The sequence below is a fragment of the Brachybacterium equifaecis genome (genome assembly GCF_023509525.1).
Classification (GTDB): Bacteria; Actinomycetota; Actinomycetes; order Actinomycetales; family Dermabacteraceae; genus Brachybacterium; species Brachybacterium equifaecis.
This window is the reverse complement of sequence record NZ_JAKNCJ010000002.1, coordinates 396,050-451,404: the sequence shown is the minus strand read 5'-3', so window position 1 is coordinate 451,404 and position 55,355 is coordinate 396,050. Positions and strand designations below refer to the sequence as shown.

At 71.4% G+C, this 55,355-nt stretch carries 54 protein-coding genes, 1 tRNA gene and 1 pseudogene (2 of these 56 running past the window's edge); 29 read left to right on the top strand and 27 right to left on the bottom strand.

Translation table 11 applies throughout. The annotated features are described in order from the left end of the window. Positions 1–1,563, bottom strand: the 5' portion of a protein-coding gene (locus Bequi_RS06585; RefSeq protein ID WP_249737153.1) for an MFS transporter. It extends 33 nt beyond the left edge of the window; only the first 1,563 of its 1,596 coding nucleotides appear in the window; its start codon is at positions 1,561–1,563; its stop codon lies off the left edge, out of view. A 170-nt stretch (positions 1,564–1,733) separates the two neighbouring features. Between Bequi_RS06585 and Bequi_RS06580 the strand changes: the two genes are divergently transcribed. Further along, entirely contained in the window at positions 1,734–2,945 is a 1,212-nt protein-coding gene (locus Bequi_RS06580) for a pyridoxal phosphate-dependent aminotransferase (RefSeq protein WP_249737152.1), read from the top strand. Positions 2,946–3,412: 467 nt separating this feature from the next. After that, entirely contained in the window at positions 3,413–4,291 is an 879-nt protein-coding gene (locus tag Bequi_RS06575; RefSeq protein WP_249737403.1) for an SDR family oxidoreductase, read from the top strand. Positions 4,292–4,446: 155 nt separating this feature from the next. Here Bequi_RS06575 and Bequi_RS06570 read toward each other — a convergent pair whose 3' ends face one another. Together Bequi_RS06570 and Bequi_RS06565 are read right to left on the bottom strand one after the other, a co-directional pair. Then, positions 4,447–5,298, bottom strand: a complete 852-nt coding sequence (locus Bequi_RS06570; RefSeq protein ID WP_249737151.1) for an SDR family oxidoreductase — start codon at positions 5,296–5,298, stop codon at positions 4,447–4,449. 272 nt (positions 5,299–5,570) lie between these two features. Next, positions 5,571–7,235, bottom strand: coding sequence for an FAD-dependent oxidoreductase (locus tag Bequi_RS06565; RefSeq protein ID WP_249737150.1), 1,665 nt, complete (start codon positions 7,233–7,235; stop codon positions 5,571–5,573). 189 nt (positions 7,236–7,424) lie between these two features. Between Bequi_RS06565 and arfB the strand changes: the two are divergent. Further along, positions 7,425–7,868, top strand: a pseudogene (gene arfB / locus Bequi_RS06560) (alternative ribosome rescue aminoacyl-tRNA hydrolase ArfB). 64 nt (positions 7,869–7,932) lie between these two features. Here arfB and Bequi_RS06555 read toward each other — a convergent pair. Beyond that, the gene (locus Bequi_RS06555) at positions 7,933–8,862 is read right to left on the bottom strand and encodes a formate/nitrite transporter family protein (protein ID WP_249737149.1); all 930 of its coding nucleotides are present in this window, start codon (positions 8,860–8,862) and stop codon (positions 7,933–7,935) included. A 101-nt stretch (positions 8,863–8,963) separates the two neighbouring features. Beyond that, positions 8,964–9,641 (bottom strand): AIM24 family protein, encoded by a 678-nt coding sequence (locus Bequi_RS06550; RefSeq protein ID WP_249737148.1) that lies wholly within the window; start codon positions 9,639–9,641, stop codon positions 8,964–8,966. Positions 9,642–9,791: 150 nt separating this feature from the next. On the opposite strand from Bequi_RS06550, the gene Bequi_RS06545 reads away from it, so the two are divergent. From Bequi_RS06545 to Bequi_RS06530, 4 genes are all read left to right on the top strand, one after another. Continuing rightward, positions 9,792–11,963 (top strand): protein kinase domain-containing protein, encoded by a 2,172-nt coding sequence (locus Bequi_RS06545; protein WP_249737147.1) that lies wholly within the window; start codon positions 9,792–9,794, stop codon positions 11,961–11,963. Positions 11,964–12,097: 134 nt separating this feature from the next. Continuing rightward, entirely contained in the window at positions 12,098–12,925 is an 828-nt protein-coding gene (locus Bequi_RS06540) for a DsbA family protein (protein WP_249737146.1), read from the top strand. Positions 12,926–13,089: 164 nt separating this feature from the next. Further along, a tRNA-Thr gene (locus tag Bequi_RS06535) sits at positions 13,090–13,161 on the top strand. Between the two features lie 309 nt (positions 13,162–13,470). Then, positions 13,471–14,271, top strand: a complete 801-nt coding sequence (locus Bequi_RS06530; RefSeq protein ID WP_249737145.1) for a methyltransferase domain-containing protein — start codon at positions 13,471–13,473, stop codon at positions 14,269–14,271. A 39-nt stretch (positions 14,272–14,310) separates the two neighbouring features. Here the strand turns inward: Bequi_RS06530 and Bequi_RS06525 are convergent, their stop codons facing one another. Beyond that, positions 14,311–15,369 (bottom strand): hypothetical protein, encoded by a 1,059-nt coding sequence (locus tag Bequi_RS06525; RefSeq protein ID WP_249737144.1) that lies wholly within the window; start codon positions 15,367–15,369, stop codon positions 14,311–14,313. Between the two features lie 222 nt (positions 15,370–15,591). Here Bequi_RS06525 and efeU point away from each other — a divergent pair, with 222 nt between their 5' ends. The 4 genes from efeU to Bequi_RS06505 all read left to right on the top strand — a co-directional run bounded on the left by efeU (position 15,592) and on the right by Bequi_RS06505 (position 20,419). Next, on the top strand, positions 15,592–16,533 hold the full coding sequence (efeU, locus tag Bequi_RS06520) for an iron uptake transporter permease EfeU (protein ID WP_249737143.1): 942 nt from the start codon (positions 15,592–15,594) through the stop codon (positions 16,531–16,533). Next, entirely contained in the window at positions 16,530–17,873 is a 1,344-nt protein-coding gene (efeO, locus tag Bequi_RS06515) for an iron uptake system protein EfeO (RefSeq protein ID WP_249737142.1), read from the top strand. The genes efeU and efeO overlap by 4 nt, the downstream gene beginning before the upstream one ends. Then, complete coding sequence (gene efeB, locus Bequi_RS06510) at positions 17,870–19,234, top strand: iron uptake transporter deferrochelatase/peroxidase subunit (protein ID WP_249737141.1); 1,365 nt, start codon at positions 17,870–17,872, stop codon at positions 19,232–19,234. The genes efeO and efeB overlap by 4 nt, the downstream gene beginning before the upstream one ends. 138 nt (positions 19,235–19,372) lie before the next feature. Further along, positions 19,373–20,419 carry a siderophore-interacting protein gene (locus Bequi_RS06505; RefSeq protein WP_249737140.1) on the top strand — a complete coding sequence of 349 codons (1,047 nt, stop codon included), beginning with the start codon at positions 19,373–19,375 and terminating at the stop codon, positions 20,417–20,419. A gap of 99 nt (positions 20,420–20,518) precedes the next feature. Here the strand turns inward: Bequi_RS06505 and treS are convergent, their stop codons facing one another. Next, positions 20,519–22,375 carry a maltose alpha-D-glucosyltransferase gene (gene treS / locus Bequi_RS06500; protein WP_249737139.1) on the bottom strand — a complete coding sequence of 619 codons (1,857 nt, stop codon included), beginning with the start codon at positions 22,373–22,375 and terminating at the stop codon, positions 20,519–20,521. A gap of 69 nt (positions 22,376–22,444) precedes the next feature. Then, positions 22,445–23,122 (bottom strand): uracil-DNA glycosylase, encoded by a 678-nt coding sequence (locus Bequi_RS06495; RefSeq protein WP_249737138.1) that lies wholly within the window; start codon positions 23,120–23,122, stop codon positions 22,445–22,447. Positions 23,123–23,171: 49 nt separating this feature from the next. Between Bequi_RS06495 and Bequi_RS06490 the strand changes: the two genes are divergently transcribed. The 4 genes from Bequi_RS06490 (at position 23,172) to Bequi_RS06475 (ending at position 27,207) form a co-directional block, all read left to right on the top strand. Beyond that, a complete protein-coding gene (locus tag Bequi_RS06490; RefSeq protein WP_249737137.1) occupies positions 23,172–23,453 on the top strand; it encodes a DUF3263 domain-containing protein in 282 nt (93 codons plus the stop codon). Positions 23,454–23,503: 50 nt separating this feature from the next. Continuing rightward, positions 23,504–24,079 (top strand): LytR C-terminal domain-containing protein, encoded by a 576-nt coding sequence (locus Bequi_RS06485; protein WP_249737136.1) that lies wholly within the window; start codon positions 23,504–23,506, stop codon positions 24,077–24,079. Positions 24,080–24,415: 336 nt separating this feature from the next. Then, complete coding sequence (groL, locus tag Bequi_RS06480; protein ID WP_249737135.1) at positions 24,416–26,053, top strand: chaperonin GroEL; 1,638 nt, start codon at positions 24,416–24,418, stop codon at positions 26,051–26,053. 491 nt (positions 26,054–26,544) lie between these two features. Next, positions 26,545–27,207, top strand: a complete 663-nt coding sequence (locus Bequi_RS06475; protein ID WP_249737134.1) for a class I SAM-dependent DNA methyltransferase — start codon at positions 26,545–26,547, stop codon at positions 27,205–27,207. A 33-nt stretch (positions 27,208–27,240) separates the two neighbouring features. Here Bequi_RS06475 and Bequi_RS06470 read toward each other — a convergent pair whose 3' ends face one another. Continuing rightward, on the bottom strand, positions 27,241–28,074 hold the full coding sequence (locus Bequi_RS06470; protein WP_249737133.1) for a MerR family transcriptional regulator: 834 nt from the start codon (positions 28,072–28,074) through the stop codon (positions 27,241–27,243). 166 nt (positions 28,075–28,240) lie between these two features. On the opposite strand from Bequi_RS06470, the gene Bequi_RS06465 reads away from it, so the two are divergent. Continuing rightward, the gene (locus tag Bequi_RS06465; RefSeq protein WP_249737132.1) at positions 28,241–28,681 is read left to right on the top strand and encodes a helix-turn-helix domain-containing protein; all 441 of its coding nucleotides are present in this window, start codon (positions 28,241–28,243) and stop codon (positions 28,679–28,681) included. A gap of 105 nt (positions 28,682–28,786) precedes the next feature. Here Bequi_RS06465 and Bequi_RS06460 read toward each other — a convergent pair whose 3' ends face one another. The 11 genes from Bequi_RS06460 to Bequi_RS06410 all read right to left on the bottom strand — a co-directional run bounded on the left by Bequi_RS06460 (position 28,787) and on the right by Bequi_RS06410 (position 39,905). Further along, entirely contained in the window at positions 28,787–29,560 is a 774-nt protein-coding gene (locus Bequi_RS06460) for a hypothetical protein (RefSeq protein WP_249737131.1), read from the bottom strand. Positions 29,561–29,644: 84 nt separating this feature from the next. Then, positions 29,645–30,241 (bottom strand): hypothetical protein, encoded by a 597-nt coding sequence (locus Bequi_RS06455; RefSeq protein WP_249737130.1) that lies wholly within the window; start codon positions 30,239–30,241, stop codon positions 29,645–29,647. A 160-nt stretch (positions 30,242–30,401) separates the two neighbouring features. Further along, positions 30,402–31,130, bottom strand: a complete 729-nt coding sequence (locus Bequi_RS06450) for a hypothetical protein (protein ID WP_249737129.1) — start codon at positions 31,128–31,130, stop codon at positions 30,402–30,404. Between the two features lie 155 nt (positions 31,131–31,285). Further along, complete coding sequence (locus tag Bequi_RS06445) at positions 31,286–32,116, bottom strand: energy-coupling factor transporter transmembrane component T family protein (RefSeq protein ID WP_249737128.1); 831 nt, start codon at positions 32,114–32,116, stop codon at positions 31,286–31,288. Beyond that, positions 32,113–34,011 carry an energy-coupling factor transporter ATPase gene (locus Bequi_RS06440; RefSeq protein ID WP_249737127.1) on the bottom strand — a complete coding sequence of 633 codons (1,899 nt, stop codon included), beginning with the start codon at positions 34,009–34,011 and terminating at the stop codon, positions 32,113–32,115. Before Bequi_RS06440 ends, Bequi_RS06445 begins: the two co-directional genes overlap by 4 nt. A 19-nt stretch (positions 34,012–34,030) precedes the next feature. After that, positions 34,031–34,585, bottom strand: a complete 555-nt coding sequence (locus Bequi_RS06435; RefSeq protein ID WP_249737126.1) for an ECF-type riboflavin transporter substrate-binding protein — start codon at positions 34,583–34,585, stop codon at positions 34,031–34,033. Positions 34,586–34,648: 63 nt separating this feature from the next. Continuing rightward, positions 34,649–35,488: an SAM hydrolase/SAM-dependent halogenase family protein gene (locus Bequi_RS06430; protein ID WP_249737125.1), complete on the bottom strand. Its 840-nt coding sequence runs from the start codon at positions 35,486–35,488 to the stop codon at positions 34,649–34,651. Positions 35,489–35,569: 81 nt separating this feature from the next. Then, on the bottom strand, positions 35,570–36,580 hold the full coding sequence (locus tag Bequi_RS06425) for an LLM class flavin-dependent oxidoreductase (RefSeq protein ID WP_249737124.1): 1,011 nt from the start codon (positions 36,578–36,580) through the stop codon (positions 35,570–35,572). Positions 36,581–36,647: 67 nt separating this feature from the next. Further along, positions 36,648–37,652 (bottom strand): cation diffusion facilitator family transporter, encoded by a 1,005-nt coding sequence (locus tag Bequi_RS06420; RefSeq protein WP_249737123.1) that lies wholly within the window; start codon positions 37,650–37,652, stop codon positions 36,648–36,650. Between the two features lie 3 nt (positions 37,653–37,655). After that, the gene (locus Bequi_RS06415; RefSeq protein WP_249737122.1) at positions 37,656–38,051 is read right to left on the bottom strand and encodes an ArsR/SmtB family transcription factor; all 396 of its coding nucleotides are present in this window, start codon (positions 38,049–38,051) and stop codon (positions 37,656–37,658) included. A gap of 138 nt (positions 38,052–38,189) precedes the next feature. After that, entirely contained in the window at positions 38,190–39,905 is a 1,716-nt protein-coding gene (locus Bequi_RS06410; protein ID WP_249737121.1) for a DEAD/DEAH box helicase, read from the bottom strand. 440 nt (positions 39,906–40,345) lie between these two features. On the opposite strand from Bequi_RS06410, the gene Bequi_RS06405 reads away from it, so the two are divergent. The 11 genes from Bequi_RS06405 to Bequi_RS06355 all read left to right on the top strand — a co-directional run bounded on the left by Bequi_RS06405 (position 40,346) and on the right by Bequi_RS06355 (position 46,820). Beyond that, complete coding sequence (locus Bequi_RS06405) at positions 40,346–40,810, top strand: hypothetical protein (RefSeq protein WP_249737120.1); 465 nt, start codon at positions 40,346–40,348, stop codon at positions 40,808–40,810. Continuing rightward, positions 40,807–41,286 carry a hypothetical protein gene (locus Bequi_RS06400; protein WP_249737119.1) on the top strand — a complete coding sequence of 160 codons (480 nt, stop codon included), beginning with the start codon at positions 40,807–40,809 and terminating at the stop codon, positions 41,284–41,286. Before Bequi_RS06405 ends, Bequi_RS06400 begins: the two co-directional genes overlap by 4 nt. A gap of 67 nt (positions 41,287–41,353) precedes the next feature. After that, a complete protein-coding gene (locus Bequi_RS06395) occupies positions 41,354–41,821 on the top strand; it encodes a hypothetical protein (RefSeq protein ID WP_249737118.1) in 468 nt (155 codons plus the stop codon). A 51-nt stretch (positions 41,822–41,872) separates the two neighbouring features. Continuing rightward, complete coding sequence (locus tag Bequi_RS06390) at positions 41,873–42,316, top strand: hypothetical protein (protein ID WP_249737117.1); 444 nt, start codon at positions 41,873–41,875, stop codon at positions 42,314–42,316. Between the two features lie 83 nt (positions 42,317–42,399). Further along, positions 42,400–42,783, top strand: a complete 384-nt coding sequence (locus tag Bequi_RS06385) for a GntR family transcriptional regulator (RefSeq protein ID WP_249737116.1) — start codon at positions 42,400–42,402, stop codon at positions 42,781–42,783. Next, the gene (locus Bequi_RS06380; protein ID WP_283774720.1) at positions 42,780–43,217 is read left to right on the top strand and encodes an ATP-binding cassette domain-containing protein; all 438 of its coding nucleotides are present in this window, start codon (positions 42,780–42,782) and stop codon (positions 43,215–43,217) included. Before Bequi_RS06385 ends, Bequi_RS06380 begins: the two co-directional genes overlap by 4 nt. Next, positions 43,132–43,665: an ATP-binding cassette domain-containing protein gene (locus Bequi_RS06375; protein WP_249737115.1), complete on the top strand. Its 534-nt coding sequence runs from the start codon at positions 43,132–43,134 to the stop codon at positions 43,663–43,665. The genes Bequi_RS06380 and Bequi_RS06375 overlap by 86 nt, the downstream gene beginning before the upstream one ends. Beyond that, on the top strand, positions 43,665–44,471 hold the full coding sequence (locus tag Bequi_RS06370; protein ID WP_249737114.1) for a hypothetical protein: 807 nt from the start codon (positions 43,665–43,667) through the stop codon (positions 44,469–44,471). Before Bequi_RS06375 ends, Bequi_RS06370 begins: the two co-directional genes overlap by 1 nt. Further along, complete coding sequence (locus Bequi_RS06365) at positions 44,468–45,163, top strand: hypothetical protein (RefSeq protein ID WP_249737113.1); 696 nt, start codon at positions 44,468–44,470, stop codon at positions 45,161–45,163. Before Bequi_RS06370 ends, Bequi_RS06365 begins: the two co-directional genes overlap by 4 nt. 95 nt (positions 45,164–45,258) lie before the next feature. Then, positions 45,259–46,242 carry a ribonuclease HI family protein gene (locus Bequi_RS06360; RefSeq protein ID WP_249737112.1) on the top strand — a complete coding sequence of 328 codons (984 nt, stop codon included), beginning with the start codon at positions 45,259–45,261 and terminating at the stop codon, positions 46,240–46,242. Then, complete coding sequence (locus tag Bequi_RS06355) at positions 46,239–46,820, top strand: DUF4031 domain-containing protein (RefSeq protein ID WP_249737111.1); 582 nt, start codon at positions 46,239–46,241, stop codon at positions 46,818–46,820. Before Bequi_RS06360 ends, Bequi_RS06355 begins: the two co-directional genes overlap by 4 nt. Positions 46,821–46,835: 15 nt before the next feature. Here the strand turns inward: Bequi_RS06355 and Bequi_RS06350 are convergent, their stop codons facing one another. Beyond that, entirely contained in the window at positions 46,836–47,357 is a 522-nt protein-coding gene (locus Bequi_RS06350) for an intracellular growth attenuator family protein (RefSeq protein ID WP_249737110.1), read from the bottom strand. A gap of 71 nt (positions 47,358–47,428) precedes the next feature. Here Bequi_RS06350 and Bequi_RS06345 point away from each other — a divergent pair, with 71 nt between their 5' ends. Further along, positions 47,429–48,001 (top strand): TetR family transcriptional regulator C-terminal domain-containing protein, encoded by a 573-nt coding sequence (locus Bequi_RS06345; RefSeq protein ID WP_249737109.1) that lies wholly within the window; start codon positions 47,429–47,431, stop codon positions 47,999–48,001. 17 nt (positions 48,002–48,018) lie between these two features. Here the strand turns inward: Bequi_RS06345 and Bequi_RS06340 are convergent, their stop codons facing one another. The 5 genes from Bequi_RS06340 to Bequi_RS06320 form a co-directional block, all read right to left on the bottom strand. After that, positions 48,019–49,569, bottom strand: a complete 1,551-nt coding sequence (locus Bequi_RS06340) for a sensor histidine kinase (protein ID WP_249737108.1) — start codon at positions 49,567–49,569, stop codon at positions 48,019–48,021. Positions 49,570–49,576: 7 nt separating this feature from the next. Next, on the bottom strand, positions 49,577–50,296 hold the full coding sequence (locus Bequi_RS06335; protein WP_249737107.1) for a response regulator transcription factor: 720 nt from the start codon (positions 50,294–50,296) through the stop codon (positions 49,577–49,579). A gap of 77 nt (positions 50,297–50,373) precedes the next feature. Next, positions 50,374–50,850, bottom strand: coding sequence for a LapA family protein (locus Bequi_RS06330; protein ID WP_249737106.1), 477 nt, complete (start codon positions 50,848–50,850; stop codon positions 50,374–50,376). A 58-nt stretch (positions 50,851–50,908) separates the two neighbouring features. After that, positions 50,909–52,552, bottom strand: a complete 1,644-nt coding sequence (locus Bequi_RS06325; RefSeq protein WP_249737105.1) for a DNA repair helicase XPB — start codon at positions 52,550–52,552, stop codon at positions 50,909–50,911. 9 nt (positions 52,553–52,561) lie between these two features. After that, a complete protein-coding gene (locus tag Bequi_RS06320) occupies positions 52,562–53,356 on the bottom strand; it encodes a hypothetical protein (RefSeq protein ID WP_249737104.1) in 795 nt (264 codons plus the stop codon). 198 nt (positions 53,357–53,554) lie between these two features. On the opposite strand from Bequi_RS06320, the gene gndA reads away from it, so the two are divergent. After that, on the top strand, positions 53,555–55,102 hold the full coding sequence (gene gndA / locus Bequi_RS06315) for an NADP-dependent phosphogluconate dehydrogenase (protein ID WP_249737103.1): 1,548 nt from the start codon (positions 53,555–53,557) through the stop codon (positions 55,100–55,102). Between the two features lie 113 nt (positions 55,103–55,215). Here gndA and Bequi_RS06310 read toward each other — a convergent pair whose 3' ends face one another. Next, positions 55,216–55,355 carry the 3' end of a hypothetical protein gene (locus Bequi_RS06310; protein ID WP_249737102.1) on the bottom strand. Its footprint extends 145 nt past the window's final position, so 140 of the gene's 285 nt are visible here — the last part of the coding sequence; the start codon falls outside the window, past its right edge; the stop codon is at positions 55,216–55,218.

Sequence of the window (55,355 nt, the reverse complement as noted above, 5' to 3'; positions counted from 1 at the left end):
CACGAGCACCGAGAGCACCATCGCCACGGCGATCACGCCGAGCAGCCCGGCGCCCAGCATCGCGCCGAAGCGCTCGGGGTCGGTGCCCTCGAGCCAGCCCGTCGGCGCCCATCCGGCGATCGAGGCGGGGGCGCTCTCGCGGCCCAGGGCGCTGAGCGCGGTCGCGGCGCTCACGCCGATGGCCTGGCCGAGGGTCGAGCCCATCTTGAGGATCCCGGACGCCGCGCCCACCCCGTCGCGCGGGACGGAAGTGATCGTCGCGTCGATCGCGGGGGTCGCGAACAGTCCCTGACCGAGGCCGAACAGTGCGAGCCCCAGCGCTGTCACGGGGGCGTAGGCGGGCAGCGGCAGGAACGTGCAGGCGGCGAGCAGCAGGCCGACCATCCCCGAGAGCGTGCCCCAGAGCATCGGGCGCTTCGGCCCCAGGCGCTGCAGGAGCTTCTCGCCGATGCGGATCGCCGCGATGACGCACACGAGGTGGCCGATGGTCAGCAGCCCCGCCTGCAGGGGAGACCAGCCCGCGGCCGCCTGCATCAGCCCGAGGGACACGATGATGATCGCGGCCGTCGAGTTCATGGGGAAGTTCGCGACCACGGGACCGGTGAACCGGAGGTTCGAGAACATGCGCAGGTCGATGAACGCGTCGGCCCCGCGGCGCAGCGAGAGCGCGACGAACGCGGCGAAGGCGAGGGCGGTGAGGGCCAGCAGGCCGAGGCCCGCGGCGCTCGTCCACCCCAGGGTGCGGCCCTGGGAGATGTAGACGTTCAGCCCCACGAGCGCGACGAAGAAGACGGCCAGTCCCGCCCAGTCGAAGCGGCGCCGGGCCGCGGTGCTCGGCTCGGGGCGGATCCACGGCGTGCGGCGCGTCCACCAGTAGGCGAGGAGCGAGGCCGCGATCGAGATGAGGAAGATGGTGCGCCACCCCAGCGCGCCGGCGATCAGCCCGCCCGCGAGCGACGCGACGCCGAGGCCGCCGAAGGTGCCCAGCGAGAACATCGAGACCGCCCGCTGGCGCTCCGGTCCCTCGAAGAACGTCGAGATCAGCGAGAGGGCCGACGGCATGATGCACGCGGTCGACAGGCCCAGCACCGCGCGCCCGCCGAGGAAGAGCGCGGCCGTCAGCGCCCCCTGGTGGGCGGGCGTGAGCACCAGGAGCAGGGCACCCAGGATGCTCAGGGCGATGCCGACGCGGAACACGACGGTCTGGCCGATGCGGTCGCCGATCCCGCCGGCGACCACCACGAAGATGCCGGCGAACAGCGCGGTCAGCGAGACGGCCAGGTCGCCCACGGCCGCGCTCATGCCGAGGCTCTCGCGGATCGTCGGGATCACGTTCAGCAGCGACTGCGCGAACAGCCAGAAGGTCAGGACCGCGAGGACGACGCCCAGCAGCCAGGTCCCGCCGGGGCGGAACGCGTGAACCGGGGGAGCAGCGGCGGCGGCAGCCCTGGCGGCGGCGGGCTCGGTGGGATCGGGCTCGGAGGAGTCGGGTGCAGGGGGAGCGGTCCGGGCAGGCGCGGGATCCTCGGGGATCGGCTGGGCGGGCGGCTGAGGATCGGGCACGGGATCTCCTGCAGTGGGGGCGACGCAGCTCAGCGGTTCCCCGCCCTCCGATGGGATGGTGCGCTTCCAGGGTATCCGCGCACGTGGGGCCGACGGGCGGGCGCACCGGACCGTCCGTCGGCCGCGCGGATAGGCTGGGCCGCACTCTGCTCACCCTCTAGGAGAAGTCGATGATCCTGAACCAGTCCTCCAAGCTGCACGGCGTGTCCTACGAGGTCCGCGGACCGATCCCCGCCGAGGCTGCACGCATGGAGGCCGCTGGGCACAAGATCATCAAGCTGAACATCGGCAATCCCGCTCCCTTCGGCTTCGAGGCGCCCGACGAGATCCTCGTGGACATGATCCGCCAGCTCCCCGGCGCGCAGGGCTACACCGACTCCCTCGGCATCCCCGCCGCCCGCCGCGCGGTCGCGCAGTACTACCAGACCAAGGGCATGCCGGGAATGCAGCTCGAGGACATCTACCTCGGCAACGGCGTCAGCGAGCTGATCCAGATGACCTGCCAGGGGCTCGTGGACGACGGCGACGAGGTGCTCGTCCCCTCGCCCGACTATCCGCTGTGGACCGCCTCGATCACCCTCGCCGGGGGCACCCCGGTCCACTACCGGTGCGATGAGGAGCAGCACTGGTGGCCCGACGTCTCGGACATCGCCGACAAGGTCACCGAGCGCACCAAGGCGATCGTCGTCATCAACCCGAACAACCCCACCGGCGCGGTGTATCCGAAGCACGTGCTCGAGGGGATCATCGAGGTGGCGCGCAAGCACGGCCTGCTGATCCTGGCCGACGAGATCTACGACAAGATCCTCTACGACGACGCCGTCCACACCCACATCGCCCAGCTCGCTCCGGATCTACTCACCATCACGTACAACGGGCTGTCCAAGGCGTACCGGGTGGCGGGTTTCCGCGCCGGCTGGATGGCACTGTACGGACCGAAGGACGGCGCCGAGAGCTTCATCGAGGGGCTCACGACGCTCGCCAGCATGCGCCTGTGCGCGAATGCGCCCGCCCAGCACGTGATCGCGACGGCCCTCGGCGGCTACCAGTCGATCAACGAGCTGCTGCTCCCGAACGGCCGCCTGCTGGAGCAGCGCGATGCCGCCTACGAGGGGCTCTCCTCGATCCCCGGGATCAGCGTGGAGAAGGCCCAGGGAGCGCTCTACATGTTCCCCAGGATCGACACGCAGATGTATCGGATCGACTCCGACGAGCAGTTCGCGCTGGACCTGCTGCGCTCGAAGAAGCTCCTGGTCACGCAGGGCACGGGGTTCAACTATCCGACGCCCGACCACTTCCGGCTCGTGACCCTGCCCCCCGTGGACGTCATCGAGGATGCGGTGGACCGCATCGCCGACCACCTGGCGAGCATCCGCCGCTGAGGCGGGGCGCCGCGAGGCGCCGTCGGCCCGCGGAGCGTCGGCTCGGGGGCCGCAAGGGCTTGGGCCCGGGGGCCGGACGCGCGGGGCCGCGGAGGCAAGGCGAATGGGGACGCCGCGGGGCCGCGGAGGCTTCGGCCCGCTGAGGTACCGTTCGCGCGCCGGAAGGATACGCCAGCGGGCCGAAGCGGCTCGGGAGCGGGAGCGGCGGCGTGCGGCTCGGGCGGGAGAGGCGGCTCGGGGCGGGTGCGCCTCTCGGACCGCCGACGCTCCAGCTCCTGGGCTGCGGCCCGCCTGAGCTGCGGCTCAGGCGCCGTCGCTAGCCTGGACGCATCGACCCCCGTCGCTCCGGCGACCGCGAGAGGAGCATCAGCATGGCCGAGAAGACCGTCCCCGAGAACGCCGGCCCTGAGAACGCCGCCCACGCAGGCGAGGAGATCCTCGCCCCCGCCGCGGAGCGCGCCCGCGCCATGGGCACCGATGAGAACGGCGATCCGTCGTTCCCCGCCCAGAACCAGGAGCCGCCCGGGCTCACCGCCCCGATGACCCCGGTGCCGGACCACGGCGAGGAGAGCTACGTCGGCCACGGCCGCCTGGAAGGGCTCGTCGCGCTCATCACCGGCGGCGACTCCGGCATCGGCCGCGCCGTCGCGATCGCCTATGCGCGCGAGGGCGCCGACGTAGCCATCTCCTACCTCCCCGAGGAGCAGGAGGACGCCGAGGAGACCCGGCGCTGGATCGAGAAGTCGGGCCGTCGCGCTCTGCTGCTGCCCGGCGACATCCGCGAGGAGGAGCTCGCCCGCTCGCTCGTGACCGAGACTGTGGAGAAGCTCGGCGGGCTCGACATCCTCGTCAACAACGCCGCGTTCCAGTGGGGCCGCAACGAGCCCCAGGGCATCGAGGGGATCGACTCCGATCGCCTGCGCCGCACGTTCACCACGAACCTCGAAGCCCTGTTCTGGATCACCCAGGAGGCGGTCCCGCACCTGCGCCCCGGCTCCTCGATCATCAACTCCACCTCGATCCAGTCCTACGATCCTTCGGTGCCGCTGATGGACTACGCAGCCACGAAGGCCGCGATCAATAACATCACCGTGAACCTCGCCCAGGACCTCGGCGGGAAGGGCATCCGCGTGAACGCGGTCGCGCCCGGCCCGATCTGGACCCCGCTGAACGTCGCCACGCGCGTGGCCGACGACTACGTGGAGTTCGGCGGCAACACCCCGCTCGGCCGCGCAGGCCAGCCGTCCGAGTGCGCCGGGGCCTACGTGTTCCTCGCGAGCCCGGCGGAGGCGTCCTACGTCTCCGGCACCGTGCTCGGCGTGACGGGCGGCCGTCCGGTCTTCTGAGACCGGCGGGAGGGTGAGCGCTCTCGCGCACCGTCGCCGATGCCGCCTGTCAGCGGCGATACCGCAAGCATGAGAAGACCCGCCCAGGTACCTTTCGTTTCGCGGAAAGGTACCTGGGCGGGTCTTCTCATCGGTCGCGGCGCTCAGCGGCGAGGTCACCAGGTGCGCAGGGTGACTTCCAGGGCCTCGGGCTCCCGGCCGATGAGCTCCTTGAGGTCCGAGGACGTTCGCGCGAGGCTGCCAGCGCGGGTGCCCTGGCTGAAGGAGGCCACGAAGGCGGCGGCGTCGGCCGGCAGTCCGAAGCCCTCGAGCTGCTTCGCTTCCTCCTCGACGGTGATCTCGCGGTACTCGACGTCGGAGCCGAGCACGCCCGCAGCGATCTCAGCGAATTCGGCGAAGCTCCACGCGGTGGTGCCGGAGAGCTCGTAGGTCTTCCCGATGTGGCGGGGATCGGTGAGCACGACGGCGGCGGCTTCCGCGTAGTCGGCCCGGGGTGCGCTCGCGATGCGACCGTCACCAGCGCTGTTGGCGATGATGCCGGCGGCCTTCGCGGCGGCGAAGTCACCCTGGTGGTTCTCGGTGTACCAGTTGTTGCGCAGGATCGTCGCTGGCAGGCCGGAGGCGGCGATGAGCTGCTCGGTCTCGCGATGCTCGGGAGCGAGGACGTGCGAGCTGGTGTCCGCCTCTGCGATCGAGGTGTACACGAGCTGGTCGACGCCCTCGGTTGCGGCTGCGTCGATGACCGCCCGGTGCTGGGGGACGCGCTTGCCGGGCTCGCTCGCCGAGATCAGCAGCACGCGGTCCGAGCCTGCGACCGCCGCGCGCACCGATGACGGATCGTCGAGATCGGCGCGAGCGGTCTGGAAGCCCTCGGCTGCGAGAGCGGCGAGGCGCTCCTCGTTGCGGCCGACGGCGCGGATCTGGTCGGCGGGGACGCCGTGCTCGCGCAGGGCGGGGAGCACGAGGGTGCCGAGCTGTCCGGTCGCGCCGAAGACGGTGATGGTCATGTGGTCCTCCTGGGCCTTCGGGACCCGAGTGACGGGCCGCTATATGAATATTCAACTACAGGCAGGCTGGGAGTCGTCTCGGGAGCGAGCTGCGTGTGCCGAGGATCTCGTGGCGCCCAGGCAGGCTGACGGCCGGCGCGCGCGGACGCTGCATTGCCGCAGCCCCGCTCCGCCATGCCCCGACAACTGCGAGACCGACGGGATGTTCCAGGAACTGGAACATCCCGTCGGTCTCGTTGTGGGTGTAGGCGCGCGGGTGCGGGCGTGCGGGCTCAGCCCTCGTCGGCGCCTTCGCTCTCACGCACGGCCGCCGCGCCTTCGCGCGAGACCCGCACCATCTCCTCGCGCGGCACGACCTTGATGCGCGGTCGCGGGGCGCCGTCGGCGTCGACCGCGGCAGAGCCGAGCGCGATCTCGTGCTCCTCGAGCGCCATCCACCCGTCCCACGTCGTGTACTCGACGCCCTTGCTCTCCAGCATATGCAGGACCGAGTCGGGATCGCGATCCTCCGCGCGCGGCACGCGCGCGGCGTCGAGGTCCTCGAGGATGCTGGCGACGGTCTCCTGAGCGTCGGACTTCGTCGCGCCGATCAGGCCGACGGGCCCGCGCTTGATCCAGCCGTTCGCATACAGGCCGGGGATCGCAGCCGGGAGCGCGCTCTCCTCGTCGAGGGGGCTGAGCCCCTCGGCGTCGCGCGCCGGGGTGATGCCGGCGGCGCCGTCGGCCGTGATGATGCGCCCGGCGTGATGCAGGACCACGCCGCGGCGGTCGTCGAAGGGCACGCCGGGCAGCTCGGAGCCGAGGTAGCCGATCGCGCGGTACACGGCCTGGACCTCGTAGTCGTGGAACTCGCCGGTGCCCTCGACGGCGCCGCCGACGGTCGGCCGCGTGCGCTCGAAGCGGATGCCGACCACGCGGCCGTCCTCGCCGAGCACCTCGACAGGGCGGTGCCAGAAGTGCAGGTGGAGGCGGCGCCGCACCGGGCCGCCGTGGGCGTCGGTCGGCGCCTCGCCCGCGGCTTCGCGCGCGGTCTGCTCTGCGAGCCAGGTCTCGAAGGTCGAGTAGACCTGGTCGGTGCGGCGGTCGGCGCGGATCTCCTCGCGGACCTCCGGGGTGATCGGCTCGAAATCGCGCGGATCCATCACGATCTGCACGCCGTGCGGGTGCGCGAGCTCGCGGGTCTCCAACGGCGTGAACTTGGTCTGCGCGGGCCCGCGGCGCCCGAAGACGTGGACGTCCTCTGTGGCAGCGGCGGCCAGGCCCTCCTCGACGTTCGCGGGGATCTCCGTGCGCAGCAGCTCGTCGCGGCTCTTGACCAGCATGCGCGCCGCGTCGAGGGCCACATTGCCGTTGCCGATCATGGCGACGCTGCGGGCGGTCAGCGGCCAGGTGCGGGGGTAGTCGGGGTTGCCGTCGTACCAGGCCACGAAGTCGGCCGCGCCGTAGGAGCCCTCGAGGTCGATGCCGGGGATGTCCAGGGGAGCGTCCTTGAGGGCGCCGGTGGCGAAGATGACGACGTCGTAGCGCTCGCGCAGCTCCTCGAGCGTGAGGTCGGTGCCGAACTCGACGCCGCCGAGGAACCGGATGTCGCCCCGGCCGAGGATCCTGTGCAGGGCCGTGATGATGCCCTTGATACGGGGGTGGTCGGGGGCGACGCCGTAGCGGATCAGGCCGAACGGGGCGGGGAGGGCGTCGAACAGGTCGCACTGGACCTTCAGCTCGCCGCTCTTCACGCGCTCGGTGCGCAGGAGGGTCTCCGCGGCGTACACACCTGCGGGACCGGCGCCGATGACCGCGAGGCGCAGGGGCTGCGCCGTCTCGGGGGTGTCTGCAGGCGTTGCGCTGATAGCGGCGGCGGGCGCGTCGGCGGCGGCGGGAGCGTCGGCTGCGGGGGAGCCGGCGGGGGTGGTGGAAGCGGGGGCGGGCTGCTCGGTCATGTCACCTCGGATTCCGGGCGCTGGGGCCGACGGGGCAGCGGCTGCGCACGGCCGGGCCGCGGGGCGCGCCTGGTCGACCGGCAGCGCCGATGGTCAGGAATTACGAACCACTCTAGACGCGAAAATCGTGGCCGCCCAGGTCGCGGGGCCTTCGGGGCGGGGGAGATCACGCCGTGAGAGCCTTGCGCCATGGATGACCTGCGCGTGCCTGCCGGCCCGGGGGCTCCGCGGGGACTGCTGATCCGGGACGCGGAGCTCATCGAGCGCTTCACCCATGCCTCCGGCCCGGGCGGGCAGGGCGTGAACACCGCCGATTCCCGGGTGCAGCTGGGACTGGACCTCCGGACCACGTCGGCCCTGGACGAGACGCAGCGCGAGCGGGCGCTCGCACGCCTCGCGCCTCGACTGGCAGGCACGGTGCTGCTGGTGGAGGCGTCCTAGGAGCGCTCCCAGCTGCGCAATCGCGCCGCCGCCCGGGAGCGGCTCGGGGCGCTCCTGCGGGAGGCGCTCGCCCTGGAGGTGCCGCGGCGCGCCACGCGCCCCACGCGCGGCTCTCTGCGCCGCCGGGCCGAGGGGAAGCGCCGACGCTCTGCGATCAAGCAGAACCGGCGCGCCCCTCGGCCCGGGGACTGAAGAGCCAGGGGACTGAAGAGTCCGGGGACTGCAGAGCCCGGGGCTGAGGCGTGCGGCGGGAGCCTCAGCCGCGCTCTGCGGCGAGGGCTGAGCGCCGGTAGGACAGCCAGAAGAACGCGCCGATGACGAGGGCGCCGCCCACGATGTTCCCCAGGATCACCGGGATGAAGTTGTCCCACACCACGGAGCCGACGGTCAGCGCGGCGTAGTCCTCGACGGTCTTCCCGGCGGCCTCGACCGCCTTGCCCTGCCAGAAGGCATCGCCCGCGCCGTACTTCACGAGCAGGCCCATGGGCAGCATGAACATGTTCGCCACCGAGTGCTCGAAGCCGGTGGCGACGAACAGGGTGAGCGGCCCGGCCACGCCGACCAGCTTGTCGAAGGTCGTCTTGCCGGAGGTCGCCGCCCAGAGGCCGAGGCACACGCACATGTTCGCCAGGATCGCGAGCATGAATGCCTGGAACCAGGGGTAGGAGACCTTCGCGAGCGAGGAGTTCAGGACGACGAGCCCCCAGGCGCCGCCGTTGCTGGCATGCGTGCCCGCGAGCAGCACGAGCACGGCGAGGGCCACCGCGCCGATCAGGTTGCCCAGCAGCGAGATGCACCAGTGCGTGAGGAACGGCGCGACGCCGAGGCGGCGCGAGAGCAGTGGCATCACGGTGAGGGTGGTGCCGGTGAAGAGGTCGGCGCCGGTGATCACCACAAGCCACAGGCCCACGGAGAAGACGAAGCCGCCGATCACCTTGCCGAGCCCGACGGGGAAGTCGCCGCCGGCGAGGCCCTGCTGGGAGGTGATGAACAGGATGAAGCCCAGGCCGATCATGGCGCCTGCGGCCATGGACAGCAGGAACATCTCCCCGCGCGGCTTCAGGGCCTTCGCGAGGAAGGCGCCCTCGACCGCGGCCGCCAGGGCGGGCGGCTGCGGGATGAGCGGATCGGGGATCGCCGGCGGGGCGGGAGCGACAGGGGCGGGGCGGGATGCAGGAGGGGTCATGGTCTTCTCCGGTGAGGGGCGGTTGCGCTCTCACGCTAGTGACCCGAATGCCCGGATCCCGCGGCGAAAGTCCCGGCCTCCCGCGCCGCGCCGCGCCGCCGTCAGCCGGCGGTGACGACCGGCGCGCCCTCGCTGGGCTGGACGACCACGAACCCGGGGCCGTGGAAGGCGAGCTGGAAGGACTCACCGGAGCCGCGGCCGATCAGCGAGCCCATCTTGAAGTCGTTCTTGATCGTGGGCTGCAGGTTCGCAGACCAGCACACCGCCGCCTGGGGGTCGACGTAGGTGGGCTGCTGCGAGCAGTCCAACAGCAGGGGCGGGCCATCGGACGTCACCGCGACAGCGCCCGCGCCCTGCAGGAGCATGTTGAACAGGCCCCCTGCCATGATGCCCGCGCCGCCGAGGGAGCGGACGTCCCACTGGATCGTGGAGTCGAAGGCGAGCAGGCTGCGGGTGTTCAGCGTGAGGGCGTCGTTCTCCAGCTGGATGAGGAAGATGTGGGAGTTCTGCTTCGCGAAGAACACCTCTCCCTCGCCGCGCACGCGCATGAGGCTGCCGCCTTCGCCGGTGGCGAGCTTCTTGAGCATGCGCATGCCGCCGCCCGCGCCCTGGTACGAGAAGTCCATGCGGCCCTGGTAGGCGACCATCGCGCCCTGGGCGGCGATGATCTCGGGGGAGGTGGCGTCCAGATGGCAGCGCAGCATCTTCGAGGACTGCAGCCCCCAGCGGTCGTCGGACTGCAGCTCCTGGTGGGACGCGTCGAACAGTGTGCTGCGCATGGGGTCTCCTGCCGCCGTGGAATGCGCCGGGCGGTTCCGGCGCGCGATGCGGGAATCCTCTCACGGCGGTCCGACGAACGGGAGGGAGACGGCGCTGGGGCAGCTCCCGGGGCGCGGAGGCCCCCAGGGGGTGCTGGCTAGCATGAGCCCATGGCACTCGAGAGCACGGCAGACCCCTCGGAGCGCCGCGATCCGCGCCTGGTGACGCTCGCGGCGGACTCCGGCTACCGCATCCACGAGCGCATCGGCGCGGGCGGGATGGGCATCGTCTACCGCGCCCATGACGCCGACGGCAACGAGGTCGCCATCAAGCTCCTGCGCCACGATATCGCCGACGATGCCCGGGCCCGCGAGCGCCTCGCCCGCGAGGTCGCGGCACAGCGCCTCGTGCGCCACGGCGGCATCGTGCGGATCGTCGACGCCGAGCTCGACTCTCCCGAGGCGTTCGTGGTCACGGAGTTCATCCCGGGGCCGACGCTCGAGGAGGCCGTGCGCCTGACCGGAGGCCTGCACCCCGAGCTGGTGCGGGAGCTGGGGCTCGTGCTCTCGGACGCCCTGCAGGTCATCCACGATGCGGGGGTCGTGCACCGCGACCTCAAGCCCTCCAACGTGCTGCTGCGCGGCGCGCTCGAGGAGGATCTGTTCGGGTACAGCCCCGACGGCTTCGGGCTGGACCCGGTGATCATCGACTTCGGCATCGCGATCGCGGCCGAGGAGTCCCGCATGACCTCCACCGGGCTCGTGATGGGCACCGCCGCGTATCTCGATCCCGACGTCATGCGGCGCGATCAGACCGGCGCGGCCGGCGACTGGTGGGCGCTCGCCGCCGTGCTCGCATTCGCCGCGACGGGCCGCGAGCCGTTCGGCACCGGTCGGGCGGACCTCGTGCTCATGCGGGCCGAGCGGGGCGAGATCGATCTCGAGGGCGTGCCCGTGGAGCTCGCCGAGTGGCTGCGGGCGGCTCTTCGGGCCGACCCCGCCGCGCGCCCGAGCGCCGCGGAGATGCGCGAGCGCCTCGAGGCCCTGGACCTTACGCGCTACGAGGATCCGGGCCCCACCGAGGTCATCTCCCGCAGCGCGCTCGCCGGATCGAGCCGGGTCGCAGCGCCGACCGCCGCGCTCAGCAGGGCCGACGACGCCGACCGCACGCAGGCGCTGCCGCGGTTCGACGAGGATGCGGATCGGACGCAGGCGCTGGCCCGCTTCGACGAGGAGGCGGACCGGACGCAGGCGCTGCCGCGGTTCGACGAGGATGCGGACCGGACGCAGGCGCTCCCGCGCGTCGGCGCCGATGAGGACGCAGGCCGCACGGAAGCCCTGATGCGGGATGCTTCCGGCGCCGATGCCACCCAGCGCATCCCTTCCTCCCCGCGCGATGAGCCCCGTGCCTCCCGCGAGCCGGCCACGGAGGTCTTCGCCCCGATCGACACCGCGACCCGGCCGATGCCCGTCGTCCGCGACGACCCTGCCGCAGGCTCCTACCGGGAGCCGGTGCCAGCGGCCGACGGCGGCGCAGGGCACGGCTGGAGCGAGGCGCCCGAGCGGGCGTACGCTACCGCCGCCGCCCTTCACCCCCACCCGGGCGCGGCGCTCGCAGATCCCCATCCGCAGTACTCACCCCAGCACCAGGCGCACCCCGGCTACCCCGTGCCGCAGCAGTCGCCCCAGGGGTATCCGCTCCAGCAGTACGCCCCGATGCAGCAGCAGGCCGCGGCCTGGCAGCCGCCCCCGCCGCCGCCCCGCCGCAGGCTGCTGGTGTGGCTCGGGCACCTGATCCTCGTCGCGCTCGCCGTGATCGCCCCGTACATCGCGCTGGCCCTCGTGCTGGTGCTGGGCGGGCTCGCCCGCACGTGGGAGCAGTCGCACCGCGCGGTCGAGATGCGTCGCGCGCGCGGCAGCGCAGGCAGCGGTCCGCAGGTCGCGGCCGGGTTCGCGGCGCCGTTCCGCTTCGTCGGGGGCGTCCTGGTGACCGCGCTGCAGGCGCTCCTGCCGCTCGTGCTCGGGCTGATCGTCGGCCTCGCCGTCGATGCCGCCGTGACGACGTCGGGCGCCGTGCTTCCCGACGGCGCCGTCACCGGCATCGCGGCCGCGATCATGCTGCTGCTGGTGTGGGTGGGCCTCGGCTCCCGCACCACCCGCAACGGCGCTCACCGCATGGTCGAGGCGTCCACTCCCGACGCGGTCTGGGGGATGGTCGTCGGCGCCCTGCTCCTGCTCCTGTTCGGCGCCGTGGTCGCGGTGATCCTCGCCCGGGGCGGCGAGATCGACTACGTGCCCTTCTGGAACGGCCCGCGGCTGGGGACGATCGCCTTCTGGCGGTGAGTCGGGTGGGAGTCCCGGGGCGGCTCAGGACCGATCGGTAGACTCGAATCGTCCCGTCTCCCACGCCGCTGGCGCTCCACTGCGCGCCGGCGCCGCCCGATCACCAGCCGCTTCCGCAGCGGCGAGGAGGACCCTTGGCCGCATCCACCGCCCAAGAGCGCCGCGAGGCGCAGCGCGAAGCGATCCGCGCCCAGCGCCAGGCAGAGCTCAAGCGCCAGCGCAGCCGCCGCACCGCGATCATCGCCGCCATCGTGGTCGCGGCGCTCGCGATCGCAGCCGGGATCGGCTACCTCGTCTGGAGCTCCTCGAAGGCCGCGTCCGAGCCGGCAGCGACCCCTGCGGGAGTGGCGAGCGAGCAGCCCTACCTCGTGCTCGGCGCCCCGGAGGGCTCGGGCAAGCCGGTCGTCGAGCTGCACCTGGACTTCATGTGCCCGATCTGCGGCATCTTCGAGCAGTACAACGGCGAGGACCTCGCGAACCTCATCGAGAACGAGGACGTCACGGTGCACCTCTACATGCGCCGCTTCCTCGACTCGCAGTCCACGACCGGCGACTACTCCTCCCGCGCCGCGAACGCCGCAGCGGCCGTCTACAACGACGATCCCGCGCACTTCATCGCCTTCCAGCAGCTTCTGTTCACGAACCAGCCCGCGGAGGGCTCGGCAGGCCTGGATGACGAGACGCTGTGGACCTACGCCCAGCAGGCAGGGGCGAGCGAGCAGGTCCAGAAGGACATCCAGGCCCGCACTTTCCAGCCGTGGATCCGCACCGTCGTCGACCCGGGCGCCCAGGAGAGCTCCGGCGGCGCCGGCACCCCCTACGTCACCGTGAACGGGACGGTCGTCACCTCCGCGGAGTGGAGCCAGCCGGGCGTCCTGCTGCAGACCATCCAGGCTGCAGGCGGCACCTCGGGCGCGAGCGCGTCCGACGGCGGCGGCGCCTCCGACGGCGGCAACGGCTGAGGCTGGGCTCTGGGCTCTGGGCTCTGGGCTCTGGGCTCTGGGCTCTGGGCTCTGAGCTCGCGGCTCGCGGTGAGAGGCCCGCAGGCCTCCTCTGCAGTTGCGGGCCGGGCGGGGTCTCGGCGCTCGGGTAGGCTTCCGGGTGCATCGCGGGCCCCCGCCCGCACGCTGGAGTGGCGCAACGGTAGCGCACCTGTCTTGTAAACAGGCGGTTGCGAGTTCGAATCTCGTCTCCAGCTCGTGAAAGTGCCCCTAACCTGGGATTTCGGGTCAGGGGCACTGTCATGTCATGGGTCGGCGAGGGCCAGGTGGCCGTGGGTGGAGATGTCGGCATAGCGCGCATGAGAGCGATATATGGCCCAGAGATCGCAATGCCGACATCTCTACCAATGCCCGCAAACGACCCGCCCCACGGCCCCGCCCGCTCCACGACCTCGACCCGCTCCGCCGCCTCGGTCGGCCACACGAGTCCCGCCCCGCCGCCCCCGAAGTTCCGATATGCGAGACAATCTGTCTCGCACTGTGCACATCCCGGCTACCCTCCCTCTATGACCCCGCCCTACACCCACGGCTACGCTCCCGCCGTCCTCAGCGGCCATCGCCGCCGCACCGCCGAGAACTCCGCCGCCTACCTGCTGCCGCATCTGCGTCCCGGGCTGCGCCTGCTCGACGTGGGCAGCGGTGCAGGCACGATCACGGCTGATCTCGCGCGGATCGTCGGCCCCGAGAACGTGACGGCCCTCGAGGTGGAGGAGCGCTCCGCCCAGCTGACGCGCGACGAGCTCGCCGCGCAGGGGATCTCCGGCGTGCGCGTGGTCGTCGGCGACGCCCACGACCTGCCCTTCGAGACGGCGGAGTTCGACGTCGTCCACGCCCACCAGGTGCTGCAGCATGTCCGCGCGCCGATCGAGGCGCTGGCGCAGATGCGGCGCGTGACGCAGCCCGGCGGGATCGTCGCCGCGCGCGACGCCGATTACGGCGCCTTCCGGTGGTGGCCCGAAGCGCCTGAGCTCGACCGCTGGCGGGAGCTGTACGAGGGCGCGGCCCGGGCCAATGGGGGCGCGCCTGACGCCGGTCGGCGCCTGCTCGCCTGGGCGCACGCCGCCGGCTTCGCGGACGTCGGCCCCAGCGCCTCGACCTGGTGCTACGCAACCGAGCAAGAGCGCGCCTGGTGGGCGGGCACGAGCGCGGAGCGCATCTCCGGCACCGCCCTCGGCGCGCAGCTCGTGCGCGAAGGCAGAGCCGCGCAGGAGGAGCTCGACGGCATCGCCGTCGCCTTCCGTGCCTGGGCAGAGGACGCCGACGGGTGGTTCACCCTCCTGCACGGCGAGATCATCGCGCGGGCATGAGCACCTGACCAGCCGGCGCCGTGCGCCGGGCCGCGCCCCTCAGAACGTCGAATACTCGGTCTTGCTCACCGTGAAGCCGTGGCCTGTGCGGGTGCTCCAGCAGGTCATGCCGTCGGCGGCGCTGGTGCAGGCCATCTCCCCGTTGACGGCGCTCGAGCCGTAGGGGAGCTCTGCGGCCGAGGGCGCCTCGACCGTGCTCCCGCAGGCGGGGGCCGCTTCGCCGTCGGACACGGCGATCACGAACGCCGCGCCGTCGCAGTCGCGCAATCCCGGCGCGGCGTACTCCCGCACCCCCACGGCGCACGTGGCCGCGTCGGGATCGAGGCGGCAGTGGATGTTGCCACTCGGGGAGACGAGCGCGCCGAGGGCCACAGCGCCCTTCGGCGCGGGCGACGCCGCAGCGCTGGGGGAGGAGCCTGCGCTCGCTGAAGAGGTCGCGCTCGGGGATCCGCTGCTCGCCGCCGAAGAGCCGGCTGCTGCGGACGCGCTCGCGCTCGCCGCAGGCGCGGGATCCCGCGAGGGCAGCCAGGTCGCCGCGGCGAGAGCGCCGACGAGCAGCAGCACGAGGGCCGCGCAGCCGCCGAGCCCCCACCACAGCGCCCGGCCCCGACGGTTCCGCGACGGGGCGGAGGGGAGAGGCGCGGGAGCGACGGGCTGGGCGTATCCGTGCGCCGATGCGGCAGGTGCTGGGTGTGCGACGGGCATGGCAGCGGGAGGCGCCACGCGCGCGGCCGGTGCGCCAGATGCTGCGACGGGCTGCGCGGCCGTGCTCGTGCCCTGGCCGAGGGACGCGGCCCGGGGCTGGCCTGGCTCGCGGTAGCCCGCGCCCCAGGCGTCGGCCTCGGCGCTGGCGGGGCCGGGCGGGACATTCAGCGGGGGCAGGGCCGGTCGGGGGCGGGAGGCGGGCTTCGGTGCCATGGCCTCGGCGGCGGGCTCCGGCGCGATGGCCTCGGTGGCGGGCTCCAGTTCGAAGGTCTCGCCGGCCTCGCCGGCCGCGCGGGCCTCGGCGGCAGGCTTCGACCCGACGGCCTCGCGGGCCACGTCGGCCGGGTCCAGCGCCTCGGTGGGCGGTTCGTCCTGCGGCGTGAGGTCTGGCACGGCACTCTCCTGCGGCGACGTCGACGATGGGACATCCGAGGATCCCATATCTGCGCCGCGCGACGCAGAGCGTCCGGTCGGCGAGCCGCTGCCGGTGCTCGGTGCCGTCCAGGGAGGAAGGTCCCCTTAACGGCAAGCCAGGCATGCCTTACCGTAGGGGTGCGGCCCGCCGCTTCCCGCTCCATCCTCCCCGCCGAACCCTCCTCGCTCGAAGCAGGTCCCATGCTCCTCGCCAATCTCCTCATCGCCCTGCGCGAAGGCCTCGAGGCGTCCCTCGTCGTCGGGATCCTCGTCGCCTACCTGGTGAAGGTCGGGCGGCGGGACGTGCTGCCCCGGCTCTGGGCCGGGATCGCCATCGCCGCGGCAGTGCCCCTGCTGCTGGGGGCGGTCCTCACGTTCGGTCCGCAGACCCTCACCTTCCAGGCGCAGGAGATCCTCGGCGGCACCCTGTCCCTGGTCGCGGTCGCCCTCACCACCGGCATGATCTTCTGGATGTCCTCGCATGCGCGGGCGATGAAGTCCCAGCTCGAGGGCGGGCTGCGCGCAGCGCTGGAGCGCGGCGGCGGCTGGGGCATCGTGCTCATCGCCGTGATGGCGGTGGGCCGCGAAGGCCTCGAGACGGGGCTGCTGGTCTGGGCGACCGTGCGCTCCTCCGTGGAGCAGTCCCGCCCGCTCACCACGGCGGGGATCGTGATCGGCTTCGCGATCGCGATCGTGCTCGGCCTCCTGATCTACCGCGGCGCGCTGCGTCTGAACCTGTCCACGTTCTTCACGGGCACCGGGCTGCTGCTGATCGTCGTCGCCGCTGGGATCACCTCCTACGCGATCGGCGACTTCCAGGAGGCCGGCGTCCTGCCCGGCATCACCCACCACGCTTGGGACCTCAGCCACCTCCTCACCTCCACCGCCTCGCCCCTGTACTGGGCGTACGTGGTGCTGAACGCGATGTTCCAGGTGAGCCTCGCGCCGACGGTCCTGCAGGTCATCGCGTGGTGGGCCTACCTCGTGCCGGTGCTCGCCGTGTTCCTGCTGCGCCTGCGGGGCTCCCGCCGCCCGCGTCCCGCCGCCGCGACCGCCACCGCGCCTGCCGCCGCTGCGGCGGCTTCCGCGACCGCCGCCCCCGCAGCCCTCCCCATCACCCCGACTCCCAGGAGCGCCTCATGACCGCCCGACCCTCCCTCCGCAGCGCCCGTCGCCTCTCCCCGGTCGCCGCGTGCGCCGTGCTCGCACTGTGCGCCTGCACCGCGAACCCCGGCACGGGCGCCGCCGGCGGCGCGGCGTCCGACGGCGGCGCCGCCGCGGCCGGCCCGATCCCCGTGTCGATCACGGACACGAACTGCGAGGTCTCGGCGGCGTCGGCCCCCTCGGGCGTCGTCAGCTTCGAGGTCACGAACAACGGGACCGTGCCCAACGAGTTCGAGGTGCTCGCGGGGGACAAGCTGCGCATCATCTCCGAGCAGGAGAACATCGGCCCCGGCACCACCGTGACCCTCACCGCGGCACTGCCGGAGGGCGAGTACTACACGGCCTGCAAGCCGAACATGGTCGGCGCGTTCGTCGGCGATGCGGCGTTCACCGCCCTGCCGAGCGACGCCCCCGCGGTCGACGAGTCCACGCAGGAGCTCGAAGCCGCCGCGGTCACGAACTACACCGCGTACGTGCGCGATCAGGTCGGCACCCTCGTCACCGAGACCAAGGCCTTCACCGACGCCTACACCAGCGGCGACCTCGAGCTCGCCCGCGCCCTGTTCCCGCAGGCCCGCTCGTACTACGAGCGCATCGAGCCGACGGCGGAGGCGTTCGGCATCGAGGAGGCCGGTGATCTCGACGCGGCTCTGGATCTGCGCATCCAGGACGTCGCGGCCGACGCGGGCTCCTCCGTCACCGATCCCGCGGTGCTCGAGACCTGGACGGGCTGGCACCGCATCGAGGCCGATCTGTTCAGCGAGCCCGGCTCCCCGTTCTCCTTCCCGGACGCCGCCTCGCGCCAGGCCGCCGCCGACCGGCTGAACGCCGACACCCAGACCCTCTACGACCTGGTCTACGGGAACGTCGAGGGCGCGTCCGGCCCGTTCGAGCTGACCCTCAACGACGTCGTCAACGGCGCCCAGGGCCTGATGGACGAGGTCGCGAACTCGAAGATCGCGGGCGAGGAGGACACCTTCTCCCACACCGATCTTGCGGACTTCCAGGCGAACCTCGACGGCGCGCGCGTCGCCTACGGGAACGTGCAGCCCATCGTCCAGGCGAAGGATCCGCAGCTCGATGCGCAGATCACCGAGCGCTTCGACGCGGTGCAGGCGCAGCTCGACACGCACGTCTCCGGCACGCGTCCCGACGGCGCGCCCGCGTTCGTGGACTATTCGAGCGTGGCGGCCGTGCAGGACGACGCCGCCGGGACTCCCGCGTCGAGCGCCTACACCGAGGCGCAGCGCGCGCTCTCGAGGGAGGTCAACGCCGCGGCGGAGGCGCTGTCGCAGGTGGCCGGGATCGTGCTGCATTGAGTGAGCCGCACCTGTCCGGAAAAGGATCCGACGCACCCGGCGGCCGCCCGGACAGCCCCGGCGCCCGTCCGCTGGGGCGCCGGCACCTGCTCGGCGCCGCCGGCGGGGCCCTCCTCGTCGGCGGTGCGGCGGGTGCTCTCGCGACCCGCGCCCTGGACGGCGGGGCCGACGGGGACGCGGAGGAGGGGGTCCTCGCCGCGGATCTGTCCCGGTCCTATCCTCTGCGCGGCGAGCACCAGGCGGGGATCGTCACGCCCGCGCAGGACTATCTGTTCACCGCCGCTTTCGACGTCACGGCCACCGACATCGAGGCGCTGCGCGACCTCATGAGCCGCTGGTGCGTCGCGGCCGAGCAGATGTGCGCGGGCGAGCTCGTCGGCGGCGAGCCGCTCGAGAACCCGCACGCCCCGCCCCGGGACACCGGCGAGGCCTGGGGCTACCCGCCCAGCTCCCTCACGCTCACCTTCGGGGTCGGCCCCTCGCTGTTCGTCGACGCCGCCGGCTCCGATCGCTTCGGGCTCGCGGCGAAGGCGACCCCCGTGCTGCGCGCGGGGATGCCCCGCTTCGGCAACGAGGCGCTGCGCGCGGAGAGCTCCGACGGCGACATGATGATCCAGGCGTGCGCCGACGACGCCCAGGTCGCCATCCACGCGATCCGCGCGCTCGCACGGATCGGGTTCGGCACGGCCGCGATGCGCTGGACCCGCGCCGGGTACGGCCGGACGTCCTCGACGTCGGCCGCGCAGGAGACCCCGCGCAACCTCTTCGGCTTCAAGGACGGCACCGCGAACCCGCGCGCCGAGGACACCGACGTGCTGGCCGAGCACCTGTGGGTCGCTCCGGAGGACGAGGGCGGAGACTGGCTCGCCGGCGGCACCTACATGGCGCTGCGCACGATCCGCATGCACCTGGAGACCTGGGACCGCGAGTCCCTGCAGGCGCAGGAGGCGGTCATCGGCCGCGACAAGCGCTGGGGCGCGCCGCTCTCGGTACCGGCGCCCGCGCAGACGGCCGACGAGTTCGCCGAGCCCGACTTCCACGCCAGCGAGGGCGGGCGCCCCCTCATCGCCGACGACGCCCACATCCGGGTCGTCGCCCCCGAGCACAACGAGGGGGCGAGGATGCTGCGGCGCGGCTACAACTACACCGACGGGGCCGACGGCCTCGGCAAGCTCGACGGCGGCCTGTTCTTCGTCGCCTGCATGCGGGATCCGCGCACCGGGTTCTATCCCGTGCTCGAGCGGATGACGCAGTCCGACGCCCTGACCGAGTACCTCCAGCACGTGGCCAGCGGCCTGTTCGCGATCCTGCCCGGGATCGGCAGCGCCGACACGATGATCGGGCAGAAGCTGCTGGCCTGACGAGCACCGGAGAGCAGTCGGAGTGCCGCCTGACTCATAGGTGAGGCTCGCCTATCCTGGCTCTGCCATACTGGAGCCGACCCGCCGGCGCGATGCCCACCGCACCGCCGCCCGGACCCCCGTCCCGAGGAGCAGCACGTGGCCCGCAGTCCGTACACCGCTTTCGAGGCCGAGGTCGTCGCCGTCGAGGACCTCTGCCCGTCGTTCCGCCGCATCACCTTCGGCGGCCCAGGTCTCGCGGAGTTCGGCATCCCCTTCCATCCGCTCGACCTGCGGGTGAAGCTGATCATCCCGCCGGGCGGCGGCGCCCCGGTCTTCGATCTCGTCTCCTTCCTCGACGCCCACCAGGACGACGACGTCAGCTGGTACCAGGCCTGGCTCCAGGTCGACGAGGCCGAGCGCGGCACCATGCGCACGTACACGGTGCGCGAGTGGCGCGATGCGGAGCGGGAGCTCGTCATCGACCTGGTCCTGCACACGGACGCCCAGGGCAGGAGCGGTCCCGCCGCGCAGTGGGCGCAGGACGCGACCGTCGGCGCGACGCTGCACGTCATGGGCCCTTCGCGGCCCGAGCCCGGCTTCGAGGCCCAGGCCAGCCGGGCGGGCATCGAGTTCGATCCGGGCGCCGCGCGCGACCTCCTGCTCGTCGGCGATGAGACCGCCGTCCCCGCGATCGCCTCGATCCTCGAGGCGCTCGCCGACGCCGAGGCCGCCGCACCCGAAGGCGCGCAGCGCGAGGCGATCGTCCCCTGCCGCGGGCGCGCGCTGCTGGAGGTCCCTCTCGCGGCCGACGCCCTCGAGCTGCGCGCGCCCGCGGGCATGGAGGTCATCTGGCTGCCGCGCGAGGGCCGGGAGCCCGGAGCGCTGCTCGAGCCCGCCGTGAAGGACGCCGTGCTCACCGACCCCGAGGCGCTCGCCGGGGCCGACGCCGCGCGCGGCGGGGAGCTCGAGGAGGTCGACGTCGACACCGCCATCCTCTGGGAGGTCCCGCACCTGCTCACGCAGTCGGCGGCGGGCAGCTCGACCGACGTCGAAGCCGACGACCGGCCGTTCTACGCCTGGATCGCCGGGGAGGCGGGCGTGGTGAAGAGCCTGCGCCGCTACCTCGTGCGGGAGGTCGGGGTGGATCGCCGCCAGGTCGCGTTCATGGGGTACTGGCGAGAGGGCCGGGCAGAGGCCTCCTGAGCCGCGCAGCCGCCGCTCCACCAGATCAAGCACCGACGACGGAGGGCCGGGCACGGAAGATCTCTTCCGCGCCCGGCCCTCCCGCCGCACCTGGCAGGGTCAGCCTGCGACAGGCTCCTCGTCCGCCATCGCCGAGGCCGACTGCGCGTCGGCCGCGGGAGCGATGTCCGTCTCGGCGGGGAGCTCCGTGATCACGGGGATCGCGGTGGTATGGGTGAGGGGCTCGCCGTGCTCGTCGAGCGGGCGCACCTTCAGCCAGTAGAAGCCGTGGCCCGGGAGCATGACCGTGAGGCGGTCGTCCTCGCCGATCGAGGGGAACTCGCCGCCGCCGAACAGGTCGCGCACCGTGCGGCCGCCCATCCCGGGCAGGTCCAGGGACGTGGTGACCGGCTGGCCCGAGAGGTTGAAGACGCACAGCAGGGTCTCGGCGTGCTCGGGCGCGTTCTCGCCGTGCTCTGAGCCGTCGTAGGTGCGCAGGAAGCTCAGCACCCGCTCCGAATCGGCGGGCACGTTGCGGTAGGTGCCCATGCCGAAGGCATCGTGCTCGCGGCGCACCGCCAGCATCCAGCGCACGAAGTGCAGCAGCGAGCCCGAGTGCGCCGTCTGCGCCTCGACGTTCGCGGTCGTGTAGTGGTAGACGAGCGACTGGATGACCGGGAGGTACAGCTTGCCGGGATCGGTGATCTCGGAGAACCCGGCGTTGCGGTCGGGGGTCCACTGCATCGGCGTGCGCACCGCGTCGCGGTCCTCGAGCCAGATGTTGTCTCCCATGCCGATCTCGTCGCCGTAATAGAGGAACGGCGATCCGGGCATGGCGAGCAGCATCGCGTGGATCAGCTCGATCTCGGAGCGGGAGTTGTCCAGCAGCGGCGCGAGGCGGCGGCGGATGCCGACGTTCGCGCGCATCCGCGAGTCCGGGGCGTACCAGCCCAGCATCGCGGCGCGCTCCTCGCCGGTGACCATCTCGAGGGTGAGCTCGTCGTGGTTGCGCAGGAATGTGCCCCACTGCGCGCCCGACGGGATCTCGGGGGTGTCGGCCATGATGTCGATGATCTGGCGGGCCGAGCCCTCGCGCAGCGCGTAGAAGATGCGGGGCATCACGGGGAAGTGGAAGCACATGTGGCACTCGGGCGCCTCGTCGGAGCCGAAGTACTCCACGACGTCGTTGGGCCACTGGTTGGCCTCGGCGATGATCACGCGGCCCGGCCAGTTCTCGTCCACGAAGGAGCGCATCTTCGCCAGGAAGTCGTGCGTGGCGGGAAGGTTCTCGCCGTCGGTGCCGTCCTCCTCGTAGAGGTAGGGGATGGCGTCGGCCCGGAAGCCGTCGATGCCCTTGTCCAGCCAGAACCGCACCACGTCGAACACGGCCTCGTGGACCTTGGGGTTCTCGAAGTTCAGATCGGGCTGGTGGGAGAAGAAGCGGTGCCAGAAGAACTGCCGGCGCACCGGGTCGAACGTCCAGTTCGACTCCTCGGTGTCCACGAAGATGATGCGGGCGTCCTGGTACTTCTCGTCGGTGTCCGACCACACGTAGAAGTCGCCGTAGGGGCCCTCGGGGTCCGAGCGCGACTCCAGGAACCACGGGTGCTTGTCGGAGGTGTGGTTGATCGGCAGGTCGATGATCACCCGGATGCCGCGGCGGTGCGCTTCGGAGACCAGGCGCTCGAAGTCGGTGATGGTGCCGAACTCCGGCAGGACCGCGGTGTAGTCGGAGATGTCGTAGCCGCCGTCGCGCAGGGGCGAGGCGAAGAACGGGGGCAGCCACAGGCAGTCGATGCCGAGCCACTGCAGGTAGTCCAGGCGCTCGATGAGCCCGGTGAAGTCGCCGGTGCCGTCGCCGTTGCCGTCGGCGAAGGCGCGCACGAGCACCTCGTAGAACACGGCCTTGCGGTACCAGTGCGGGTCGTAGTCCACTCCGGGACCCTGGGGGGTGAACTGGGCGGCGTTGAGGGCCATCTGCGCTCCTTGCGCTCCGGTGTGGCGGGGACGGGGTTCAGCGTAGTTCAGGTGCGGCGGGGGCGCTCCTCAGCGCACGATGCGCCAGTCGATGGGCGCGGCGCCCTGCTGCTCGAGCAGCGCGTTTGCGCGGGAGAACGGGCGGGACCCGAAGAATCCGCGCGAGGCCGACAGGGGGCTCGGGTGCGGGCTCGTGATGCAGGGGGAGGGCGCCAGCACTGGCTCCAGGCCATGGGCATCGCGCCCCCAGAGGATGCCGACGAGCGGCCCGCCGCGGGCCGCGAGCGCGCGGATCGCCGTCTCGGTGACCTGCTCCCAGCCCTTCCCCCGGTGCGAGGCGGGCGCGCCGGGGCGCACCGTCAGCACCCTGTTGAGCAGGAGGACGCCCTGGTCCTGCCAGGCGCTGAGATCGCCGTGGGGCGCGGGAGGGATGCCGAGGTCGCTGCTGAGCTCCTTGTAGATGTTCTGCAGGCTGCGCGGGATCGGGCGGACGTCGGCCTCGACGGCGAAGGACAGTCCGATGGGGTGCCCGGGCGTCGGGTACGGATCCTGGCCGACGATCAGCACGCGCACCTCGGACATCGGCCGGGTGAACGCGCGCAGCACCTGGGCGCCGGCGGGCAGATAGGGCCGACCGGCCTCGACCTGGGCGCGCAGGAAGTCGCCGATCTCATGGATGAGGGGCTCGACCGGGGCGAGAGCGTCGGCCCAGTCGGGGGCGATGATGTCGGCGAGAGGCTGCGGCATGCCCCGAGTGTTCCACGGCCCGGGCCTGTCGAGGGCCTAGCCTGGAGGCATGCAGGAGGACACCGCACCGACGTTCCCGTCCGAGAGTCCGCTCACCGTGCAGGAGCAGGGGATCCTCGCGATCGAGTCGCGCACCTTCCGGTACGTCGGCGCGAAGGAGAAGCGGATCCGCGAGGAGCTGGGACTCACGCCCATCCAGTACTTCGTGCGGCTGAACGCGCTGCTGGAGAAGCCGGAGGCCCTGCGCGCGGCTCCGGCGCTCGTGAACCGCCTGCGGGAGCGCCGCGTGAGCGCCCGCGGCGACGACTCCCCGCGGGGCCGCGCCGTCTGAGACGGCTCCGCCTCTCGTGCCTGCGAGGGCGGAGCTGGTTCAATGGGTCCGTGGCTGATTCTTCCTACCCCTACCCTCCCGACCAGTTCGACGAGGAGGCGGCGCGCTCCGCGTACCACGGCGCCCACCGCGCCGAGGAGTCCTTCTGGCGCCAGAACCTCGTGTACCTGGTGATCATCGGCGTCGCGCTGCTCCTGCTGCTGGGGCTCCTGTTCGCCATCGGCGGGCTCGGCGGCAAGGACGATCAGCGCGCCGCCGATCCGACCACGAGCGCTGCGCAGCCCTCCGACGCGGGAGGCGCCTCCGACGGCAGCGCCGCGGCGAGCCCCGCGGCGAGCCCCGCGGCCGTCGCCGACCAGTCCACCGCCGTCACCGTGATCAACGCGGCCGGGATCAACGGCATGGCCGGCGCCTGGCGCTCCGAGCTGCAGGGGGCGGGCTGGACCTCCGTCTCCATCGAGACCTCCGACGCCCGCCAGCAGGAGAGCGTCGTCTTCTACCGCGACGAGGCCGACGCCGCGACCGCGCAGGCGCTCGCCGACCACGTCGGCGCCGGGCAGGCGCGCCAGAGCGACGAGTACAGCGCGCCCGTCACCTTCGTGGCGGTCACCGAGCCGCAGGGCTGAGGCGCATGCCTCGCCGGAGGGCGGGCTCCCGGGCATCCCGGGAGCCCGCCCTTCTCGGCTCCGGGCATCTACGGGACCCCTCGGACGCTGCGCGCAGAGCGCATCCCGAGCGCTGGCACTCTCCAGCCGAGAGTGCTTATGATGATCTGGCACTCGACGGCTGAGAGTGACAGAGCCTGCACCCCGGTGCGCGCCGCGACCGCTCGGCCGTCGACCCTGAACACTCCGGTCCCGTGAGGGGTTCCGGCGCCGCGTGACCTGAACGCGGCGCGGGGCCTCGTCCGTCGCGGGCACGCGGCCGGGTGGACACCTTTAGACACGGGAGAGATTCCACAGATGGCAAAGCTCATCGCATTCGACGAGGAGGCCCGCCGCGGCCTCGAGCGGGGCATGAACCAGCTCGCCGACGCCGTGAAGGTCACCCTCGGCCCGAAGGGCCGCAACGTCGTCCTCGAGAAGTCCTGGGGCGCCCCCACGATCACCAACGACGGCGTCTCCATCGCCAAGGAGATCGAGCTCGACGACCCGTACGAGAAGATCGGCGCGGAGCTCGTCAAGGAGGTCGCCAAGAAGACCGACGACATCGCGGGCGACGGCACCACCACCGCCACCGTCCTCGCCCAGGCCCTCGTCAAGGAGGGCCTGCGCAACGTCGCCGCCGGCGCCAACCCCATCGCGCTCAAGCGCGGCATCGACAAGGCCGTGGCCGCCGTCTCCGAGACCCTGCTCTTGCAGGCTAAGGAGATCGAGACCAAGGAGCAGATCGCGAACACCGCTGCGATCTCCGCTGCTGACCCCGCGATCGGCGAGCTCATCGCCGAGGCGCTGGACAAGGTCGGCAAGGAGGGCGTGATCACGGTCGAGGAGTCCAACACCATGGGCCTCGAGCTGGAGCTCACCGAGGGCATGCGGTTCGACAAGGGCTTCATCTCGCCCTACTTCGTCACCGACGCGGAGCGCCAGGAGACGGTCCTCGAGGATCCGTACATCCTGCTGATGAACTCGAAGGTCTCCAACGTCAAGGACCTCCTGCCGCTGCTGGAGAAGGTCATCCAGGCCGGCAAGCCGCTGGCGATCATCGCCGAGGACGTCGACGGCGAGGCCCTCGCGGTCCTCGTGGTCAACAAGCTGCGCGGCTCCTTCAAGTCCGTGGCCGTGAAGGCACCCGGCTTCGGCGATCGCCGCAAGGCGATGCTCGAGGACATGGCGATCCTCACCGGCGGCCAGGTCATCTCCGAGGAGGTCGGCCTCAAGCTCGAGACCGCGGGCCTCGAGCTGCTCGGCCAGGCGCGCAAGGTCGTCGTCACCAAGGACGAGACCACCATCGTCGAGGGCATCGGCGAGGCCGATCGCATCGCGGGCCGCGTGAAGCAGATCCGCACCGAGATCGAGAACTCCGACTCCGACTACGACCGCGAGAAGCTCCAGGAGCGCCTCGCGAAGCTGGCCGGCGGCGTGGCCGTCATCAAGGCCGGCGCCGCGACCGAGGTCGAGCTCAAGGAGCGCAAGCACCGCATCGAGGATGCCGTGCGCAACGCCAAGGCCGCCGTGGAGGAGGGTGTGGTCGCCGGTGGCGGCGTCGCCCTGCTGCAGGCCGGCAAGGACACCTTCTCGAACCTGGATCTCCAGGGCGATGAGGCCACCGGCGCGAACATCGTCAAGGTCGCCATCGAGGCGCCCCTGAAGCAGATCGCCGTCAACGCCGGCCTCGAGGGCGGCGTCGTCGCGGAGAAGGTCAAGAGCCTCCCCGTCGGCGAGGGCCTGAACGCTGCGACCGGCGAGTACGAGAACCTGCTGGCCGCCGGCATCATCGATCCCGTCAAGGTCACGCGCTCGGCGCTGCAGAACGCAGCCTCGATCGCCGGTCTCTTCCTCACCACCGAGGCCGTCGTGGCCGACAAGCCGGAGCCCAAGGCCCCGGCCGGTGCAGGCGGCGACATGGACGGCATGGGCGGAATGGGCGGCATGATGTGATCCAGCCTCACGGCTGATCGCAGCGGTGCCCGCCACCGCGCACCACGACCGAGCCCCGGTCCGTTCCTCGCGAGAGGGATGGGCCGGGGCTCGGTCGCGCTCGGGGGTGGGGGAGGTGGAGGGGCGGTGGAGGTGGCTGCGGCTCTTTCGGGCGACGGCGCGGAGGCGGGGAGGTGGCTGCGGCTCTTTCGGGCGACGGCGCGGGGGCGGGGGCTGTGGTTGCCCTGGTTGCCCTGGTTGCGGGCGCGGTTGCCGGGGCGCGTGCTTCTTCGACGGCGGATTGGTAGGGACGTCGGTATATGGCTCTTCAGGCGCGTATACGGTCCAACGGTACGCATGTCGACATCGCTACCAACCACCAACCACCAACGACCAACCGCCCAGCGCTGGGACGGCCAGCGGCTCTCGGGCCGACTGCGACTGCAGCGCCGGCACGGTGAGCGGCCGCGGACCGAGCGGTACCTCGTGGCGCGGAGGAACGGGAGCAGTCGATGATCGACGATGGAACCGGAGGAGAGTCGACCGATCGGAAGGGCGTGGTGGATATGACGGAGAGCGGAAGTGCAGTCGCCGCGTACGACGCGAGGGCCGACGAGTACACGGACCAGCTCGGCAGCATGGATGCTGTCGCCGAACCCGACAGGCACCTGGTCGAGAGGTGGGCGGGAGCGATCACCGGGACGATCATCGACGCGGGCAGCGGCCCGGGGCACTGGGCCGCGCACCTCGCCGCCCTCGGGCACGAGGTCACGGGGCTGGAGCCCTCGGCGCGATTCGTGGCTCTCGCGCGTGAGCGGTTCCCCGCCGTGGAATTCGAGCGCGGCTCGTTCCAGAACCTGCGACCCGGCTCTGCAGCGGGGATCCTCGCCTGGTACTCGCTGATCCATCTCGACCCGGTGGAGCTTCCCGGTGTGCTCGCCGGTATCCACGCCGCCCTCGCTCACAGGGGCTCTCTTCTGATCGGTTTCTTTGAGGGGCCCGTCCGCGAGCCCTTCGCCCACGCCATCGCGCCGGCCTGGTTCTGGCCCCACGCGGAGATGACGGCCGTGCTGGAGAGCGCGGGCTTCTCGGTGGTCGAGGTGCATCAGAGGCAGGACCCCGGCGCGAGAACGCATGGCGCGATCTGGGCAGAGAGGAGCGAGCGCGAGGCCTGACCGCTGATGTCAGCAGTCAGGCCCCACGGATCCTCACTCCCAGGCGATCGTCTCGAGGTCGACGCCGTCGCGGACGGCCCGCGCTTCGATGACCTCGCGCAGCCACGCGGCGAGGCCCGGCTCCCGATCGTCGTAGTACCGTGTGAAGCGGGGATCCCCGGTGTAGCCGCGCGCGATGAGCGCGTGCTTCGAGGGCGTCACCGAGAACCAGCGGCCGATGGCTCGCTCGCGGTGCTCGCCGGCCAGGGCGTCCGCCTCCGGGCTCCCAGGCGCGACGCCGCGGCGCTTCGCCTCGGCGAGCCGCTCGTCGAGCTCCTCCATCTCGGCCTTCGCCTGGGCGAAGTCCGCGCTGGTCATCTGCGCCTTCACGCGCTCGGACTGCTCCCATTCGGGGGTCCCGCCCCAGCGCTCCTCCGCCTCGGCGGCGTAGGCGTCGGACCAGTCGGCGCCGAACGCGTCGGCCTGCTGGCGGGGGGTCAGAGGGGTGTTCATCGTGTTCGCCTCCATCATGGAATCCACTGCGCAGACCATCTGCTGCAGGCGGGCGATGCGATCGTTCAGGAGCGCCCTCTGGGCGAGCAGGTGCTCACCCTCGAGGACGCACGGATCATCCAGTAGCTGACGGATCCGCTCGAGCGGGAAGCCCAGCTCGCGGTACACCAGCACCCGGTGCAGGCGCGCCGCATCGGCGCTGTCGTACAGCCGGTACCCGGAGTGCGTGCGGGCGCTCGGCACGACCAGTCCGATGGCGTCCCAGTGGTGCAGGGTGCGCACGCTGATTCCGATGGCCGCGGCGGTCTGGCCGACGGTCATCTCGGTATCGCTCTGGGTGCTGGTCCCGCTCAGGCGGGGTGATCTCTCGTCCACGCGCTCCACCCTCCGGCCTCACGCCGCGTGAGGGTCAAGAGCGATTCTCGCCGCTCCTCCGCTTCGGTGCATCCTCGGCCTGCGCAACCGTCCCATGCCGCTCGCACGATACACTTGTTGCGGTTGCTGCGGACACTGCGGATACTGCGAACAGAAGGATGGGCAGATGAGTGCGATCACGACGATGATCCCCGAGCCGGCCGATGCACGGCTGGCGAAGTCGGCGCTTCGCGAACTCGATGCTGCGCTCGATGCCGAAGGTCCGGTGCGACTGCGACTGTCCGTGCAGTCGCTCGAGGTGGAGGTCCCGCGCTCTGCGCTGGCCGCCCTGGCCCAAGTGCTGGACAGCTTCGCGCACGGCACAGGAGTGACTGTGCTCCCGGTCCAGGCGGAGCTGACGACTCAGCAGGCCGCCGACACACTGAACGTGTCGCGACCCTTCCTGATCGGTCTCCTCGACTCAGGGCAGATCGACTACCGCATGGTCGGCACCCATCGCAGGGTGAAGACCGCCTCCCTGGTCCGCTACATGGAGGAGGGCGACGCCCGTCGCACGGCTGCAGCGGATGCGCTGGCCGCGGAGACGCGTGGCCTCGGGTTCGCCTGATGCAGGTCGCTTACGGATGGCAATCTTCATCTGAATCAGCCGATGTGTGGCCTTCTAAGCCTTGACCTGATTGATTAGACAGATCTGGCCACCCTGGTCGCACCCCTAGTGTTCGGAGATGCCGTAGTCGTATGTGGAAGATTCGGGCTCTCCGCTCGGAAGTAACCAGGGGTCTCCATTAAGCCCGATGGGCCAATGACCCCAAGCCCATTCCGTGATTTTCACCGCAGTGGGCACACGCTCCGGATGTCGACTAAAGGAGCGTCGCGCCCAAGCCTGCATGAAAAGATGTACTTGTGAGCCGAGCCAGCCGCTATTTTGCCAAACTCGTTGAATGACGGTTGGCTTCCGCCGGTTTTCCCACCCGGGCCGGATGAGTTCCAGCTCAAATGTGTCTGTTCTGCGTCGCCACCTGCGTCCGGACGAGTCGGTGAACTCTACGATGGCAAAATCTCCCCCGACTCCCGGCTCCGGGAAGTATCCGACCTCGACGCCAACTCTAAGCGATTTCAGGGGTGATACGATCATTCCGTCGTCGATGTCGCGACGGCGTATGTGGTGAAGTTGCTTAAGCGATCCGAATTGCGAGAAATTTTCGCCGCTAGGATTGGCGACAAAGGTGACGGCGACGCTCAAGATTACTTCTGAGCCATGGTTGATAATGATGAGAAAGCGTCCCGGCCAGAAGGGGGCGTCGATCGGGGCGCTCGTGCCGCCAGGCTCAAAGTAGAAGAGAACCTTCTCTGCCTGCGCGCGCTCTTGAGCTTTTCTTAACTTCTGTCGATCTCGCTGCCCTTGTGCCAGCAGGAAGAGTGAGACTATTGCGGTCACCGCGCCCGTGATGGCGACGATCCAGTCGAACAGGTCCGTTGAGCACATTCGGCGAATATACCGGTAAGCGCTGGGGTCGTCTTACTTTCAGCGGCTCACCCGCGCGCCTTGCTCGCCCGATCCGGGCGGAAGTCACTGGCTATGGGTGCCGATGACGATGCGGACCCCGCCGGGGCAGCCGACTGCGAGGTTCAGAACCTTGCCCGTCGGCGTCGAGAGATCGGACTCGGTCACGCTCACGGACTGCCAGCCGCTCTCGCACGCGGGCAGCTCGCTCTCCAGCGAGCCGACGACGTCCTCCCGCAGCGCCGCATCATCGATCGGGCTCCCACCGTCGTTGGCCTCCGCCCCGAGACGGCTAACCTCGTCCTCTCCGACGACCAGAACCATCTGCTCCCAGAAGTCATCGGGCACGGGGGCCGTGGCCCGCTCCCCGGGGTCGGTGAAGCGCCCACCGATCCAGATGCCGGGCACATCCGCGTACTGCGGGAACTTCTCGGCCCAGAGCCCGGGTTCCTTGCTGAGCGCAGAGGACTGGTAGTAGCGCTGCACCTCCTCGTAGTGCACCCAGGCCTCCGGATCGGGAGCGTGCTCGCCGGGAACGAGGTGTCCGACGAGCGTGCAGCCCTGCAGGAGCACCAGGACGGCGAGCGCTGCTGCGACCACGCGTGGGCGCAGGCCCGAGGCGGGGCCGCGCTTCGAAGGAGGGGCGGGCTCGAGGATGCGCATGATCCGCTCCTGGGGAAGGGGCCGGGGCTGGAGGTGGGGCCAGCGGCTGTTCGGCCTTAGGAGATCAGGGCTCTGATCGCGGTGCGACGGGCCGGGACGGAGCGTGCCGTCCCGGCCCGTCGGCCGATCATCCCGACCGCTGCCGGGGCGTGAGGCTGAGTCAGCGCACGTCGTCGGAATGGGCGGGGCCGAAGCCGGTGCCGCCCGTCAGGCCCGGTCCCTCGTTCACGCGGCCCGCATCGAGCGTGCCGGTGGTCTGCGCATCGAGGTCATCGGTGCGGTCGACAGGTGCCGCCTCGGTGCCGTAGCCGCCGTTCGGCGCGTACACGCCGTCGTCGGCGCTGCTCACCGGGGTGGCCGCTGCCAGCGGGGTCGCACCCTCGGTCTCGACATCGCGGCGGTGGGTCTGGCCGTGATCGAGGGAGCGGTCCGACGCGGATCCGTGGTCGCAGGTGCAGGCCGCCGGGCCCTCCTCGCACGCGCAGACGCCGGCGCCGTGATCGCAGCCGCAGTCGCCGGGGCAGTTGCAGGAGCCCTGCTCGCCCTGGTGGACGGTTCCCGCAGCTCCGGCCGCTCCCGCACCGGTGGCGCCCGTGCCGACGGCGACGTTCTGCTCGTCGAGGGAGATGATGTCGGGGTTCTCCTCGGGGCGGGGGCTGGTGCGGCCTCGGCCGTCCTCGTCCTCCTCCGACGGCGGAAGCGCGCCGTCCGTCGTGCGCTCGCGATCGCCGTCGAGCAGGCCGTCGCCGTCGCGGTCGCGGACGTCATCATCGCCGCCGAGCGGGTTCGGGGCGATGAAGCCGTCGCCGTCCAGATCCGCGCGCTGGGAGTCCGGGAGAGTGGGGTCGTGGGGTGCGATCTTGCCTGCGTAGTCGCCGGGCTGAGTCATCGTCTTCGTCTCCTCAGGTTGTGTCGTCCGCGAGCCGGGCGGGCGCCGCGGGTGCTGATGCAGGGAGAGTAGCGCAGATCACTGGTGCCGCTCCCAGCCTCGAAGGCCGACGCCCAGCGTGCCTGGGACCTGCTCTCAGCGGGCTCTCGGAAGAGTCAGGCGAACGGGTTCCAGTAGCGGCCGCCGTTCAGCACCACCAGGGCGATCGCCCCCGCCACCAGCAGCGCTGCCACCGCGATGACCACCAGGTCCCGCGCGCGGAAGGGGCGCTCGTCGAACCAGGTGCGCCGCTTCTCGCGGCCGAACCCGCGCAGCTCCATGGCGCTGGAGACGGTCTCGATCCGCTCCAGCGCCCCCAGCAGCAGCGGCAGCAGCACGCTCACGAGGTTCCGGATCCGCACTCCCAGCCGCTGGCGCTTCGAGGTGTCGAGTCCCCGGGCCTGCTGCGCCTGGGAGATCGTGCGGAAGTCGCGCTGCACATCCGGGATGTACCGCAGGGCGAGGCTCACCGAGTACGAGACGCGGTACGGCACGCCGATGCGGCTCAGCGAGGAGGCGAACTCGGGCGGACGGGTGGTCGTGATGAACAGGAGCATCGCGGGCATCACCGCGAAGTACTTGAGCGTGACGACAGCCTGGTAGAACAGCTGCTCGCTCGTGAGGTCCCAGCGCCCCGGCCCGTCGATCAGCACGTGGCGCGTGCCGAAGAGGTCGGTGCCGTAGCCGGGCGCGAAGGCGAAGATCAGCAGGTTGTTCAGCACCATGAACGTGCCGACGATCCACAGCACCACCGCGAGGTCCCCCGGGCGGATCCGCGAGGCCGCCCACAGCACGATCGAGGCGACCGCGAGGGCCGCGAGGAAGCGCGCATCGAAGCTGATCATCGCGGCGCCGACGATCCCGATGACGAGCACGAGCTTCGCGGTGCCGGTGAGGGTATGCAGGGGCCCGGGGCGATCGACGTAGCCCAGCAGGGGAGTGCTCATGCGGGGCCTCCGTTCGCGCCGTCGGCCCCGTCGGCCCGCTGCGCGCCATCGCGCTGCTGAGCGCTCGCGCTGCGCTCCGCGCGCACCTGCCGATCGACCTCCACGAAGCGGCGCACGAGCCGAGCCGGCTCCGGGAGTCCGCACCGCTCGGCCAAGGTGTGCAGTCCGGTCGTCACGAGGTCTGCGCGCCGGGTGATCTCGCGATCGGTGAGGACGTCGGCCGGGGAAGCGTCGGCGATGATCTGCCCGCCCGAGACCACGAGCACCCGGTCGGTGTACTCCAGCGCCAGGTGCATGTCGTGGGTGATGAGCAGGACGGTCGTGCCGCCCGCGTTCACCGAGGCCAGGAAGTCCATGAACTCCGTGTAGTGCGCGAAGTCCTGCCCGGCGGTCGGCTCGTCGAGGATCAGCACCTCGGGCTCGAGCGCGAGGACGGAGGCGATCGTGAGGCGCTTCTTCTGTCCGTGGCTGAGCGCCGAGACGGGCCAGGTGCGGAACGGAGCGAGCCCGCACACCTCGAGAACCCGCTCGGTGCGCTCGGCGATCTCCGCTTCCGAGAGGCCGCGCGCCTCGAGGCCGAGCGCGATCTCCTCGGCGATCAGGGGCTTGGAGATCATCTGCCCGGGCTCCTGCAGCACGAAGCCGACCCGCTCGCCGCGCTGGGCGATCGGCCAGGCCGACGCGTCGGCCCCGTCCAGGAGGATCCGGCCGGTGCTGTGCGGGACGAAGCCGCAGACCGTGCGTGCGAGCGTCGACTTCCCGGCCCCGTTGGAGCCGAGGATCCCGATCATCTCGCCGCGCCGCACCCGGGTGCTGACGCCGTGCAGGACGCGCTCTCCGGGGCTCGTGCGGCTCGCGCCGAGGACGACGCCGACGTCCTCGAGGGCGAGGACCGTCGGCCCATCGACCTCGGGGACCACAGGGGCCTCGGGGGCCGGGGCGGGAACGGCCGACGCGCGAGGGCCGCCCGCAGCGGATCCGGCGCCTGCCCCCGGCTGCTCTGAGGAGCGCTCCGCCGCGTCGCGCCCGCCCGCCCAGTTCCGCACGGCGGCGATCTGGGCGTCGGTGAGCGCGATCGTCTCCGCGCTGCCGGGGCGCTGATAGGCGGCGACGGGCGCGCCGGCGTAGGCGAGCGCCGCGACGTGCAGGGGCGGGCGGATCCCGGCGGCCTCCAGCAGGCCGGAGGCGATGACCTCTCCGGGCGGGGCGTCGGCGATGATCCGCCCGCCCTCCATCAGCACGATCCGGTCCACGTCCCGGTGCAGGACGTCCTCGAGGCGGTGCTCGACCATCACGATCGTGGTGCCGTGCTCGCGGTTCAGGGTGTCGATGAGCTCGATCGCGGTGCGGCCCGAGGCGGGGTCGAGCATGGCCAGCGGCTCGTCGAACAGGAGCACGTCGACGTCGTCCACGAGCACGCCGGCGATCGCGACCCGCTGCTTCTGTCCTCCGGAGAGCGCGTGCGGGGCGGCATCGAGGTGGTCCTCGATGTCGACGAGCGCGGCCGCTCGCTGCACCCGGGCCGGCATGTCCGCTGCGGGGACCTGCTGGTTCTCGAGCGAGAAGGCGATGTCCTCCCGGGCGGTGAGGGCGACGAACTGCCCGCTGATGTCCTGCAGGACGGTGCCGACGTGCCGGGAGGTCTCCACGAGCGGCACCTGCGCCGGGTCGCTGCCGCCCACGCGCACCGATCCGGTCGCCGTGCCCGGGTAGCGGTGGGGGACCATCCCGTTCATGACGCTGAGCAGCGTCGACTTCCCCGATCCCGAGGCGCCGACGATCACGATCTTCTCCCCGCGGCGCACCGTCAGGTCGATGTCGTGGAGGGTCGGCGCGGACTGCGCCCGGTACTGGAAGCCGTACCCGGCCAGCTCGATGAGGACGTCGTCGGTCACGATGGGGATGCCCCGCAGGTCAGGAGCCGACGGTCAGCGAGCCCGTGCGGGTGCGGGTGCGGGCGTAGACGCTGAGGATGATGACGCCGAGGACCGAAGCCGTGATGCTGTTCGCCAGCGCCGCTACGGCTCCCTGCGCGAACACCTTCCCGGCGGGCTCCGAGTAGATGAGGATGTCGCCGAGCGGCGCGACGACGAGGAACGCGACCACCTGCGCGATCACGACACCGACGACGAAGCGCACGATGTCCTTCCCGGCGAACTCGCCCTCCATCACGCGGTTGCGCAGCATCAGGAAGCCGAGGAGGAGCCCGAAGACGCCTGAGGCGATCTCCCAGCTCAGCCAGATGCTGCCGAAGCTGACGGCGTCGAGGATGATGTGCCCGATCAGGCCGATGAGAGCGCCGGCGATGGGGCCGTAGAGCACCGCGAACACCGCCAGCAGCGCGTACTGGATGTTGATCGAGGTGTTGGGGATCGGCGTCGGGATCCGCACGAGGCCGAGGACGACGAACAGCGCCGCGCCGATGCCGATGGCGACGACCTGGGTGACGGGGGAGATGCGAGGGGTCATGTCAGCTCCGAGGGTGGGAGAGGGGGATGAGAGGTCAGGGGCGGGGCGTGCGGGAGCGCCCGGTCAGTCGGCCGGGCGGATCGAGATCTTCCACGACGGCCCGGTGCCCAGGGAGAACGCACGAGCGTAGGAGCCGCGGTTGATCGCGACGGCCATGCGGTCCAGGGAGTTCACGTACAGCAGGGACTCGCCGACCTCCACGGCCGCGAAGCTGCGGGCGTAGACCATCTGCGAGGAGTGCACGGGACTGCCGGCGTGCTCGACGCGCACGACGAAGCGGTCGCCGTGCTGGGCGCCGAGCTCGAGGAACAGCTCGCGGGGGATCGAGGTCCACAGGGACCCGTAGCGGACGTCCAGCGCATCGATCGTGCCGGCCACCGCGCCGTGCTCGAGCGCGGGAGCGGCGACGGGCAGGGAGACCATGCGCTCCAGGGCGACCGACGGGCCGACCTGCGCGTAGTCGATGATCCCCGCGGCCAGGCGCGCGCCCGTGTAGGCGTAGATGTCGCGGCCGTGGAAGGTGTAGGACTCCTGCGAGCCCTCACGGCGGTTGGTCTCCTCGTCGATCTCGCGCAGCTCGACGATGCCGAAGATCGCGGCGAGGTGCGTGAGGGTGCCGTTGTCAGGGGTGACGATGAAGTGCCCGGTCGCGGTGCGGGCGACCACGCTGAGGCGGTCCGAGCCGACGCCCGGATCGACCACGGAGACGAAGACGGTGCCCTCGGGCCAGTACGAGACGACCTGGGCGAGCCGGTAGGAGCCCTCCCAGATGTCGTAGGGAGGGATGTTGTGGGTGAGGTCGTGGACGCGGAGGCGATCATCGACGCCGACAGCGACGCCGTGCATCGCGCTCACCGCGCCGTCGTCGAGGCCGAAATCTGATTGCAGGACGAGAGGCTTCACCCCGGAAGTATCTCAAGAATTCCAGGTCAGGGCTTCACAGCAGTTCATCCGCTGTCATCTGCGGCCTGCGGGAGAGGACCGTCAGCCCTGCAGCCCCCAGGCGCGGGCGAGCAGCTCGAGCGCGCGGTCGCGATCGGCGTGGTCGAAGTAGTAGCCGGTGAAGATGAGCTCGTCGGCACCCGTTCGCCGCACGAGGCTCTCGAGCTCGCGCACGACGGTCTCGGGGGAGCCGACGGCCCGCACCGCGAGGGTCTCGTCGATACGGGCGCGCAGCGACGGATCGGCGAGCTCGGCGAGATCGCGGGGCGGCTGGATCTTCTGGCGCTCGCCCCGCAGGATCCCGAGGAACATCTGCTGCAAGGTCGAGAACTGGCGCTGGGCCTCCTCGTCGGTCTCGGCGACGATGACGTTCACGCCGACCATCACGCGGGGCTCGCTGATCTGCGCGGTCTCCGCGGCCGGATCGAAGGAGCGCCGGTAGGCCTCGATGGCCCGCTCGAAGCCGGCCGGGGCGAAGTGGGAGGCGACGGAGAACGGCATCCCCAGCTGACCGGCGAGCTGGGCACCGTTGGCGGTGGAGCCGAGGATCCACATCGGCACCTCGGTGCCCTCGGCGACGGGAGCCGTGATCCGCAGATAGCCCGGGTCATGCGTGCCCGACCACAAGCGCATCTGCTCGACCGCCGCGATGAACGCCTCCGGCTCCGCCGACGTGCGGGCGAGGAGCTGCGCGGTGAGGGGATCGGTGCCCGGCGCACGCCCGAGTCCGAGGTCGATGCGGTCCCCGTGCAGCTGCACGAGCGTGCCGAACTGCTCGATCACCGCGAGCGGCGCGTGGTTCGGGAGCATCACGCCGCCGGAGCCGATGCGGATCCTCTCGGTCATCCCGGCGGCCTGCCCGATGAGGATCGACGTGGCGTTCGAGGCGAGTGCACCGGTGTTGTGGTGCTCGGCGAACCAGTAGCGCGCATACCCGAGGCGGTCGGCGAGCTGCGCGGCGCGCATCGAGGAGGCGATCGCCTCCCGCGGCCTCATGCCCTCCGACATGGGGACGAGATCGAGGATCGACAGGGGGACGCGCGGGCTGCTCATGCCCTCACGCTACGTCTGCGCCGGGCGCCCCGGAAGCGCTTCCGCCGAGGGCTGAGCGGCCGGCTTGTCAGGAGTCCGGCTGCGCCGTCGCGGGGCGGATGGGAATCGAGGCGGAGGGGATGTCGGCGTAGCTCGCCGGGTCGGAGATCGGCTCCAGGTGCGTGGCGACGGTGAGCCCCGGGAGGGCGGCGATGAGCTCGGCCTCGAGCTCCTCGATGTAGTCGTGCCCGTGCTTGACGGTCCACTCGTCCGGGACGAGCACGTGCACGTTCATGAACTTCTGCTGGCCGGCGCCGCGGGTCTGCAGGCCGTGGAAGTCCACGCGATCCTGGTCGTCCTGGACCTCGCTGCGGCGTCGCAGGATCTCGACGAGGATCGCGTTGTCCTCCTCGGGGAGCACCTGGTCCAGGAGCCCTGCGACGGACTCGGAGACGAGGCGGGTGCCGGTGATGATGATGTTCACGCCGACGGCGAAGGCCACGATCGCATCGAGCCGGTCCCAGCCGGTGAGGACCACGAGGCCCACGCCGACCAGCACGCCGACGGACGTCCACACGTCGGTGAGGAGATGGTGGCCGTCGGCCTTGAGGGTGATGGAGCGGTAGCGGCGCCCGGCGCGCAGCAGCACGAAGGCGACGCCGCCGTTGATGAGCGAGGCGACGACGGAGATCAGCAGTCCGACCCCCACGTTCTCCAGCGGCTGGGGATGGATGAAGCGCTCGACGGCCGTGACCAGGATGACCGCGGCGGCGACGAAGATCATCGCTCCCTCGACTGCGGCGGAGAAGTACTCGGCCTTCGCGCGGCCGTAGAGGTACTTGTCGGTCGCCGGCTGCGCGGCGACCCGCAGGGCGATCAGCGCGACGACCGCGGCGACGAGGTTCACGGTCGACTCGGCGGCGTCGGAGAGCAGGCCGACGGATCCGGTCATCGCCCAGGCGGCGCTCTTCAGGGCGATCGTGGCGACGGCCGCGGCGATGGACAGCCACGCGAAGCGCGTGAGGTCGACCGAGCGCGCGGTCTCGCGCTGCACGGGTGCGACGGGCGTGGGGGTGTCGGGGGCGGTGCTCATGGCTCAGGCCTTCTCGAGTGGGTCGGGGGCGAGGGTGCCGTCAGGGGCGATGTGCTCGAAGATCTGCTCGACGAGTCGGACCACGTGGGGGTCGTCGACGGAGTAGAAGCTGCGGCGGCCTTCGCGGCGGGCCGAGACGAGGCCCGCCAGGCGCAGGCGGCCGAGATGCTGGCTCGTGGTCGGCAGGCTGAGGCCGACGCGCTCCGCGAGGGCGCCGACGTCATACGTGCCGCTGGTCATGAGCCACACGAGGTGCAGGCGGGCAGGGCTCGCCAGCAGGGCGAAGGTGTCGGCCGCCGAGGCGAGCTGCGGCTCGGTGGGCTCGACGGGCGCGGCGGGCCCAGCGGGCTCAGGGGACGCAGTGGGCTCGACGGCGTGCTGCGGATCGGTCGCGTTCACGCCCGGAAGCCTTGCACACGTTTCGTCATGTGCGCAACTGTTGAAGCGTTGGAGCGGAGAGTGCTGCGCATGACAGCGCCCGCCGTCTCGCAGGGGATCCTGCGAGACGGCGGGCGCTGCGCCTCGGGGGAGCGGGTCTCAGCGACCGCGGCGCGAGGAGAACGCGGCGAGGTCGCCGCTCGAGCCCCCGGTCGAGGTCGAGTACGTGGTGGTCGAACCGGATCCGCCCGAGCGGCCGCCCGAGCGCCCGCGCGAGCTGCCGGAGCGGCCCTGACCGGAGCCGCCCTGGCCTCCGCGGCCGGAGCCGCCCTGGCCCGAGCCGCCGCGACCGCCCCGGCCGCGACCGCCCTCGGAGGCGGGGTTGATGGGGGTCTGGGTGAAGCGGCTGTCCAGCGCGCTGCTGCGCGAGGTCGAGCCCTCGCTGGAGGCTGCGCTGTCGCGCCGCTGCTCGGAGCGGCCCTCGCTGCCCTGACCGGAGCGTCCGCTGCGACCGCCCTGGCCGCCGCGACCGCCCTGCGCGCCGCGGCCGCCACGGCCCGAGCCGCCCTGACCGGACCCGCCCTGACCGGAGCCGCTCTGGCCGCCGCGGCCGCGCCCGCCGCCCTGGGCGGGCTGCTTCGGACGGCCGCTGTTCGTGCGGTTCAGGCCGGCGGCCTCCTGCACGACCGCGTCGACCTCTCCGCGCACGCGCTCGCCGGGGGCGAGGGAGGCGAGGATCGGGCTCGACTCGGTGACGCGCTGGTGGCGCTCGGGGCTGATCTTCGCCGCGCGCATCAGCACGTTCACATCGCCCCGCTGGTCGGGGGTCTGCACGGTGATGACGGTGCCGGACTCGCCGGCGCGCGCCGTGCGGCCCGAGCGGTGCAGGTACGCCTTGTGCTCGATGGGCGGATCGGCGTGGACGACGAGCGCGACCTCGTCGACGTGGATGCCGCGCGCCGCGATGTCGGTGCACACCAGGGTGTTCGCCGCGCCGGAGCCGAAGGCCTCCATGTTGCGCGTGCGGGCGCCCTGGGAGAGGTTGCCGTGCAGCTCGACCGCGCCGATGCCGCTGGCGACCAGGGTGCGGGCGAGCTTCTTCGCGCCGTGCTTGGTGCGGGTGAACATGATCGTCTTGCCGGGAGCGGAGGCGAGGTCGCGCAGCACGTCGAGGCGGTCGTCGGCCGTGACCTCGAGGATGTGGTGCTCCATCGTGCCCACGGGCGAGGTCTCGGGATCGGCCTCGTGCGTGACGGGGTTGTGCAGGTACTGCTTGACCACGGTGTTCACACCCGCGTCGAGCGTCGCGGAGAACAGCATGCGCTGGCCGCGCTGAGGGGTCTTGTCGAGGATGCGGCGCACCATCGGCAGGAAGCCCATGTCGGCCATGTGGTCGGCCTCGTCCAGAATCGTGACCTCGATGGCCGACAGGTCCGCGAGGCCCTGGCCCATCAGGTCCAGGAGGCGGCCGGGGCAGGCGATCAGCACGTCCAGGCCGCGCTGGAGGGCGTCGGCCTGCGGGCGCTGGCCGACGCCGCCGAAGATGACGGCGTAGGAGAGGTTCGCGGCCTTCGCGAGGGGCGCGAGGGACTCGCCGATCTGGGCGGCGAGCTCGCGGGTCGGGGCGAGGATCAGCGACCGGGGGCGCTTCGCAGCCGGGCGAGTGCGGGACTCCGCCAGGCGCGCCGCGAGCGGCAGCAGGAAGGCGTAGGTCTTGCCCGAGCCGGTGCGGCCGCGGCCCAGGACGTCGCGGCCGGCGAGGGAGTCGGGCAGCGTCGCGAGCTGGATCGGGGTGGGGGAGGTGATGCCCTGGGGTGCGAGGGCGTCGATGAGGTTCTGGGGCACGCCGAGGCGCGCGAAATCAGGGGTGCTCACGGGAGAGATTCCGTTCAGTCAAAAGGGGTTCACCGGGGCGCGGGCGTCGAGCTCAGCCGAACGTTTCGGCGGGCGGCGCGGGCCGTGCGCGGCCGACGGAACCGTGATCGCGGCTGCTCGTGCGCGAGAGCTGAAACTCGGCGGCGCAGGAGCGGGGGCCGGATGCGCCGCATCGGGCGGCGAAGGACTCCGTGGCAGGTCGTCGCGGTGATTCATGACGGCGACCGTCGGCCGCAACGATACGCGCCGGTCACCGGCAGGGGCGAGCGGGCGGGCGCAGGGTGTGAGGAGATCGGCGCGGGCGGAGGCGGTCATGCGTTCTCGGGGTGTCCGGCTGCTCGAGTGCCGCCGGACCCGTGGCCTCGTGCAACGATGCCGGGGTGGATGGTGACGTGCAGAGACGGGCGAGAGATCTCCGGGATCGGCCCTGGGCGCGGCGGATGCGCAGCCAGCGTTCCGTGCGTGCGATCGTGAGCCTCCTGTGCGCCGCGTGCTTCGCGATGATCGCTCTGGGGGCCCTGGGGGAGTGGCGCGAGGACCGCGATTCCACACCGCAGGCGATGCAGGTGGTCGTGACCGAGGTCGAGTCCGTGTCGCAGTTCGGGCGGAACAGGCCCGACATCATCCGCGTCCATTTCCGGGACGATGCCGGGCAGGCCGGCTGGATCGACGGGGAGGGTGACGCCGCTCCAGGGGACCGCATCACCGTCTACGCGATGGGCAGCGGTGCCTACCAGTACGCGCCGGGCCGCGACCGCTCGGCGCCGTGGATGGCGATCGTGCTCGGAGCCGGAGTGATCGCGATGCTGGTCTACGGGTGGTGGTACACGTTCCGTGCACCGATCGAGGAGAGCGCAGAGCACGAGAGCGATGCCCCAGAAGCACGGAAAAGGGGAGCCCAGTGAGTGCGGAGTCGCTGCGGGAGCAGCTTGTGGACTACCAGCGGGAGCATCCGATCATCGGCGGCGCGCTGTGGGTCGGCGTGAGCCTCATCGGCGTGCTGATGTTCCTCTTCTTCGGCGCTCTCTCATGGGGTGCGGACCGCGAAGATCGAGGTGCTCCCCCTGTCGAGATCCAGGCGATCGTCACCGAGGTGGGCAGCAGCTCCGCGAACGGCGGGACGTCCCCCCGGCTCACCTTCGTCACCGAGGACGGCGAGACCGGATGGGTCGATGACCGCTCTGGCGAGGTGGGGGAGGAGATCACCGTCTACCGGCTCGGATCCGGCTCCTACGCCTGGACGCCGCCTGATCCCGAGGGCTTCCCCTGGGTGCCGGCGGGACTGCTCGGAGGGGCCGGGCTGTGCCTGCTCGCCGCGGCGTACTTCGTGTTGGATTCCTGGAAGCAGGTGCGAGCCGAGAGGCGCCAGCGGTCTCGCTGACGATGGCGCTCTGCTCGCCCGCAGCTCGCGCGACCCGGATCGCCCCAGGTCAGGGGAGAATGGCCTGATGGGAACCGACCAGGGCGAAGAACGCAGTCTGCATCCCGTGCTCCGGGCAGTGCTCTGGAGCGCCCTGCTGCTGCCGGTGGGACTGCTCTTCATCCTCCTCGGCCTGCTCGGGTGGTCCGAGGACCGCAACGACCGCGAGAAGCCGGCTGTCCAGGTGGAGGCGGTGGTGACCGCAACGGAGTGGGTGGCGAACCCCAACGGGATGTCCTATCCCCGGCTGACGATCGCCACCGAGGACGGCGAGATCGGCTCGGTCGACGACCGCCCCGCGGAGGTGGGCGAGAAGATCACTGTCTACCGGCTCGGCTCGGGCCTCTACGGGTGGAGTGTGCCGGATCCCGACGGCGGATCCATCTGGCCGCTGGTGGGGATCGGCGCAGGCGGGATGTGCCTGTTCTGGATCGTCATCGTCATCTCGGAGGCACGGGGCGAGCTGAAGGAGCGTCGGGAGCTCGCGGAGCAGTAGGCGCCAGCGGGAGGGACGGGTCTGCGAGCGAGTGCGGAGGAGGGTGGCGCGGTGCGAGACGAACTGGTGAGCGAGCTGGACCGGCGCCCGCGGCTGCGCAATGCGCTCGCGATCATCGTGCTGCTCGGCGCCGTGGTGTTCATGCTCCTCATAGCTGCGCGCGACTGGGCCCAGGACCGTGCCGAGCGCACGGAGTCGGCTGTCGAGGTCCACGCCTTCGTCACCGAGGTGAGCACACGCACCTCGGGCGGCCTCACCACGCCGCACCTCGAGTTCGTCACCGGCTACGGCGAGACCGGGTGGATCGAGGGCCGCTCCGGTGAGCTGGGCCAGGAGATCACGGTCTATCGGCTCGGATCGGGGTTCTACGCATGGGAGCCGCCGGAGTCGGAGGGATTCACCTGGGTGCCGCTCGGGCTGATCGGTATGGCGGGGCTGTGCCTGATCGGGATCGTGTTCGCGATCCGTGGGATGCGGAGGCCGACGAGGCCTTGACGCCCGCGCACACCCGCTGTCTATAGTGCACATAGACAGTAATGGCGCGAGCGTTCCGCCGCTGATCCGGGAGGAGGAGAGCGATGCGCATCCCGATCGACCCCTCCAGCTCGGATCCGATCTACGAGCAGATCCGCTCGGCGCTCGCCCAAGCGATCCTCGCCGGGGAGGTGCTGCCCGGCGAGCCTCTTCCCTCGATCCGGGCGCTCGCCCGTGACCTGCGGGTCAGCGTCATCACCACCACGCGCGCCTACAGCGAGCTCGTCGCCGAGGGCCTCGCGGACTCCGTGCAGGGCAAGGGCGTGTTCGTGCGCGCGCAGGACCCCCGCGAGGTGCGCGCCCGGGCCGAGGAGCGCATCGCCGCTGCCTTCGCCGACGCCGCCCGCGCCGCAGACCTCTGCGGCATCGCCCGCGAAGAGCTTCACGCACTGCTGGATCACACTGTGGATGAGAAGGAGGAGCGATGACACCATCGCCCGCCCCCGGAGCAGACGCCGCCCCCGGAGCCGACGCCGCCGTCGCAGTGCGGGGCCTCAGCGTCGCCGTGCAGGGCCGCACGAGCGTCTCCCGGGATGTCCCTGTCCTGCGCGATATCGCCTTCATCGCGCCGCGCGGCCGGGTGACCGGGATCGTCGGCACGAACGGCGCCGGGAAGACGACCCTGCTGCGCACCCTCATCGGGGCGCTCGCGCCATCGGCGGGGGAGATCCGCATGCTCGGGCGGCCGATGGGCGGCTCCGAGGATCGCTTGCCGCTGCGCGTCGGATTCGTCCCCGATGCGCCTGCGGGAACGGGGCGTACCAGCGGGCGCGACCGTGAGGAACCTGTCGGCGGGGCAGGCCACGCACTTCTCGCTCGCTCTCGCGCTCGCCGGTCGGCCCGAGCTGCTGATCCTCGATGAGCCCCTCGCCCGGCTTGATCCGCTCGCGCGGCCCGAGATGATCGATGACCTTCGCGGATTCATGGCGGGCGGTGAGGGGGAGCGCTCGAACGTGATCTCCACGCACGATCTCGAGGAGATGGACCGCTTCGTGGACCACCTCGTCGTGCTCCACGAGGGCCGGGTGATCTGCGAGGGCGACGTCGAGGACCTCCTGGAGGAGCACCTGCTCGCGACCCTCGAGGAGGGCGCGCTCGCAGGTGCGCCCGGACTGCTGCGCGGGGTGCGCAGCGGGGCCGACGGCGCAGGACCAGGCAGCATCGAAGGCCTCGTGCGCGTCGAGGACGCGGCAGCCCTCCCGCCGAGCGCGTCGATCCGCGCCCAGCAGCTGCGCGAGTTCGTGGCGATGACGCTGCGCGAGGCGCAGGGCGGCTCCAGAGGAGCGGCTGCCCAGTCGGAGGCGCGGTGATGAGCGCGCAGGCCACTTCACGCGCCGATGCGGGGGAGGCGATCCCCGCCGACGGCGAGAGCCCGAGCCGCGGGCGTCTGCGCAGAGCGCTGCGGGTCGAGATCGCGCTCCAGCGCGACGCGTTCGTCGGCAGCTCGATCTTCGCCACGATGGTGCTGGCGATCACTCTGCCGGGCTTCGCCAGGCTGGGCGGGATCCTTCTCGGCCTCGCGCTGTGGGCCCCGTACATGTTCGCCATGGGCGATGTCCCGGAGCGGCGCGCGATGCGGGCGGCGCTCGGGATCAGCCGGGCCGACCGCGTGCGCGCCCGCACCGTGCTCGTCGTGATGCTGCAGGCCGCGCTCTCCGCGGTCGTCGTGCTGGTCCTGCTGTTCGGACCGCCGAGAGTGCCGGACGCAGGCGGCGAGCTGCCCATGATGGCGTGGCATGCCGTGGTCACGGGCATCTCCCTCCCGGTGCCGACCTCCGCGCTCTGGTCTGACGTGCTGACCTGGCTGCCCGCTTTAGTGATCACGCACATCTGGGTGGGTAGGGAAGCGCTGCGGAGGGCGGGCGCGTGGGTGCTGGTCGCGAGTGCCGGCACGTTCTTACTCGCCTATGGAGTGATGTCGCTCCTGCCGTCGCTGCTGATCTTTCTCGCTCCAGGTCTCCTCGAGCAGGTGCTGCTGCGGGGGGTCGATGGCGAGCTGATCGGCGGCGGCTGGATCACGTTCGAGGGCCTCCAAGCGCTGGCCGGCGGTGCCGTTCTGCTGCTCGCACTGGTCGTGCTCGTCTGGCGTTCGCGAACCTGGGCGAGGCGGGCATGAGCGCTCCGATCCCCCCGACCGCTGCCCGCGCCGTCGGCGCCGCACTGCACCGGCGGAACGTCCTGACGCGAGTCGGCGCGATGCTGCTGAGCGGGGTCACGGGAGCGGGACCGATCGCGCTCGTGCTCCTCATCTGGGCGACGACCGCGTGGCGGCAGATGCATGATCGCGAGGGAGTCTGGGCCGCAGATCTCTATGCCGCGGCCGGGGCGAGCCGGCGGCAGCGCCGCGCCGTGCGCGCCCGGGCGGGACTGATCGAGGCCGGCGGGGGGACCGCGGCCGCTCTGCTCGCGGTGGGGGTCGCGCTCGCGGGGCCCGGCTCGGGATGGATCTGGGAGTTCCAGGGCGTGCAGGTCGGAACGCTTCCGGGGCTTCCCGAGGAACGGCTCACCGCCTTGGTGCTCGTGGCGCTCGCGCTGCTGTTGACCGCGCTCGTGACGAGCGCGCGCATCGGCCCCGCCGCCGTGCGCGCGAGCAGCGGCGAATCCCGCGCGATGCCCGGCTTCGGCGCGATCGTCCTGCGCGCCCTCATCGCTGCGGTGCTCATCTGGGCCGCGGTGACAGGCCTCAGCGCACTCGGGGAGCTGCTCGGGGCGGGCCCATGGATCGCCGCTGGTGTGCTCGCCGCGGCCTGCGCCTGGCAGACGCTCGTGCTCGCCCGCGGGATCCGCGCAGCCGTGGTGGAGGGCTGAGGCGGAGCTCGAGGGCCGGGCTCCCCGGAGCTGCGGACGGGCCCTGCCAGGGGGCCCGTCCTGGTCTGTCCCACCCCTGTGGAACCATGGCCTGCATGACGATCACCGCTTCCGCCGACGGCTCCGCGCTGGGCAATCCCGGCCCGGCCGGCTGGGCCTGGTACATCGATGAGAGCACGTGGGCCGCCGGCGGGTGGCCACACGGCACGAACAACATGGGCGAGCTGAAGGCCGTGCTCGACCTGCTGGAGGCGACTGCGGTCGATGCCGACCAGCACCTCCACGTGCTCTGCGACAGCCAGTACGTGATCAACTCGGTGACGAAGTGGATGCCGGGCTGGAAGCGCAAGGGCTGGAAGAAGGCCGACGGCAAGCCCGTGATGAACGTCGACCTGCTGAAGGGCATCGACACGGCCATGGCCGGTCGCAGTGTCGAGTTCGAGTGGGTGAAGGGCCACGCCGGCCACGCGATGAACGAGGCGGCCGATCGCCGCGCGAACGCCGCCGCCGTCGCCTTCAAGAAGAAGCAGCAGGTGGATGCCGGCCCCGGCTACCGGGGCGCCGCCCCGCGGGTCACCGTCGAGCCGGCTGCCGACGCCGAGCCCGCCGTTCGCACCGAGCCCGCTGCAGGGGTCCCCTCTCGCCGCGGAGCGAGCCGCGGGGCCGGCACCGCGACGACCGCCCCTGCCCCCAGCGAGTCTGATCTCTTCAGCCTCTTCGACCTGGATGATCCGTTCACCGACGGCGCTTCCTTCGAGGACGTCGTGACCCGCGAGCAGGCGCTGCTGACGGACGCCGTCCGCTCCGATCCCGCGCTCGCCGCTGAGCTGCTGCATCCCGCCTTCGCAGAGATCGGCGCCTCTGGGCGCACCTTTGATCGCGAGTCGATCCTCGCCGCCCTCGCTCCGGTCGAGGGAGTCGAGGCCTCGGACTTCATAGCCGAGAAGATCAGTCCCGACGTCGTCCTGCTGCGCTTCGTCACCGGCGAGGGACGCGGCACCGTGCGCCGCACCTCCCTGTGGGTGTGCGAGCAGGGCCGCTGGCTGCTGCGCCACCACCAGGGGACGCTCGAGCAGTGAGCGTCTTCGCCGATACGCCGCGCTGGCCCCGTCACGGCACGATGTGGGGCCACCTGATCTCCGATGACTCCCTCGAGGAGCTCCACGAGACGGCGGCCCGCGCAGGCCTGCACCCGCGGTCCTTCGATCTTGACCACTACGACTGGCCGCAGGAGGCGCGGGAGCGCCTCGCCGCAGCCGGAGTCGCGTTCGTCGGCAACCGGGACCTCACTCGGATCCTGATCGCCTCCGGTCTCCGGATCCCGCTCGCCGACCGCCCTGCTGCCCGCCGCGCCCGCACGCAAGCCCATGCCGAGGAGCTCGGGCTCTCCCGTGTGCCGCAGGACCTCATCACGGGGCTGCGCGGGCACGTCGATCCGCTGCCCAGCCGCGAGGATGCTCCGCTGGGCGCCTACCGCCTGGGGCGCCCGAACCCCTGCGCGCTGGCGGACATCGAGGCGCACGACGAGCTCGGACGGCTCGCAGCGCAGGAGTTCCTCGCCGAGGCCGACGCCCTCTCGCAGGGGCGCACCGGGCACTCATGGGTGGGACAGGTCCTGGACTGGCCCGGAGACGGCGAAGGAAGCCATGCGGGCTGATCCTGCGTTCCGGACCTATTGGCCTGCTCGCTCCGACCTGAGGCGGTCTCGGAGGGGTCCGATGGCACCCCAGGCGACCACGATGAACGCCCCAGTGATGATCCAGTAGATCAGCCAGAGCGAATCTGCGGGCCCCGCCACTGCAATGCCGATCATCAGCAGTGCGATGGTGATCGCCGAGGCTGTGAGGCAGCGGTGCCAGTACTGCATGCTCGAGCGCTGGGGCACTGAAGGGAGCTCGGCCTCCGGGAGCTCGGTGTACTTCCTCGCGAATCGTCGGTCGAATCGCCGGGTGGTCTCGGACCCGAAGACGATCGAGAAGCCGACGTAGAACGCGGCCAGGCCGTGGCTGAAGGAAGAGGGTGCCCCTCGGCTGAGATCGACGTAGGTGAGCGCCACGATGGCGAGGTCGACGACTGGGGTGAGGATCAGCAGTGTCGTCGAGACTGCGCGCCAGCGCAGCAGGTACCGGATGGAGAGCCCGCCCAGGAGCAGGATCCAGAAGGCCACCTCCCCGGCGACGATGTACGGCAGCATCCATGGCTTCTTCCCTGAGCTCGCTGACCCGGTCTTATTATCGCACAAGTGTACGGTGATAATCTTGGGGCATGCCGAAGATCGTCGACCATGCCTCACGGCGCGATGAGATCGGATGGGCAGTGGCCCGACTCATCGAGGCTGAAGGCGTTCATGCCGTCACCGTCAGGGCTGTCGCTGCCGCGGCCGGCTGCCCGCCCTCGACTCTGCGCCACTACTTCCCGAGCGGTGACCAGATGCTCGCCCATGCACTCGTGGTCGTGCGGGAGCGGCAGAAGCGGCGACGTGCGGCCGTCACCTGGCCCGACGACCCGAGGGTCCTGCTCCGAGAGGCGTGGATCCACGCGCTGCCGGTCGACGCCGACCGCCTCACCGAGACCCACGTCTGGTTGGCCGTGAGTCTCACCGCTCGCTCCGACGAGGCGCGTCGCATCCTGTCCGAGATCAACTCCGGATTGGATCGGCTCTGCGAAGCGACGGTACGGGTGCTGGCAATGCCGCACGAGGGGACCGCGGCCGCGAGGGCGCTCAGGGCGTTCACCGACGGCCTCGCCCTCGGAGCGATCGCTCAGCCGGAGCGCTTCACTCCCGAGCGCATCACGGAGAGCCTGGACTTCTACCTGGCGTCCATCCGGAGCAGCTGACGGACAGTGCGACCGGCTCAGGCTCCGGAGCCGCCCAGCTCGCGGGTCTGATCGGGGGCGACGGCCTGCTCGGGAGTCAGATCCGCCGCCTGCAGCTCGACCTGGAAGGTCGCGCCGCCGCCGGGGGTGTCGATCACGCGGATGTCGCCCTTGTGCTGCTGCACGATCGAGTACGCGATCGAGAGGCCGAGACCGGCGCCGCCGCCCTGGGCGGAGCTGCGCTGGCGGGACTCGTCGGTCCGGTAGAAGCGCTCGAAGACCTTCTCGCGATCATCGGCCGAGATGCCCCCGCCGTGATCGCGCACTTCGATGATGACGGTCTCGGGGTTCGTGCGGCCGACGGCGATCTCCACGGGGGAGCCCTTGGGCGTGTGCCGGTTCGCGTTGCCCACGAGGTTCAGGATCACCTGGCGCAGTCCCGACTCGTCGCCCAGCACGCCGATCGGGACGTGCGGCTGGACCGTCAGCGGGGTGCCGGCCAGCGAGACCACCATGACGCGACGGCCCGGATCGAGCGCCCGGAGATCCTGGGCGATGTCGAACAGGGCGTCCGTGATGTCCACCGGAGCGAGGTCGATATCGGGCGCCTCGTCCAGCCGTGCCAGGCGCAGCAGGTTCTCCACCAGGGAGCCCATGCGCCGCGCCTCGTCCTCGATGCGGCGCATCGCGGAGGAGACGTCGTCGTCGGTGCGCAGCGCGCCCATGCGGTACAGCTCGCCGAAACCGCGGATCGCCGCGAGGGGAGTGCGCAGCTCGTGGGAGGCGTCGCCGACGAATCGGCGCATCCGCGCCTCGGACTGCGTCGCCTTCGCCTCGGAGTCGGCCACCTTCACGAAGGACTGCTCGAGGCTCACGAGCATCTCGTTGAGCGAGACCGCGAGGGCATGGACCTCCTGGCTGGTGTCCGTCAGCGGCACGCGCATGGAGAGGTCCCCGGCGACGATCTTCGTCGCAGTGCTCTCCACGTCCCGGAGGGGCTCGAGCGCCCGGTGCGTCATGTAGCCGCCGGCGCCCATGCCGACGAGCACCACGAAGGTGCCCACCAGCACGATCACCAGAGCCATCTGGCGCATCGTGCGGTCCAGGTCGTTCAGGGGCAGCGCCACCAGCACGCTGCCGCCCGCGTCGGAGGTCGACTCGGTGGCCAGCATCCGCCAGCGGGTGCCCTCGGCATCGAGCAGCGTGACGGGCTCGCCGCCCTGGGCGCGCACCTCCTCGAGCGTCCAGTCGGGGAAGACGATGTCGACCCCGTTGCCGGTATCGGCGTGGTAGCTCACCTGCCGGTACAGGGCCCTGCCGTCGTCATCGTGGAACTCGACGATGAAGTCGACGGGGGTGGGGTGGTCGGGCGCCGTCCCGGCGTCGCCATCGGGGCCGGCGCTCGTGAGCATCTCACGCATGCCCACGCGCAGCTCCTCGTCGAGCGAGGACATCAGGGTGCGGTGCAGCAGCGTGAGTGACAGCGCGCCGGTCACGAGCGTGCCGAGCACCAGCACCAGGGAGATGAGCGTGACGATCCGGGTCCACAGGGACACCGGCCGCTCGCTGCGCAGGGACGAGAAGGTCACCTGCGCGTCAGTGGCTCTCGACCGCGCGCAGGACGTAGCCGATGCCGCGCTTGGTGTGGATCATCGGCTCGCCGACCACGTCGATCTTGCGGCGCAGGTAGGAGATGTAGGACTCCACGATGCCCACCTCGCCGGACCAGTCGTAGTCCCACACGTGATCGAGGATCTGCGTCTTGGAGACGACGCGCCCGGCGTTCAGCATCAGGTAGCGCAGCAGCTTGAACTCGGTGGGGGAGAGGTCGATCGCGATCGAGCCGCGGTAGACCTCGTGGGAGTCCTCGTCCAGGCGGAGGTCTCCGACCACGAGCGAGCTGTCCACGGCGTCCTCGGAGCCGCCGTGCGTGCGGCGCAGGACGGCCCGGATGCGCGCGACGACCTCTTCGAGGCTGAACGGCTTGGTGACGTAGTCGTCGCCGCCGACAGTCAGCCCCTGCACCTTGTCCTTGGTGTCGTCCTTCGCCGTGAGGAAGAGGATCGGGTACTGCTCGCCGCGGTCGCGCAGGCGGCGCGTGACGGTGAAGCCGTCCATGTCGGGGAGCATGACGTCCAGGACCACCAGGTCGGGCTGGTTCTCCGTGGCCTCGCGGATCGCCTCGTTGCCGGTGGCGGCGGTGAACACCTCGAACCCGGCGAAGCGCAGGGAGGTCGCCAGCAGATCGCGGATGTTCGGCTCATCGTCCACGACCAGCAGGCGGGCCTCGTACGACTGTTCTTGCTCGATGCTCATGCCCCTACGGTGCGCCAATCCCTTGGGATTTTCCTGGACGTCCGCTGTGCGAGCGGGAGGCGTCGGCCTCCTGCCGGTCAGCGATCCAGGGCGTGCTGGATGGTCTCCAGCTGGCGGCGCAGCTTCTTGATGGTGCGTCCCTGCTGGAAGATCCGCACGGAGCCCACCAGGCCCATCACGAGCGCGCCGGCGATCGCCGCCAGCAGCATCGCCACGCCGAGCGGCAGGGCGAAGTCCCAGCTGAGATAGGTGAACGCGGTGCGGCCGCCGTTCTGGATGATGAAGATCAGCAGCAGGATCAGCACGATCGCGCCGAGGATGAGCGAGACCCAGATCCCGCCCGTGCGCCCGCCCGCGGCGGGGACGTCCTCGACCTCGATGCGCGTGCGAGGAGCGGTCCGCTCCGGCGCAGGGGCAGGGGCGCGGTCCTCGAGCGGCGCGGCAGCGCGCTCGGAGCGCAGGTCCTCGCGCGCGGGGGCGGGGACCTGCTCGCGGGGCAGATCGCTCGGGCCGGATGCGCGATCGAAGGGGGCGGGATCGTGGGGAGTGGTCATGAGGAGCTCCTGGGTGAGAGAGGGGGTGCGGCGCGATCCTACCGACCGCCCCTGGCCCTCACCGGGGTGCGAGCTCCTCGGCATCGAGGATCCGATAGGCGTAGCCCTGCTCGGCCAGGAAGCGCTGGCGGTGCGCGGCGAAGTCCTGATCCTGCGTGTCCCGGGTGACGACCGTGTAGAAGTGCGCGGCGCGGCCGTCGGCCTTGGGACGCAGCAGACGGCCGAGGCGCTGGGCCTCCTCCTGGCGCGAGCCGAACGCGCCGCTGATCTGGATCGCGACCGACGCCTCCGGCAGGTCGATCGAGAAGTTCGCGACCTTCGAGACGACGAGCCGGGAGATCTCCCCGCGGCGGAAGGCGTCGAACAGCTCCTGGCGCTTCTTCGTGGACGTCTGGCCGGTGATGAGGTCGCAGCCGAGGCGCCCGGCGGCCTCTTCGAGCTGGTCGAGGTACTGGCCGATCACCAGGAGCGGCTCGCCCGCGTGCTGGGCGGCGAGCTGCTCCACGACGCCCAGCTTCGCGGGGTGCGTGGCGGCGAGGCGCTGGCGGTCGTCGGCCTCGGCGGTCGCATACAGCATCCGGTCGGCGCTCGGCAGGCTGACGCGGATCTCGGTGCAGATGGCAGGGGCGATGTAGCCCTGCGCCTCGATGTCCTTCCACGGGGCGTCGTAGCGCTTCGGCCCGATGAGCGAGAAGACCTCGCCCTCGCGGCCGTCCTCCCGCACGAGGGTCGCCGTCAGCCCGAGGCGCCGACGGGCCTGCAGATCGGCGGTCATCCGGAAGACGGGCGCGGGCAGCAGGTGCACCTCGTCGTACAGGATCAGGCCCCAGTCGCGCGCGCTCATCAGCTCGAGGTGGGGGTGCACGCCCTTCCGCTTCATCGTGAGCACCTGGTAGGTGGCGATCGTGACCGGGCGGATCTCCTTCACCGCCCCGGAGTACTCGCCGATCTCGCTCTCGGTGAGGGAGGTGCGGGCGAGCAGCTCGTCGCGCCACTGCCGCGCCGAGACGGTGCTCGTGACGAGGATGAGGGTGGTCCGACGGGTCGCGGCCATCGCGCCCGCGCCGACCATCGTCTTGCCCGCCCCGCAGGGGAGGACCACGACCCCGCTGCCGCCCTGGGTGAACGCGTCCACGGCCTCGCGCTGGTAGGGCCGCAGCGACCATCCCTGCTCCTCGAGGTCGATCGGGTGCGCCTCGCCGTCCACGTAGCCGGCGAGATCCTCGGCGGGCCAGCCGATCCGCAGCAGCGCCTGCTTCAGCGCCCCGCGCTCGGAGGGGTGCACAGCGATCGAGTCTTCATCGATGCGAGCGCCCAGCACCCCTACGACCCGCTTCGAGCGGGAGACCTCCGTCAGCACCGCGCGATCCAGCCCGTGCAGGACGAGCCCGTGGACCGGATCCGCGCGCAGCTGGAGGCGGCCGTAGCGGTCCATCGTGTCGGCGACGTCCACCAGCAGCGCGTGGGGCACCGGGTAGCGGGAGTGGTCCACGAGCGCCGCGACCACGGTCTCGGCGTCGTATCCCGCGGCCCGTGCGTTCCACAGCCCGAGGTCCGTGATCCGGTAGGTGTGCACGTGCTCCGGCGCGCGCTCGAGCTCGGCGAACGGGGCGATCGCGGCGCGGGCGGCCGCAGCACCGGGATGGTCGACTTCGAGCAGGAGGGACTTGTCGGACTGGACGATGAGGGGGCCGTCGGTCATCCGTGCAGGCTACGCGGCGCTGCGCGCCGTCCGGGCCGAGAGGTTCGGGAGCTCACGGCCGCTGACGCGCTCGAAGATGCCGGTGAGGAAGAGGGCGATGAGCGGCGTGACGAGAACGGAGAGCAGACCTGCGGGGAGGTCCGTGCGGTGCGTGTTGGCGAGAGTCTCGAGAGCAGACGTCATCAGGATCGCGACGATCACGGTGCCGAGTCGGCGCCCGGCGAGCTTCCAGCTGTCCTCGAACGGGTGCGCGGAGCCAGCGGCCGCGGCCGCGACCGCAAGGCCGAGGCCGAACGTCGCGATGAGTCCCGGGATGATGAGCAGCAGCGCGCCGAGGGCGCAGGCGAGCCCATAGAAGATGATCGTCAGAACTGTGGCCCAGCCGCCGCTGAAGTAGCGGGATCCCGGCCCTGCCGGGCCGTCGATCAGATCCCGGCCCAGCCGGTAGCAGGCGGAGGTCCACAGCAGGCTGATCACGAGGACGCTCACTGTGGTGACGACGCCGAGGACCAGGAGGGGCACCGAGCCGGGAGGTCCGAAGAACGCGACCTGGGAACCGATCTCGAGCTGTCGCTGCTGCTCCTCCAGCTCCTCAGCCGTCGGCCGGAGCAACTGGGCCGCGCTCCAGAGAGCGACGAGGATCGCCAGATAGACCAGCCCCGGGAGAAGCAGGGAGCGCCAGCCTGCGGCGAGCGCGCCGCCGGTGAAGCGGAATGCGGCGGAGAGATCTGCGCCAAGGGTGGCCGGGCGGCGCTGCTGGAGCGGCGCCGTGCCCTCGGCGGCGGGTGCGGGTGCGGTCGTCATAGGAGGAATGTACTCCCGGGTGACCCCGCTCACGCCGCAGAGGAGTCGGTTCGTGACGAGGGGCCCGTTCAGCTGCCGCTGCCGACCCCGCTGCAACCCCTGGCACTCCCGGCTGGCGCCCTGCGGCCCTCGCTACGATGTGGCTACCGTGACGCACGGCTCAGCCGGCGTCCATCCCTCGACGCAAGGAGCACACACATGGCCAGCTTCGCACCTTCTGCAGCCGACGTCGCCGATATCGGCGTCACCGGCATGGCAGTGATGGGGTCCAACCTCGCGCGCAACCTCGCGCGCAACGGGTTCAAGGTCGCCATCCACAACCGCTCGGTCTCCAAGACCGAGAAGGTCATCGACAGCTATGGCGGCGAGGGCCAGTTCTTCCCCTCGGAGTCCACCGAGGACTTCGTGAAGTCCCTGCAGAAGCCCCGCGTCGCGATCATCATGGTCAAGGCCGGCAAGCCCACCGACGCCGTGATCGACGAGCTCTCGCAGTACATGGAGCAGGGCGACATCATCGTCGACGCGGGCAACGCGCTGTTCACCGACACTCGCCGCCGGGAGGCGGCGCTGCGCGAGAAGGGCCTGCACTTCGTGGGCACCGGCGTCTCGGGCGGCGAGGAGGGCGCGCTCAACGGCCCCTCGATCATGCCCGGCGGCACCAAGGAGTCCTACGACCGCCTCGGCCCGATGTTCGAGAAGATCTCCGCGCACGTCGACGGCGTCCCCTGCTGCACCCACGTCGGCGCCGACGGCGCGGGCCACTTCGTGAAGATGGTCCACAACGGCATCGAGTACGCCGACATGCAGGTCATCTCCGAGGCCTACGACCTCATGGGCCGCGCGCTCGGCATGGGCGCTGGCGAGATCGGCGAGGTCTTCGCCGAGTGGAACAAGGGCGACCTGGAGTCCTTCCTCATTGAGGTCACCGCGACCGTCCTCGCGCACAAGGACGAGCGCACCGGCAAGCCGTTCGTCGACATCGTCGTGGACCGCGCCGCCCAGAAGGGCACCGGCGCCTGGACCGTGCAGACGGCCCTGGATCTCGGCGTCCCCGTCACCGGCATCGCCGAGGCCACCTTCGCACGCTCCGTCTCGGGAGACGTCGAGGAGCGCGAGGCCGCGCAGCGCACCCTCAAGGCCGAGGTCGAGCCGACCGAGGTGGGCGACAAGGCTTCCTTCATCGATGACCTCCAGAAGGCCCTCTACGCCTCCAAGCTCGTCGCCTACTCGCAGGGCTTCGAGGAGATCGCCAAGGGCGCCGAGACCTACGGCTGGGACATCACCCTGGGCGACATGGCGAAGATCTGGCGCGGCGGCTGCATCATCCGCGCGAAGTTCCTCAACCGCATCACCGAGGCCTACGAGCGCGACGCGAGCCTGAAGCTGCTGCTCGCGGATCCGTACTTCACCGAGGAGATCGCCAAGTGCGTGCCGGCGTGGCGCCGCGTGGTGGCCTACGCCGCGACCAACGGCTACCCGGCCCCCGTGTTCGCCTCGAGCCTGGCGTACTACGACGGCATCCGCGCCGAGCGCCTCCCGGCGAACCTCATCCAGGCGCAGCGCGACTTCTTCGGCGCGCACACCTACCAGCGCGTGGACGGCGAGGGCACGTTCCACGTCGAGTGGTCCGAGGATCGCCGCGAGACCCGCCAGGACGACACCCACGGCGTCACCCACGGCGCGGTCGATCCGGCCGCCGGCGAGAAGACGCAGAAGGAGTCCCTGGAGACCAACCAGGACAAGTGACCTTCGCGCGTCGGCCCGGGCCTGAGAGCCGGGGCCGACGCGGGGTGGCATGAGAGAAGGCCCGGAGCGGATGCTCCGGGCCTTCTCTCATCTGCGCCGTGCGCAGGTGCGCGTCAGTACGTCGACGTCGAGTTCACCATCGCGACGATGAAGACGAAGTAGATGATCACGAAGATGATCGTCAGCACCCACATGATGATGAGGGCGATCCAGGCCCACTTGGTGAACTTGCGGGCCGTCTCGGGCTCCTGGT

What these genes read in the sequence shown, in the direction of transcription:
- Bequi_RS06425 (WP_249737124.1), bottom strand. Translation starts at nt 36,580, where the DNA reads ATGAGCAGCCCGCGCGTCCCCCTGTCGATCCTCGATCTCGTCCCCATG.
- efeU (WP_249737143.1), top strand. Translation starts at nt 15,592, where the DNA reads ATGCTCCTCGCCAATCTCCTCATCGCCCTGCGCGAAGGCCTCGAGGCG.
- Bequi_RS06575 (WP_249737403.1), top strand. Translation starts at nt 3,413, where the DNA reads ATGGGCACCGATGAGAACGGCGATCCGTCGTTCCCCGCCCAGAACCAG.
- Bequi_RS06360 (WP_249737112.1), top strand. Translation starts at nt 45,259, where the DNA reads ATGACGATCACCGCTTCCGCCGACGGCTCCGCGCTGGGCAATCCCGGC.
- Bequi_RS06420 (WP_249737123.1), bottom strand. Translation starts at nt 37,652, where the DNA reads ATGAGCACCGCCCCCGACACCCCCACGCCCGTCGCACCCGTGCAGCGC.
- Bequi_RS06555 (WP_249737149.1), bottom strand. Translation starts at nt 8,862, where the DNA reads ATGACCCCTCCTGCATCCCGCCCCGCCCCTGTCGCTCCCGCCCCGCCG.
- Bequi_RS06350 (WP_249737110.1), bottom strand. Translation starts at nt 47,357, where the DNA reads ATGCTGCCGTACATCGTCGCCGGGGAGGTGGCCTTCTGGATCCTGCTC.
- Bequi_RS06490 (WP_249737137.1), top strand. Translation starts at nt 23,172, where the DNA reads ATGCAGGAGGACACCGCACCGACGTTCCCGTCCGAGAGTCCGCTCACC.
- Bequi_RS06545 (WP_249737147.1), top strand. Translation starts at nt 9,792, where the DNA reads ATGGCACTCGAGAGCACGGCAGACCCCTCGGAGCGCCGCGATCCGCGC.
- Bequi_RS06370 (WP_249737114.1), top strand. Translation starts at nt 43,665, where the DNA reads ATGAGCGCGCAGGCCACTTCACGCGCCGATGCGGGGGAGGCGATCCCC.
- treS (WP_249737139.1), bottom strand. Translation starts at nt 22,375, where the DNA reads ATGGCCCTCAACGCCGCCCAGTTCACCCCCCAGGGTCCCGGAGTGGAC.
- Bequi_RS06570 (WP_249737151.1), bottom strand. Translation starts at nt 5,298, where the DNA reads ATGACCATCACCGTCTTCGGCGCGACCGGACAGCTCGGCACCCTCGTG.
- Bequi_RS06345 (WP_249737109.1), top strand. Translation starts at nt 47,429, where the DNA reads ATGCCGAAGATCGTCGACCATGCCTCACGGCGCGATGAGATCGGATGG.
- Bequi_RS06580 (WP_249737152.1), top strand. Translation starts at nt 1,734, where the DNA reads ATGATCCTGAACCAGTCCTCCAAGCTGCACGGCGTGTCCTACGAGGTC.
- Bequi_RS06335 (WP_249737107.1), bottom strand. Translation starts at nt 50,296, where the DNA reads ATGAGCATCGAGCAAGAACAGTCGTACGAGGCCCGCCTGCTGGTCGTG.
- Bequi_RS06475 (WP_249737134.1), top strand. Translation starts at nt 26,545, where the DNA reads ATGATCGACGATGGAACCGGAGGAGAGTCGACCGATCGGAAGGGCGTG.
- Bequi_RS06450 (WP_249737129.1), bottom strand. Translation starts at nt 31,130, where the DNA reads ATGACTCAGCCCGGCGACTACGCAGGCAAGATCGCACCCCACGACCCC.
- Bequi_RS06325 (WP_249737105.1), bottom strand. Translation starts at nt 52,552, where the DNA reads ATGACCGACGGCCCCCTCATCGTCCAGTCCGACAAGTCCCTCCTGCTC.
- Bequi_RS06445 (WP_249737128.1), bottom strand. Translation starts at nt 32,116, where the DNA reads ATGAGCACTCCCCTGCTGGGCTACGTCGATCGCCCCGGGCCCCTGCAT.
- Bequi_RS06495 (WP_249737138.1), bottom strand. Translation starts at nt 23,122, where the DNA reads ATGCCGCAGCCTCTCGCCGACATCATCGCCCCCGACTGGGCCGACGCT.
- efeO (WP_249737142.1), top strand. Translation starts at nt 16,530, where the DNA reads ATGACCGCCCGACCCTCCCTCCGCAGCGCCCGTCGCCTCTCCCCGGTC.
- Bequi_RS06320 (WP_249737104.1), bottom strand. Translation starts at nt 53,356, where the DNA reads ATGACGACCGCACCCGCACCCGCCGCCGAGGGCACGGCGCCGCTCCAG.
- Bequi_RS06465 (WP_249737132.1), top strand. Translation starts at nt 28,241, where the DNA reads ATGAGTGCGATCACGACGATGATCCCCGAGCCGGCCGATGCACGGCTG.
- Bequi_RS06385 (WP_249737116.1), top strand. Translation starts at nt 42,400, where the DNA reads ATGCGCATCCCGATCGACCCCTCCAGCTCGGATCCGATCTACGAGCAG.
- Bequi_RS06550 (WP_249737148.1), bottom strand. Translation starts at nt 9,641, where the DNA reads ATGCGCAGCACACTGTTCGACGCGTCCCACCAGGAGCTGCAGTCCGAC.
- Bequi_RS06380 (WP_283774720.1), top strand. Translation starts at nt 42,780, where the DNA reads ATGACACCATCGCCCGCCCCCGGAGCAGACGCCGCCCCCGGAGCCGAC.
- Bequi_RS06530 (WP_249737145.1), top strand. Translation starts at nt 13,471, where the DNA reads ATGACCCCGCCCTACACCCACGGCTACGCTCCCGCCGTCCTCAGCGGC.
- Bequi_RS06365 (WP_249737113.1), top strand. Translation starts at nt 44,468, where the DNA reads ATGAGCGCTCCGATCCCCCCGACCGCTGCCCGCGCCGTCGGCGCCGCA.
- Bequi_RS06395 (WP_249737118.1), top strand. Translation starts at nt 41,354, where the DNA reads ATGGGAACCGACCAGGGCGAAGAACGCAGTCTGCATCCCGTGCTCCGG.
- Bequi_RS06330 (WP_249737106.1), bottom strand. Translation starts at nt 50,850, where the DNA reads ATGACCACTCCCCACGATCCCGCCCCCTTCGATCGCGCATCCGGCCCG.
- Bequi_RS06455 (WP_249737130.1), bottom strand. Translation starts at nt 30,241, where the DNA reads ATGCGCATCCTCGAGCCCGCCCCTCCTTCGAAGCGCGGCCCCGCCTCG.
- Bequi_RS06405 (WP_249737120.1), top strand. Translation starts at nt 40,346, where the DNA reads ATGCGCAGCCAGCGTTCCGTGCGTGCGATCGTGAGCCTCCTGTGCGCC.
- groL (WP_249737135.1), top strand. Translation starts at nt 24,416, where the DNA reads ATGGCAAAGCTCATCGCATTCGACGAGGAGGCCCGCCGCGGCCTCGAG.
- Bequi_RS06460 (WP_249737131.1), bottom strand. Translation starts at nt 29,560, where the DNA reads ATGTGCTCAACGGACCTGTTCGACTGGATCGTCGCCATCACGGGCGCG.
- Bequi_RS06565 (WP_249737150.1), bottom strand. Translation starts at nt 7,235, where the DNA reads ATGACCGAGCAGCCCGCCCCCGCTTCCACCACCCCCGCCGGCTCCCCC.
- gndA (WP_249737103.1), top strand. Translation starts at nt 53,555, where the DNA reads ATGGCCAGCTTCGCACCTTCTGCAGCCGACGTCGCCGATATCGGCGTC.
- Bequi_RS06435 (WP_249737126.1), bottom strand. Translation starts at nt 34,585, where the DNA reads ATGACCCCTCGCATCTCCCCCGTCACCCAGGTCGTCGCCATCGGCATC.